This is a genomic window from Acinetobacter sp. YH12235 (assembly GCF_013417705.1).
Lineage (GTDB): Bacteria > Pseudomonadota > Gammaproteobacteria > Pseudomonadales > Moraxellaceae > Acinetobacter.
On sequence record NZ_VPDL01000017.1, the window covers coordinates 1 to 57,671 of the forward strand.

At 44.2% G+C, this 57,671-nt stretch carries 56 protein-coding genes (1 of these 56 running past the window's edge); 22 read left to right on the plus strand and 34 right to left on the minus strand.

The genetic code is table 11. The features are described 5' to 3' along the window. The first annotated feature begins 190 nt into the window (after positions 1-190). Both aat and FTV13_RS09945 read left to right on the plus strand, forming a co-directional pair. Positions 191-922 (plus strand): leucyl/phenylalanyl-tRNA--protein transferase, encoded by a 732-nt coding sequence (gene aat / locus FTV13_RS09940; protein ID WP_180011912.1) that lies wholly within the window; start codon positions 191-193, stop codon positions 920-922. A 21-nt stretch (positions 923-943) separates the two neighbouring features. Beyond that, on the plus strand, positions 944-1,759 hold the full coding sequence (locus FTV13_RS09945) for an arginyltransferase (RefSeq protein WP_005234302.1): 816 nt from the start codon (positions 944-946) through the stop codon (positions 1,757-1,759). Positions 1,760-1,786: 27 nt separating this feature from the next. Here FTV13_RS09945 and rimI read toward each other — a convergent pair whose 3' ends face one another. The 7 genes from rimI to FTV13_RS09980 all read right to left on the minus strand — a co-directional run bounded on the left by rimI (position 1,787) and on the right by FTV13_RS09980 (position 9,711). Further along, entirely contained in the window at positions 1,787-2,245 is a 459-nt protein-coding gene (rimI, locus tag FTV13_RS09950) for a ribosomal protein S18-alanine N-acetyltransferase (protein ID WP_180002414.1), read from the minus strand. A 113-nt stretch (positions 2,246-2,358) separates the two neighbouring features. Beyond that, entirely contained in the window at positions 2,359-3,240 is an 882-nt protein-coding gene (locus tag FTV13_RS09955; RefSeq protein ID WP_180011914.1) for a metal-dependent hydrolase, read from the minus strand. Between the two features lie 234 nt (positions 3,241-3,474). Continuing rightward, on the minus strand, positions 3,475-4,665 hold the full coding sequence (gene tuf, locus FTV13_RS09960) for an elongation factor Tu (protein WP_004781663.1): 1,191 nt from the start codon (positions 4,663-4,665) through the stop codon (positions 3,475-3,477). Positions 4,666-4,759: 94 nt separating this feature from the next. Then, positions 4,760-6,895: an elongation factor G gene (fusA, locus tag FTV13_RS09965; protein WP_180011916.1), complete on the minus strand. Its 2,136-nt coding sequence runs from the start codon at positions 6,893-6,895 to the stop codon at positions 4,760-4,762. 132 nt (positions 6,896-7,027) lie between these two features. Continuing rightward, positions 7,028-7,498, minus strand: coding sequence for a 30S ribosomal protein S7 (gene rpsG, locus FTV13_RS09970; RefSeq protein ID WP_004783282.1), 471 nt, complete (start codon positions 7,496-7,498; stop codon positions 7,028-7,030). Positions 7,499-7,678: 180 nt separating this feature from the next. After that, complete coding sequence (gene rpsL / locus FTV13_RS09975; RefSeq protein WP_004783283.1) at positions 7,679-8,053, minus strand: 30S ribosomal protein S12; 375 nt, start codon at positions 8,051-8,053, stop codon at positions 7,679-7,681. Between the two features lie 155 nt (positions 8,054-8,208). Then, positions 8,209-9,711, minus strand: a complete 1,503-nt coding sequence (locus FTV13_RS09980) for an EcsC family protein (RefSeq protein ID WP_180011917.1) — start codon at positions 9,709-9,711, stop codon at positions 8,209-8,211. 275 nt (positions 9,712-9,986) lie between these two features. Here FTV13_RS09980 and FTV13_RS09985 point away from each other — a divergent pair, with 275 nt between their 5' ends. Together FTV13_RS09985 and FTV13_RS09990 are read left to right on the plus strand one after the other, a co-directional pair. Continuing rightward, complete coding sequence (locus FTV13_RS09985; RefSeq protein ID WP_005234293.1) at positions 9,987-11,216, plus strand: beta-ketoacyl synthase N-terminal-like domain-containing protein; 1,230 nt, start codon at positions 9,987-9,989, stop codon at positions 11,214-11,216. A gap of 23 nt (positions 11,217-11,239) precedes the next feature. Then, positions 11,240-11,692, plus strand: coding sequence for a CopD family protein (locus FTV13_RS09990; protein ID WP_004783286.1), 453 nt, complete (start codon positions 11,240-11,242; stop codon positions 11,690-11,692). Between the two features lie 54 nt (positions 11,693-11,746). Here the strand turns inward: FTV13_RS09990 and FTV13_RS09995 are convergent, their stop codons facing one another. The 4 genes from FTV13_RS09995 to FTV13_RS10010 form a co-directional block, all read right to left on the minus strand. Beyond that, the gene (locus tag FTV13_RS09995) at positions 11,747-13,186 is read right to left on the minus strand and encodes an amino acid permease (RefSeq protein WP_034701631.1); all 1,440 of its coding nucleotides are present in this window, start codon (positions 13,184-13,186) and stop codon (positions 11,747-11,749) included. A 152-nt stretch (positions 13,187-13,338) separates the two neighbouring features. Continuing rightward, positions 13,339-13,701 carry a RidA family protein gene (locus tag FTV13_RS10000; RefSeq protein WP_180011919.1) on the minus strand — a complete coding sequence of 121 codons (363 nt, stop codon included), beginning with the start codon at positions 13,699-13,701 and terminating at the stop codon, positions 13,339-13,341. A gap of 38 nt (positions 13,702-13,739) precedes the next feature. Then, complete coding sequence (gene alr, locus FTV13_RS10005) at positions 13,740-14,852, minus strand: alanine racemase (RefSeq protein WP_180011921.1); 1,113 nt, start codon at positions 14,850-14,852, stop codon at positions 13,740-13,742. Between the two features lie 35 nt (positions 14,853-14,887). Beyond that, on the minus strand, positions 14,888-16,147 hold the full coding sequence (locus FTV13_RS10010; protein ID WP_034701616.1) for a D-amino acid dehydrogenase: 1,260 nt from the start codon (positions 16,145-16,147) through the stop codon (positions 14,888-14,890). A gap of 140 nt (positions 16,148-16,287) precedes the next feature. Between FTV13_RS10010 and FTV13_RS10015 the strand changes: the two genes are divergently transcribed. Further along, on the plus strand, positions 16,288-16,755 hold the full coding sequence (locus FTV13_RS10015; protein ID WP_004783295.1) for an Lrp/AsnC ligand binding domain-containing protein: 468 nt from the start codon (positions 16,288-16,290) through the stop codon (positions 16,753-16,755). 125 nt (positions 16,756-16,880) lie between these two features. Here FTV13_RS10015 and lysM read toward each other — a convergent pair whose 3' ends face one another. From lysM to FTV13_RS10045, 6 genes are all read right to left on the minus strand, one after another. Then, on the minus strand, positions 16,881-17,390 hold the full coding sequence (gene lysM, locus FTV13_RS10020) for a peptidoglycan-binding protein LysM (RefSeq protein WP_004783297.1): 510 nt from the start codon (positions 17,388-17,390) through the stop codon (positions 16,881-16,883). Positions 17,391-17,572: 182 nt separating this feature from the next. Further along, positions 17,573-17,809: an acyl carrier protein gene (gene acpP, locus FTV13_RS10025; protein WP_004783299.1), complete on the minus strand. Its 237-nt coding sequence runs from the start codon at positions 17,807-17,809 to the stop codon at positions 17,573-17,575. An 86-nt stretch (positions 17,810-17,895) separates the two neighbouring features. Next, on the minus strand, positions 17,896-18,630 hold the full coding sequence (fabG, locus tag FTV13_RS10030; protein ID WP_180011923.1) for a 3-oxoacyl-ACP reductase FabG: 735 nt from the start codon (positions 18,628-18,630) through the stop codon (positions 17,896-17,898). Next, entirely contained in the window at positions 18,627-19,613 is a 987-nt protein-coding gene (gene fabD / locus FTV13_RS10035; RefSeq protein ID WP_180011925.1) for an ACP S-malonyltransferase, read from the minus strand. The genes fabG and fabD overlap by 4 nt, the downstream gene beginning before the upstream one ends. A 245-nt stretch (positions 19,614-19,858) precedes the next feature. After that, positions 19,859-20,041: a 50S ribosomal protein L32 gene (gene rpmF / locus FTV13_RS10040; RefSeq protein WP_004783304.1), complete on the minus strand. Its 183-nt coding sequence runs from the start codon at positions 20,039-20,041 to the stop codon at positions 19,859-19,861. Between the two features lie 77 nt (positions 20,042-20,118). Continuing rightward, positions 20,119-20,676, minus strand: coding sequence for a DUF177 domain-containing protein (locus FTV13_RS10045; RefSeq protein ID WP_004783305.1), 558 nt, complete (start codon positions 20,674-20,676; stop codon positions 20,119-20,121). A gap of 99 nt (positions 20,677-20,775) precedes the next feature. Here FTV13_RS10045 and FTV13_RS10050 point away from each other — a divergent pair, with 99 nt between their 5' ends. The 3 genes from FTV13_RS10050 (at position 20,776) to FTV13_RS10060 (ending at position 22,451) form a co-directional block, all read left to right on the plus strand. Then, a complete protein-coding gene (locus tag FTV13_RS10050) occupies positions 20,776-21,438 on the plus strand; it encodes an elongation factor P hydroxylase (protein ID WP_125278772.1) in 663 nt (220 codons plus the stop codon). Between the two features lie 84 nt (positions 21,439-21,522). After that, entirely contained in the window at positions 21,523-22,140 is a 618-nt protein-coding gene (locus FTV13_RS10055) for an L-threonylcarbamoyladenylate synthase (RefSeq protein WP_004783309.1), read from the plus strand. A gap of 38 nt (positions 22,141-22,178) precedes the next feature. Beyond that, complete coding sequence (locus FTV13_RS10060; RefSeq protein ID WP_159123540.1) at positions 22,179-22,451, plus strand: hypothetical protein; 273 nt, start codon at positions 22,179-22,181, stop codon at positions 22,449-22,451. A 26-nt stretch (positions 22,452-22,477) separates the two neighbouring features. Here FTV13_RS10060 and FTV13_RS10065 read toward each other — a convergent pair whose 3' ends face one another. Next, the gene (locus FTV13_RS10065) at positions 22,478-23,041 is read right to left on the minus strand and encodes a hypothetical protein (protein ID WP_159123539.1); all 564 of its coding nucleotides are present in this window, start codon (positions 23,039-23,041) and stop codon (positions 22,478-22,480) included. A gap of 264 nt (positions 23,042-23,305) precedes the next feature. Here FTV13_RS10065 and FTV13_RS10070 point away from each other — a divergent pair, with 264 nt between their 5' ends. From FTV13_RS10070 to FTV13_RS10095, 6 genes are all read left to right on the plus strand, one after another. Continuing rightward, positions 23,306-23,752 carry a transposase family protein gene (locus FTV13_RS10070; protein WP_218946464.1) on the plus strand — a complete coding sequence of 149 codons (447 nt, stop codon included), beginning with the start codon at positions 23,306-23,308 and terminating at the stop codon, positions 23,750-23,752. Next, positions 23,700-24,170, plus strand: coding sequence for an IS5/IS1182 family transposase (locus FTV13_RS10075; protein ID WP_004809604.1), 471 nt, complete (start codon positions 23,700-23,702; stop codon positions 24,168-24,170). Before FTV13_RS10070 ends, FTV13_RS10075 begins: the two co-directional genes overlap by 53 nt. A gap of 239 nt (positions 24,171-24,409) precedes the next feature. After that, positions 24,410-25,204, plus strand: coding sequence for a ScpA family protein (locus tag FTV13_RS10080; RefSeq protein WP_180011929.1), 795 nt, complete (start codon positions 24,410-24,412; stop codon positions 25,202-25,204). Next, positions 25,201-25,791 (plus strand): SMC-Scp complex subunit ScpB, encoded by a 591-nt coding sequence (gene scpB / locus FTV13_RS10085; RefSeq protein WP_004783317.1) that lies wholly within the window; start codon positions 25,201-25,203, stop codon positions 25,789-25,791. The genes FTV13_RS10080 and scpB overlap by 4 nt, the downstream gene beginning before the upstream one ends. 42 nt (positions 25,792-25,833) lie before the next feature. Further along, entirely contained in the window at positions 25,834-26,877 is a 1,044-nt protein-coding gene (gene rluB / locus FTV13_RS10090; RefSeq protein WP_004783318.1) for a 23S rRNA pseudouridine(2605) synthase RluB, read from the plus strand. Positions 26,878-26,956: 79 nt separating this feature from the next. Further along, positions 26,957-27,457, plus strand: a complete 501-nt coding sequence (locus FTV13_RS10095; protein WP_166136674.1) for a hypothetical protein — start codon at positions 26,957-26,959, stop codon at positions 27,455-27,457. Between the two features lie 46 nt (positions 27,458-27,503). Here the strand turns inward: FTV13_RS10095 and FTV13_RS10100 are convergent, their stop codons facing one another. From FTV13_RS10100 to FTV13_RS10125, 6 genes are read right to left on the minus strand one after another with little or no spacing between them, the layout of a single operon-like run. Then, positions 27,504-29,231 carry an ABC transporter ATP-binding protein gene (locus FTV13_RS10100; RefSeq protein ID WP_180011931.1) on the minus strand — a complete coding sequence of 576 codons (1,728 nt, stop codon included), beginning with the start codon at positions 29,229-29,231 and terminating at the stop codon, positions 27,504-27,506. A 10-nt stretch (positions 29,232-29,241) separates the two neighbouring features. Further along, positions 29,242-30,390, minus strand: a complete 1,149-nt coding sequence (locus tag FTV13_RS10105; protein ID WP_034170660.1) for an ABC transporter permease — start codon at positions 30,388-30,390, stop codon at positions 29,242-29,244. 7 nt (positions 30,391-30,397) lie between these two features. Further along, a complete protein-coding gene (locus tag FTV13_RS10110) occupies positions 30,398-31,336 on the minus strand; it encodes an ABC transporter permease (RefSeq protein WP_004783323.1) in 939 nt (312 codons plus the stop codon). Positions 31,337-31,353: 17 nt separating this feature from the next. Next, positions 31,354-33,357 (minus strand): M3 family metallopeptidase, encoded by a 2,004-nt coding sequence (locus FTV13_RS10115; RefSeq protein WP_180011933.1) that lies wholly within the window; start codon positions 33,355-33,357, stop codon positions 31,354-31,356. Between the two features lie 19 nt (positions 33,358-33,376). After that, positions 33,377-35,179: an ABC transporter substrate-binding protein gene (locus FTV13_RS10120; protein ID WP_180011934.1), complete on the minus strand. Its 1,803-nt coding sequence runs from the start codon at positions 35,177-35,179 to the stop codon at positions 33,377-33,379. A 22-nt stretch (positions 35,180-35,201) separates the two neighbouring features. After that, positions 35,202-36,959, minus strand: coding sequence for an ABC transporter substrate-binding protein (locus FTV13_RS10125; protein WP_180011970.1), 1,758 nt, complete (start codon positions 36,957-36,959; stop codon positions 35,202-35,204). Positions 36,960-37,684: 725 nt separating this feature from the next. Between FTV13_RS10125 and FTV13_RS10130 the strand changes: the two genes are divergently transcribed. The 5 genes from FTV13_RS10130 (at position 37,685) to FTV13_RS10150 (ending at position 42,989) form a co-directional block, all read left to right on the plus strand. Further along, positions 37,685-40,342 carry a TonB-dependent receptor gene (locus FTV13_RS10130; RefSeq protein WP_180011936.1) on the plus strand — a complete coding sequence of 886 codons (2,658 nt, stop codon included), beginning with the start codon at positions 37,685-37,687 and terminating at the stop codon, positions 40,340-40,342. A 137-nt stretch (positions 40,343-40,479) separates the two neighbouring features. Continuing rightward, positions 40,480-41,184, plus strand: a complete 705-nt coding sequence (locus FTV13_RS10135) for an energy transducer TonB (RefSeq protein ID WP_180011938.1) — start codon at positions 40,480-40,482, stop codon at positions 41,182-41,184. A gap of 39 nt (positions 41,185-41,223) precedes the next feature. Further along, positions 41,224-42,108: a MotA/TolQ/ExbB proton channel family protein gene (locus FTV13_RS10140; protein ID WP_179992868.1), complete on the plus strand. Its 885-nt coding sequence runs from the start codon at positions 41,224-41,226 to the stop codon at positions 42,106-42,108. Positions 42,109-42,123: 15 nt separating this feature from the next. After that, a complete protein-coding gene (locus FTV13_RS10145) occupies positions 42,124-42,549 on the plus strand; it encodes a biopolymer transporter ExbD (protein WP_005234255.1) in 426 nt (141 codons plus the stop codon). A 20-nt stretch (positions 42,550-42,569) separates the two neighbouring features. After that, positions 42,570-42,989 carry a biopolymer transporter ExbD gene (locus tag FTV13_RS10150; RefSeq protein WP_004783336.1) on the plus strand — a complete coding sequence of 140 codons (420 nt, stop codon included), beginning with the start codon at positions 42,570-42,572 and terminating at the stop codon, positions 42,987-42,989. A 53-nt stretch (positions 42,990-43,042) separates the two neighbouring features. On the opposite strand, the gene bfr is transcribed toward FTV13_RS10150, so the two are convergent. After that, positions 43,043-43,507 (minus strand): bacterioferritin, encoded by a 465-nt coding sequence (gene bfr / locus FTV13_RS10155; RefSeq protein WP_004783337.1) that lies wholly within the window; start codon positions 43,505-43,507, stop codon positions 43,043-43,045. Positions 43,508-43,845: 338 nt separating this feature from the next. Between bfr and FTV13_RS10160 the strand changes: the two genes are divergently transcribed. Then, on the plus strand, positions 43,846-44,913 hold the full coding sequence (locus FTV13_RS10160; protein WP_034170652.1) for an aldehyde reductase: 1,068 nt from the start codon (positions 43,846-43,848) through the stop codon (positions 44,911-44,913). Between the two features lie 120 nt (positions 44,914-45,033). Here the strand turns inward: FTV13_RS10160 and rlmF are convergent, their stop codons facing one another. The 6 genes from rlmF to FTV13_RS10190 form a co-directional block, all read right to left on the minus strand. Then, positions 45,034-46,008, minus strand: a complete 975-nt coding sequence (gene rlmF / locus FTV13_RS10165) for a 23S rRNA (adenine(1618)-N(6))-methyltransferase RlmF (protein WP_180011940.1) — start codon at positions 46,006-46,008, stop codon at positions 45,034-45,036. A gap of 222 nt (positions 46,009-46,230) precedes the next feature. Beyond that, positions 46,231-48,270 (minus strand): NAD-dependent DNA ligase LigA, encoded by a 2,040-nt coding sequence (ligA, locus tag FTV13_RS10170; protein WP_180011942.1) that lies wholly within the window; start codon positions 48,268-48,270, stop codon positions 46,231-46,233. Between the two features lie 96 nt (positions 48,271-48,366). Next, the gene (locus tag FTV13_RS10175) at positions 48,367-49,362 is read right to left on the minus strand and encodes a cell division protein ZipA C-terminal FtsZ-binding domain-containing protein (RefSeq protein ID WP_180011944.1); all 996 of its coding nucleotides are present in this window, start codon (positions 49,360-49,362) and stop codon (positions 48,367-48,369) included. Between the two features lies 1 nt (position 49,363). Continuing rightward, positions 49,364-52,816, minus strand: a complete 3,453-nt coding sequence (smc, locus tag FTV13_RS10180; protein WP_180011972.1) for a chromosome segregation protein SMC — start codon at positions 52,814-52,816, stop codon at positions 49,364-49,366. An 11-nt stretch (positions 52,817-52,827) separates the two neighbouring features. Further along, positions 52,828-53,523 carry a GntR family transcriptional regulator gene (locus FTV13_RS10185; RefSeq protein WP_034170647.1) on the minus strand — a complete coding sequence of 232 codons (696 nt, stop codon included), beginning with the start codon at positions 53,521-53,523 and terminating at the stop codon, positions 52,828-52,830. Between the two features lie 194 nt (positions 53,524-53,717). Further along, positions 53,718-54,521: a sulfite exporter TauE/SafE family protein gene (locus tag FTV13_RS10190; RefSeq protein WP_004783347.1), complete on the minus strand. Its 804-nt coding sequence runs from the start codon at positions 54,519-54,521 to the stop codon at positions 53,718-53,720. A gap of 27 nt (positions 54,522-54,548) precedes the next feature. Here FTV13_RS10190 and FTV13_RS10195 point away from each other — a divergent pair, with 27 nt between their 5' ends. Both FTV13_RS10195 and FTV13_RS10200 read left to right on the plus strand, forming a co-directional pair. After that, positions 54,549-55,304 (plus strand): biotin--[acetyl-CoA-carboxylase] ligase, encoded by a 756-nt coding sequence (locus FTV13_RS10195; RefSeq protein ID WP_180011946.1) that lies wholly within the window; start codon positions 54,549-54,551, stop codon positions 55,302-55,304. A 14-nt stretch (positions 55,305-55,318) separates the two neighbouring features. Beyond that, positions 55,319-56,059, plus strand: a complete 741-nt coding sequence (locus FTV13_RS10200) for a type III pantothenate kinase (protein WP_166136712.1) — start codon at positions 55,319-55,321, stop codon at positions 56,057-56,059. Here FTV13_RS10200 and FTV13_RS10205 read toward each other — a convergent pair. From FTV13_RS10205 to ffh, 3 genes are all read right to left on the minus strand, one after another. Beyond that, positions 56,013-56,618 carry an alpha/beta hydrolase gene (locus tag FTV13_RS10205; RefSeq protein WP_180011948.1) on the minus strand — a complete coding sequence of 202 codons (606 nt, stop codon included), beginning with the start codon at positions 56,616-56,618 and terminating at the stop codon, positions 56,013-56,015. The genes FTV13_RS10200 and FTV13_RS10205 overlap by 47 nt on opposite strands. Positions 56,619-56,755: 137 nt before the next feature. Continuing rightward, positions 56,756-57,331, minus strand: a complete 576-nt coding sequence (locus tag FTV13_RS10210; protein WP_180011950.1) for an alpha/beta hydrolase — start codon at positions 57,329-57,331, stop codon at positions 56,756-56,758. Between the two features lie 159 nt (positions 57,332-57,490). Beyond that, positions 57,491-57,671, minus strand: the 3' portion of a protein-coding gene (ffh, locus tag FTV13_RS10215) for a signal recognition particle protein (protein ID WP_004783356.1). The gene runs 1,226 nt beyond the window's last position; the window shows 181 of its 1,407 coding nt (coding positions 1,227-1,407); the start codon falls outside the window, past its right edge; its stop codon occupies positions 57,491-57,493.

Below are 57,671 nucleotides of genomic sequence, written 5' to 3' on the forward strand. Positions count from 1 at the left end.
AAGTGAAGGTAGAGAATGTTGAAGAGTACAATCTAAATTTTCAGATAAAGTCATAAAAAAATGAGCGTATTGGCATACACTCATTTTTACTACATTTTTCTAATGTCTGCTTAACTGACTGGCATTAGTCCATCATGGGCGGTTTTTTTATGTATGATAAAAACAGTCTATTTCAAGATCAGGGTTCTGCATGCATCTTCTTCCTCCTTCACAGTACATTTTCCCCAATCCTGAAGAAGCAGATCTTGAGGGTGAAGGCCTGATTTGTATCGGTGCAGACCTCTCCCCTTCTACTTTGTATGAGGCCTATACCCATGGTCTCTTCCCCTGGTTTTCTGAAGGTGATCCGATCTGCTGGTGGAGTCCGGAACCACGCTGTATTATTCGGCCAGAAGATTATCATCCAAGTAAATCCCTGCTTCGAAGCATGAAAAAACAGGATTATAAAATTACGGTGAATCATGCTTTTGAAAGAGTCATCCGTTCCTGCTCATTGCCTCGCGCTTATGCAGATGAGACCTGGATTAGTAAAGAGATCATTCAAGGTTATTGCGACCTGTTTAATGCGGGTTATGGTTATAGTATTGAGGTTTGGGATGAAGATCGCCTAGTAGGTGGACTCTATGGGGTGACTATCGGCAAGGGCTGTTTCGGTGAATCCATGTTTAGTACCCAAACCGATGTTTCTAAAATGGCTTTCTATGCCCTGATGCTGATTGGCAGAGAAAATCAGCTGCCCTGGATTGACTGTCAATTGGTGAATGATCACTTGATGAGTCTAGGTGCCTGTACAATTTCTCGCCATACATATCTTAAATCGTTACAAGATGTGATAAAACAGCCTGCGATCATTTGGAAAAAGTATCAAGACGGTGTATTTTCAAGTAAAACAATAGCGCAGTCTGCGCGATTAAGTGAATGAAAATAACAGAGGGCACTTGTTATGAACTCTTATCAACCACAGTCCCTACTGAACGATTTACAGTATTATATTACGCCGCCGCATGACTGTAGCTATCTGCCCAACAAGTCCGCGCGCATGGTTTTTCTTGATCCAGCGCACCGTATTGATGTAGTGACGCTGTCCGAGCTTTCTCGTACCGGTTTCCGTCGTAGTGGTGATTTTGTCTATCGGCCTGAATGCCACCTGTGCCGTCAATGTTTATCTTCACGTATTCCTGTTCATGAATTCCAAATGAACAGCTCGCAAAAAAAAGCCTGGAAACGTAATCAGGATTTGACGGTTAAAATTACCCATCCTGAACAGGCCACAGATATACATTACGCCCTCTATGAACGTTATATTAATGAACGTCATGCAGATGGTGATATGTATCCACCTAGCCGTGACCAGTTCGAAAAGTTTTTACTGCAAAGCTGTACCGATAGTTTCTTTCTGGAATTATGGAAAGATGACCGTCTCATCAGTGTATCGACTTGTGACCTGCTCGATGATGGCGTTTCAGCGGTGTATACTTTCTTTGATCCTGATGAGAACCGCCGTTCCCTTGGTGCCTTTGCGATTCTGAAACAGATTGAGCACACTCAAAAACTTGGCTTACAGTTTGTTTATCTGGGCTACTGGGTGCCACATTCAGCCAAAATGAACTACAAGTCTCAATACCTGCCACTTGAATTATTGATTGACGGGCAATGGCGCCGATTAAACCGCACCCTTACCCCTGTGGAGATTGAACATCTGGGAAACTCCTTGATGACGACCTTGCCTAGCGGATGGAATAATCCCATCATCAAGTAATTTAGTCGTCAAATAAGAGCTGGAATATTATTTAAACAGGCTAGCAAAATCATCAGTACAGGACTTCACCATAATAATGGCATGTTCCCGAGTGCCATTCGAATTCGGATAATAGTTCTTGCGCAGATCAATCTGATGAAAACCGGTTTTTTCATACAGTTTAATTGCAGCAGTATTGCTTTCCCGTACTTCCAGAAAGATTTGTACTGGACTATTTTTCAATAATGCAATTGAGGCATCTAGCAACTGATAACCTAAACCTTTGCCCTGTTGCGCAGGATCAATTGCCATCAGTAATAAATTGGCTTCATCCAACACCGGCTGTAAAATGCAGAACCCTACGACTTGCCCTGCTTGTTCAATCACAGTGCTTTGATAGGCAGTAACAGCATCTTCAAATTGTTTAAAGGTCCAGGGATGGGATTGTACTTTGGTTTCAATCTTGGCAACGGCTGGTACATCCGCAGCTTGCATCAAACGAATCATCTTCGTTCATCTTATCTAGAATTAACCTCCGCATTATAGAAACTTTATTTAAAAAATCGAGCAAAAAAAAGAGCAACTTAGGTTGCCCTTCAGTCTTTTAATCTAGTTTTAAATTAAAGGCCCAGTTTTTGTTTCCAGCTTTGTAATAAGCTATGGGTGTCATGATCATTTGGATGAAAACCAGGTTTAAAGTACATCAGCATTTCTTTACCCATACCGGTAATAATTCCTTTAGATGGGCTATAACCATAAGTATAGATTTCTTTTAAAGCTCCAAGACTTAACTGACGGTCTTCTTTCAATAAACGCAATACGAAGTAGCTTTGTACAAAGAATAGCGTGACCATCGCTGCAACCAGTGAAGTGGTACGCAGTAGATAAGATTTTAAACCTTTACCGAAAACACCTTCGAATACATCATAGGCCACGGCCTTATGTTCATTCTCTTCAATTGCATGCCAGAGCCACATGGTTTTCATGGTGTCATCTTTCATCAGTTCCTGAATATGCTGATTGGTCAGTAACTGAGATGCAATGGTCGCAGTAAAATGTTCTAGTGCAGTCGTCGCAGTGAGGTCGACCATTTCCTGGGTAATACCGACTGGCTTACCGACTGCCGCGAAGATTTTGCGTGCAGTTTGAATGACTCGGTCAGTATAACGATCTAGCGTATCAACATCATGGCCATGGCGTTGCGCTGAGGCATTAAAGCCAACATGTTCCTGGGTATGCATGGCTTCCTGACCAATAAAGGCAGAAATTTCTTTTTGCAATGCTTCATTGTCTTTAATTGCTGGGTGCTGACGTACAGCGCGAACAGAATCAATAAAGAATTTTTCGCCTGCCGGGAATAGTGCAGAGAGTGCAGTCATAAAGTGAGTCAGTCCTGCTGAACCATTCATCCAGTATTCTGGCACTTGATCAAAATCAAAACTCATACGACGTACCGGAAAACTTGCGCCTGCACGATTGGTAATTTTCACTTGAGCATTCATACACTTACTCCCATCAGTTCTATATAGAGCTGAAATCTAATTATTAAAATTCTTATAGTTATATTACTGCGTTGAATTTTTCACATAAGGGCAGATAAGGTCAGTGAAATATCACTTAAGGACAGCTTGTAAATATATTGTTAGACAATTTAAATATGCTTGAAAATGAGTAAGTTGAATTTACAGATATAAAAAAAGCGCCCCAAAGGGACGCTTTTTTCACACAATCAGTGATTATGCAGTTACTTTAGCAACTACACCAGCACCAACCGTACGACCACCCTCACGGATCGCAAAACGTAGACCTGGGTCCATTGCGATTGGGTGGATTAGTTCTACTGACATTTCTACGTTGTCACCAGGCATAACCATTTCAACGCCTTCTTTCAAAGAAATCGCGCCAGTTACGTCAGTTGTACGGAAGTAGAACTGTGGACGGTAACCGTTAAGGAATGGAGTGTGACGACCACCTTCGTCTTTAGAAAGTACGTATACTTCCGCATCGAATTTAGTGTGCGGTTTGATAGAACCTGGTTTAGCAAGTACTTGACCACGTTGTACGTCTTCACGTTTAGTACCACGAAGCAAGATACCACAGTTCTCACCAGCACGGCCTTCGTCAAGAAGTTTACGGAACATTTCAACGCCAGTTACAGTAGTCTTAACTGTGTCTTTGATACCCACGATTTCAACTTCTTCACCAACTTTGATGATACCAGTTTCAACACGGCCAGTTACAACTGTACCACGACCAGAAATTGAGAATACGTCTTCGATTGGCATCAAGAATGCTTGGTCGATTGCACGTTCTGGTTCTGGAATGTAAGAGTCAAGCGCTTCAACAAGAGCTACAACTGCATCTTCACCGTATTGACCAGCTTCACCGTTCAGTGCAGCAAGTGCTGAACCACGGATTACAGGAGTGTCATCACCTGGGAAGTCGTAAGTAGAAAGAAGTTCACGAACTTCCATTTCAACCAGTTCAAGAAGCTCTTCGTCGTCTACAAGGTCGCATTTGTTCAAGAATACAACGATGTAAGGTACACCTACCTGACGAGAAAGCAGGATGTGTTCACGAGTTTGTGGCATTGGACCGTCAGTCGCAGCACATACAAGGATCGCGCCGTCCATCTGAGCAGCACCAGTAATCATGTTTTTAACATAATCGGCGTGGCCCGGGCAGTCTACGTGAGCATAGTGACGAGTTGGAGAATCGTATTCTACGTGTGAAGTATTAATTGTAATACCACGTGCTTTTTCTTCTGGTGCAGAGTCGATTGCAGCGTAGTCTTTCGCTTCACCACCGAATTTTTTAGCACATACAGTTGCAATCGCAGCTGTTAAAGTTGTTTTACCATGGTCAACGTGACCGATTGTGCCCACGTTAACGTGTGGCTTATTACGTTCAAACTTAGCCTTAGCCATGTTCATCTTCCTTTGTAGATTACTCATGCAGTAAACCTGCATGAGTATTAGATTTTAACTATAAATTTAGTTAGGCAATATAGTAATCGAAAGATTACTCGTCGTCACCTTTTTTGCCGCCAGCTTGGAACTTAGCAATGATGCCTTCAGCCACGTTACGTGGAGTTTCAGCATATTTAGCAAATTCCATAGAGTAAGTCGCACGACCTTGAGACATAGAACGCATGTGAGTTGCGTAACCAAACATCTCAGAAAGTGGAACTTCAGCACGGATTGCTTTAGTACCGCCAGGAAGATCGTCCATACCTTGAACCATACCACGACGACGGTTTAAGTCACCCATGATATCGCCCATGTAGTCTTCTGGAGTTTCTACTTCAACTTTCATGATTGGTTCAAGAAGAACAGGATCTGCTTTCATGAAACCATCACGGAATGCGTAAGAACCCGCCATTTTGAACGATAATTCGTCAGAGTCGACATCATGGTAAGAACCGTCGAACAATGTCGCTTTGATGCCAACTACTGGGTAACCAGCAAGGACACCATTCTTCATACGTTCTTGGATACCTTTGTCAACCGCACCGAAGAATTCTTTCGGTACTACACCGCCGACAACTTCTTCAGCGAACTCGTAGTCTTTACCAGATTCAGGGTCCATTGGCTCAAGACGTACGTATACGTGACCAAATTTACCTTTACCACCTGTTTGACGAACGAATTTACCTTCTTGTTCAACAGATTTTTTGATCGTTTCACGGTAAGCAACCATTGGTTTACCAATGTTCGCTTCAACGTTGAATTCACGTTTCATACGGTCAACAATGATGTCAAGGTGAAGCTCACCCATACCAGCAATAATTGTTTGACCAGATTCTTCGTCAGTACGTACGCGGAACGATGGATCTTCTTTCGCCAAACGACCTAAAGCAACTGACATTTTTTCTTGGTCAGCTTTAGTTTTAGGCTCAACTGCAAGTGCAATTACTGGCTCTGGGAATTCCATACGCTCTAGTGTAATTACGTGGTTTTCATCACATAATGTATCACCAGTTGTTGTATCTTTAAGACCTACACATGCCGCGATGTCGCCCGCACGAATTTCTTCGATGTCGTGACGGTCATTTGCGTGCATCTGTACGATACGGCCGATACGCTCACGTTTCATTTTCACTGGGTTATAAACCGGGCTACCCGCTTTAAGAACACCAGAGTAAACACGTACGAACGTTAAGTTACCAACGAATTTGTCGTTCATGATTTTGAACGCTAACGCAGCAAACGGTGCATCGTCAGACGCTTCACGAGAACCTTCAGTTTCGTCTTTGTCGTCTAAGATACCTTTGATTGCTTCAACGTCAGTCGGCGCTGGAAGGAATTCAATTACTGCGTCCAACATACGTTGAACACCTTTGTTTTTGAACGCCGAACCACACATCATCGGTTGAATTTCGTTTGCAAGCGTACGCGTACGTAAACCAGCTACGATTTCTTCTTTCGTCAAATCACCTTCTTCAAGGTATTTGTCCATAAGCTCTTCAGATGCTTCCGCAGCTGCTTCAACCATGTTTGTACGCCATTCATTAGCAGTATCAACTAGGTCAGCTGGGATGTCGCCATATTCAAACTTCATACCTTGAGATGCTTCATCCCAGATAATCGCTTTCATTTCGATAAGGTCAACAACACCTTGGAAGTTTTCTTCAGCACCGATTGGAACAACGATTGGCACTGGGTTAGCACCCAAGCGAGTTTTCATTTGTTCAACCGCACGGAAGAAGTTCGCACCAGTACGGTCCATTTTGTTAACGAACGCAATACGAGGTACTTTATATTTGTTTGCTTGACGCCATACAGTTTCAGACTGAGGTTGTACACCACCTACAGCACAGTAAACCATACATGCACCGTCAAGAACACGCATAGAACGCTCAACTTCGATTGTGAAGTCAACGTGTCCCGGGGTGTCAATAACGTTAATACGGTGTTGGTCGAACTGGTTAGCCATACCTTTCCAGAAGCATGTTACTGCTGCTGAAGTAATGGTAATACCACGTTCTTGCTCTTGTTCCATCCAGTCAGTTGTTGCTGAACCTTCGTGAGTTTCACCTAGTTTGTGGCTCTCACCTGTGTAGAACAAAATACGTTCAGAAGTGGTTGTTTTACCTGCGTCAATGTGCGCAGAGATACCAATGTTACGGTAACGAGAAATTGGGGTTTGACGTGCCATGATTTCTAGCATTCCTAAATTTTGTTGTTTAAAACAGGACGCTTTAAGCTGCATAGCAACTTAAAGCGCTTTGATGACAAACTAGTGACAACTAAATTCATCACCCTCCTGATTAGGTCCTGTTTTATCCGCTTAGAAACGGTAGTGAGAGAAGGCTTTGTTGGCTTCAGCCATACGGTGCACATCTTCACGTTTTTTAACCGCTGCGCCTTTACCTTCAGCTGCATCAAGCAACTCACCAGCAAGACGTAAAGCCATAGTTTTTTCAGAACGCTTAGCAGCAGCATCTACTAACCAACGCATAGCCAAGGCAGTACGACGGGATGGGCGCACTTCCATAGGTACCTGGTATGTAGCACCACCAACACGGCGTGCTTTTACTTCGACCATAGGACGAACTTTTTCAAGAGTAGTCTCGAAAAATTCAACTGGATCTACTTTAGATTTTTCTTGAACGCGGTCTAAAGCACCGTAAACGATACTTTCAGCAATAGATTTTTTACCATCTTGCATTACGTGGTTCATGAATTTAGCGATTGTTTGGCTGCTGAACTTAGGATCCGGAAGGATTTCACGAGCAGCGACTACGCGACGTCTTGGCATTTTAAAACTACCTATAAATATGACACTTCAGGTTAATCCAGCAGTAGCACAAAGTGTCGTGTGCATTCGCTGGCCTTACTACACGTCGCTTGAATTTTCACAAAATTAAATGCAGAAATCAGACAAGCGAGACGATAAAGGATTGCAGTTCTAGCGAACTAAGAGCTTAATCTCGAAAGATTATTTCTTAGGACGTTTAGTACCGTATTTAGAACGAGCTTGGTTACGATCTTTAACACCAGCACAGTCTAAAGAACCACGAACGGTATGGTAACGTACACCTGGTAAGTCTTTAACACGACCACCACGGATAAGAACAACACTGTGCTCTTGCAGGTTATGGCCTTCACCACCGATGTAGCTAGAAACTTCGAAACCTGAAGTTAAGCGAACACGGCAAACTTTACGCATTGCTGAGTTAGGTTTTTTAGGTGTAGTTGTGTAAACACGTGTACAAACACCACGGCGCTGTGGACAAGCCTTCAACGCAGGAACTTTAGATTTTTCAACTAAAGTCGTACGACCCTTACGGATCAACTGATTTGTTGTTGCCATGTGGCAATTCTCCCGTTAATAAAAAGCCCCAAAAAAATACTACTTTTTGAGGGCATGCAATTGTATGTCAAGATGCAAAATCGGTCAATATGCCGGAGTCAGGCAAAACACGATCGCATCTCGACTTTAAGCGTTTATTTTATGGTGAAAATCACCTATTTTTTCGATTTTGTGGCAGCATTTTTTGTAACATCTTCCGTAGTTTCCTCAGCTTGCGTTTGTTTGTCTGCAGTCTCTGAGTTTTCTGGATTGTTTGTATCCGTCTCTTCTTCAGCGGCTGCCTGTAACATTTCTGTGTCATTTTCCTGCAAGCCGAGCTCTTCTTCTAGGGCTGCATCTGCATCAAAAGAATCTTTTGGAATAGCCGGTTTTTGTTCCTGTTTAGCGTCGGCATGTTCAACCAGTTTATCGGTCAATTCATCCAGACCTTCACTGACCTTTTCATCTTTTTTCACTTCAGCTTCTTCCGGGCTCAAGCTTTCCTGCTCTTTCTTAACCAGTTTGACTTGCTTGATGGTTTGATTGCCTTCAATTGGGATTTCTTTATCCAGAATTGGCTTATCTTTATCAGCGGCTGAATGATCAAGATTTTCCATCAGCTTCGGGGTCGCCTGCTGGAGCAGATCAACGGCTTTTTCATAGGCAGCATATGGTGACAAGCCTAGATCCTGATGCTGCTGCAAATACTGACGAGCATGCGAGAATACTTCTTGAGCTTTCTGGTTCACATCATTCACAAAGCGATGGCTATAGACTGCACCAATCCCTGCACTTGCCAATGGAGTCAGTTTGGTTAGCTGCTCTAATAAAGACAGTTTCGGAAAATGGTTCATCCATTCCCACTTCATGCTGCCATCCTGATTACTGAGCCATTTTTTCAGTGTTTCTATATCATTGCTTGACCCGAGCATGGTCTGTAGCTGGGACAGGTCATGTGTCTTTAAGGTACTGCTCAGCGCTTTAAGCCCCATTAAGAGTGCTTGTTTTTCTGCAATCAGACTGAGATCAATTTGTCTAAAGATATGCTGTACGATTTCCTGATCATCTTCCTTGCTCAGATCAAAACCATAAGAACGTCCTACTTGATAGATGGTACGCAGTGCCATCAATAAAGAAGCCGGAATATCAATCGCAGTTCCCAATACCCCAGTGACGCCACTTACAGCACCTTGTACTGTCGCCATCCATTTATTTTGTTCGGCAAACGCCTGAGAAATGCGTTGTGAACGCGTAGTATCCTGAGTCAGTTCTTCCAGATCCTTCGCCCCTGCTTCATTCAGAATGGCATCAACCGAACTCATCTGGTTACTGAATTGATTCAGGTGATTATAAAAGTAGTCAGATACTTTGTCGGCCAGCTGGGGAGAAACAAAATGCGCGACATTATTCACGGTATTAAAACGACGGCCCAGCAGCTGACGGGAAACATTTGGAAGATGTTCGCGTAGCATGTCTTTAGGATTTTCATATTTTTTTGAAGCAAAAGGGCTTTTGACTTTTGCCGAGCCATCAACAGCATGATCGGTATTGAAGGTTTTAGTCACAGAATCTGGTGCAACATGATTTAACAGTTCCAAACCTGTTGAACTGAACTTTTTCGCCACTCCAAAGGCATTCGAAATCAGACCATTAGATTGTTTATTATTAGCATTTACCATTTTTTACCTCAGCATGCACGTGCTTGTATTTGGTATAAATACTAGGTGTAGTCAGCATTTATCTCAACCTTATTCTGTTTCATTTAGTAAAAGCTCTACACAGTACTTTATAAACTCAACCTACTGTCACACGGCATAACATTTGCCATAAGATTTCAAAAATCTTTCTGCTATGATGTTCTGCATTGTGAAATAGGGGTCAGCGCTATATTTTGCAGTCTTATCAACGCCAAATATCTCCCGCTGCCCCAGAGATAAACTATAAGGATCTGTAGATGAAACGTGTTGTCATCACTGGTATGGGTATTAACTCGTGCATTGGTAATACATTAGAGGATGTGAATCACTCTTTACAAAACGGGATTTCAGGAACACGTTTTAATCCGACTTATGCTGAACTGAATTTCAAAAGCCATGTGAGCGCTGCTGCTGAACAGGATTTTGATGGTATTGACCGTAAGCTGAAACGCTTTATGGGCGTGTGTGCGATGTATGCCTACAATGCTGCTGTTGCAGCCGTTGAGCACGCAGGTTTAAAACAGGAAGATCTGGCGAATAATCCACGTTATGGTATTGCCGGTGGTTCAGGTGGCAACTCGACAGCTTCTGTAGTAGAAATGACAAAATTGCTGGAAGAAAAAGGCGCACGCAAAGTTGGTCCATTCTTCGTACCACGCAACATGTCGAATACCATTACAGCAAACGTCGGTGTCGCATTTAAATTACAAGGGATTGCACACTCGATTACTAGCGCTTGTGCAACTTCTGCCGATGCAATTGGTTATGCTTATAACCTGATCCAACTGGGTAAACAGGATTTAATGCTTGCCGGTGGTGGTGAAGAAGATCACTGGTCTCAAAGCCTGCTATTTGATGCGATGGGTGCACTGTGCTCTAAATACAACGACACACCTGAAACAGCTTCTCGTCCATATTCAGCAGACCGTGACGGTTTCGTGATTGCTGGTGGTGGCGGTTTCGTGGTGCTTGAGTCTTTAGAACATGCTCAGGCACGTGGCGCGAATATTCTGGCTGAAGTTGTGGCTTATGCAGCCAACTCTGATGGTGCTGACATGGTTGCTCCATCTGGCGAAGGTGCAACACGTTGTATCCTGATGGCTCTAGAAGAAGCCAAACAACATGGCGTAGATAAAATTGATTACGTGAACACACATGGTACTTCTACTCCAGCGGGTGATGTTACTGAACTTAAAGCCATGGCACGTGCCTTCGGTGAAGGTCAGGTTCCTCCACTCAGCTCGACTAAATCTATGACAGGTCACAGCCTGGGTGCTGCAGGTGTACAGGAAGCGATCTACTCTATCCTGATGATGCAAAATGACTTTATTGCACCAAACATCAACGTGACTGAACTGGATGAAGGCGCAAAACCATTTGATATCGTACTTGAAAAACGTGACGCAAAATTGAATACTGTGATGAGTAACAGTTTCGGTTTCGGCGGCGTAAATGCTTGTCTCGTTTTCAAAAAATGGGAAGGCTAAGCCGCCCATTTTAGGGTGACTTGATGGATGCTCCTTCTGATGCTTTCTTGTGGGTAAAAGCATTACATATTATTGCTGTGGTTTGCTGGTTCGCTGCATTGTTCTATCTGCCACGGCTTTATGTCTACCATGCCATGAGCGAAGATGTCGTAAGTCATCAACGCTTTGAAATTATGGAACGCAAGCTGTATCGCGGGATTATGTGGCCAGCTATGGTCGCCACGCTGATCACAGCACACTTTCTGGTCGATTGGGGTGATGCAACGCGTCATTACCATGAAGCCTTATGGTTCTATCTGAAAGTCGGCTTGGTTGGCTTGCTAGTCATTTACCATTTGGTATGTGGTTATTATCGTAAGAAACTGATGGAAAATGCCCATTACAAGTCACACAAGTTCTGGCGCTTCTTTAATGAAATGCCAACGCTGATTTTATTTGCTGTGGTGATTTTAGTGGTGGTAAAACCTACTTTCTAAAATTCCCTAAAATAAAAAATCCCCGATTGATCGGGGATTTTTTATGTCTGCACTTTATTCTCCGGAGAGAATTTGCTGACGTTTACGAAGACGTGGTTTATACAAAGTATGATAGGTAGTAAACAGAATCACCAACCACAGCGGACTAATCATCAGTGCCTTCATGGTATCTGCTTCCAGACTTAAAATAACTAAGGCAAAGAACAAGAAGATCAACACCAGATAGGACATCCAGATTCCGCCCGGCATTTTGAAGGTCGAAGTGGCATGTTTTTCAGGTTGCTGTTTACGGTAACGGATATAACACACCATAATCAGCCCCCAGATACTGATAAACAGAATCACACAGAGTGAGCTGGCCAGCGTAAAGGCTTCCATCGTGTTCGGTACAAAGTACTGGAAAGCCGCACCTGCCATAATAAAGGCACAAGAAAATAACAGACCTTTAGCCGGAACTGCGCGACTTGAAAGCTCAGCCAAAGCCTGAGGTGCCTGACCATCACGTGCCAGACCAAACAGCATCCGGCTGGTAGAGAACACGCCACTATTCATGGAGGACATCACAGAAGACAGCACCACCAGATTCATGATAATGGCTGACACTGGAATACCCGCATGCAGGAAAAGGGTCACGAAAGGGCTTTGATCAGCAGGAATTTCTACCCACGGTGTTACAGACATAATCACCAGCAGAGACAATACATAGAACAGGATGATTCGCGTAGGAATCGCATTCACTGCTTTAGGCAAGTTCTTTTCCGGATCCTTGGTTTCAGCCGCCATCGTACCCAGCAGCTCTACACCTACGAAAGCAAACATCGCAATCTGGAAGCCAGCCAGAAAGCCCATTGTGCCCTTAGGGAACATACCATCATAGGCCCAGACATTGGTCAGGCTGGCAGCCGATCCACTTGGTGCCTGGAAGTCGCTGAAGATCATATATCCGCCAATCACAATCAGGCCCAGAATCGCCAGAATTTTAATCAGGGCGAACCAAAACTCGATTTCACCAAACAGCTTCACGGTCAGCAGGTTAATTCCCAGTACCAGCAATACACAGCCCGCACTGATCATGGCCTGTCCCATGGGTGTAAAAGCCATATCGGGTGGCAGCCAGAAATTCAGATAATTGATAATTGCCGCTAAGTCGGCAATACCGACCAGAATCCAGCCCAGCCAGTACGACCAGCCAATATAATAGCCAGCCCCCGGACCAATCAGGTCATGCGCCATATCAATGAAGGATTTATAGTGCAAATTGGATAACAGGATTTCCCCTAATGCACGCATCAGGAAAAAGAACATGGCTCCAATAATCATGTAGATAAACAAGATTGAAGGCCCTGCCAGTGCAATCGTTTTACCAGAACCCATAAACAGGCCTGTACCAATGGCACCACCAATGGCAATTAACTGCAAATGACGGTTAGAGAGCTTACGTTGTAATTCATGGGGAGATGATGATGCATCATCTTTAGAAGAGGCTGTATTCATATTCGGTTCCTTTTTCACATCAAGCCTTCGCTTATCTGATAGGATTTCTTCCTGAAATCCTGATTGCAGATGCAGTTTCATTTAATGGATTAAATGATCAGGCCTGATATGCTTACAAAATCAAGTTGGGAGATATAAAAATCTGAAGCAACTTAAGGGAGTGCTGCAATCACTGCAATTTCAATTAACCAGGCGGGATTTACCAGATCCGCCTGAATGGTTGCGCGTGCTGGTGTGCCACATCCCTCGAGCCATTCAATCCAGAGTGCATTGACGGTTTGAAAGTCTTCCAGGTTTTTAACAAAGAGCTGTGCAGATAACAGACGGCTTTTGTCTGTACCTGCCAGTTTAAGGAGTTGATCAATCTTCATGAGCACTTCCCGCGTTTGACCACGAATATCCAGACTGCTGCTGTCTGGCACCTGCCCTGATAAATACACCGTTTTATTGTGAATGGTGACAGCACTCATGACCTGATTGCTGTTCAAATGCTGAATATCTGCATGTTCCGTCATAATTTTATCCTCTCTTATTTCTAATATTTGTTTAATCTTTAGCTTTCAATCTGCACGGGCACACGTTGAGTAATGGCACACATCAGCTCATAGCCAACCGTACCCGAACCCGCGGCCACTTCATCAATCGGCAATACTGTGCCGTGTATGGATTGTCCCCACAGCACAACTTCGCTACCAATCTGCGCATCAGGTATAGAACCTAGATCAACCGCCAGCATATCCATACTGACGCGACCGACCGTTTGGGTTCGAATCCCATCTACCAAAACTGGTGTTCCAGTTTGTGTGATTCGCTGATAACCATCCGCATAACCACAGGCCACAATTCCAATCTGCATATCTTGCTCAACTATAAAAGTAGAGCCATAACCAATGCTGTCTTCTGCCCGAACCTGCTGAATCGCGATCAGTTCGCTACGCAGACTCATGGTCGGCTTTAAGTTCCAGTGATCAATCGTATGGGCGGGATAGTCAGGTGAGCTGCCGTAAAGCATGATGCCGCTACGTACAATGTCTGACTGTATATGCTGATGATGACGCAGAATGGCAGCACTATTACTGAGTGAAGTTTTGCCCGGCAGATTTTGAATGGTTTCGGTAAAGACCAGCTGTTGATGTTCAATACCTTCCTGTCCAAGGCGCATGCCATCCGCATCGGAAAAATGTGTCATATGACTGATGGAGCATACTTGCTTAATATTTTTTAATTCCTGAAAAGCGACACGATACTGCTCAGGTAAAAAACCCAGTCGGTTCATTCCGCTATTCATTTTTAAAAAGATATCAAACTGTACGTCTGGTTGTAAGTCGACAAAGGTTTTTAACCATTCCAGTTGATGCTGGGCATGAATTGCAAAACTTATCCCGTACTTGGCGCAGTCGAATAAATCTTCAAGGCCAAAAATGCCTTCCAGTAACAATAAGGGTTTGTCACAGCCTAAGGCACGCAAACGCTTTCCTTCAGTAAGATCCAGAAAGGCAAAACCATCAGCACTTTTTAATGCGGGATAAACCCGCTCAATACCGTGCCCATAGGCATCAGCTTTAACCACTGCAAAGACCTGGCTTTGAGGTGCGCAGGAACGTGCAACTTGCAGGTTATGTTGCAATGCCTGTTGATGAATCACCGCGTGTATTGGACGTGGCATAAATTTCTTCCCTGAAACTGATAATCCTTAAAAGCTTAAGCAACCTGCTGATAACGATTCAGCGACAAGCCTTCAGTACTAATCTCAGGTGCTTGACCCAGTACCAGATCACTGATCAGCTTTCCTGAACCACAGGCCATGGTCCAACCTAGGGTACCGTGTCCAGTATTTAGGAACAGGTTATTAAAGCGTGTTGGTCCAATGATTGGCGTACTATCCGGGGTCATTGGACGTAAGCCGGTCCAGAAACTGGCCTGCGCCATATCGCCGCCCGGGAACAGGTCACGAGTGACCATTTCCAAGGTTGCGCGACGATCTTCATTCAGACCCAAATTAAAGCCTGTCAGCTCTGCCATACCACCGACACGGATGCGCTGATCAAAACGAGTCAATGCAATCTTGTAAGTTTCATCCAGCACAGTCGATTGCGGTGCATGAGTCTGATCCACAATTGGAATGGTCAATGAATAACCTTTAACCGGATACACCGGCAGATCCAGGTGTAACGGCTTCAGGAAATCACGGGAATAGCTACCGAAAGCCAGCACATATTTATCTGCGGTCAATACCTGACCGTTGACCAGCACACCTTTAATCTGGTCACCTTCAAACAGCAGTTTTTCAACATGCTGGTTAAACTTGAACTGTACGCCCATGCCTTTGGCATAATTGGCCAGCGCATTGGTGAACAGGTAGCAATCACCAGTTTCATCATTTGGCAGATGCAAACCACCTACCAGTTTATCTTTAGCTTCTGCCAGTGCCGGTTCAACTTTGGCTAGCTGTTCACGATCCAGCAATTCAAAATCCACGCCGGTTTCTTTCAGCACTTCGATATCACGTTGCACTGCATCGAGCTGTGCTTCCTTACGAAAAATCTGCAAGGTTCCTTTAGAACGGTTTTCATAAGAAATGCCGATATCACGACGTAGATTACGTAAACAGTCACGGCTATATTCAGCGACCCGCACCATACGTTCTTTATTCACTGCATAATGCTGGGCATTACAGTTTTTCAGCATCTGGGCCATCCACTGTAACTGCCACAGACTACCATCAACATTAATCGCCAATGGTGCATGATGCTGGAACATCCATTTCACTGCTTTAAATGGAATGCCAGGTGCTGCCCACGGTGTCGAATAACCAGGAGAAATCTGGCCTGCATTACCAAAACTGGTTTCTTCAGCTGGACCTGCCTGACGGTCAAGGACAGTCACTTCTGCTCCCTGCTGCGCAAGATAGTAGGCACTTGTTACACCAATGACACCACCACCTAATACAATTACGCGCATGACATTACCCTCAATGACGTTTATAGTTTATTTCACCAGTATATTTTTGGATCAATAGTGAATTTCACTGTTTTAAACTGATATATTCAGCAAATTCACTAGATTTTTCGCGTCATTTTTAAAAATTAAGGGAATAATAGATGCGTAAATTAGACCGCATTGATCGCATGATTTTAGATATCCTGCAGCGCGATGGACGCATTGCCATTAGTGAACTTGCCTCCCGAGTCAACCTCTCCACCACACCTTGTTCCGAGCGGGTCAAGCGACTGGAACGGGATGGGATCATCATGGGTTACCATGCCCGGCTCAATCCGGAAAAGCTGGAAAAGAACCTGTTAGTGTTTCTGGAAATCAAACTTTCTGCCAAATCCGGTGATGTATTTGAACAGGTCGCGCGTGACTTAAGCGAAATTCCTGAAGTGCTGGAATGTCATCTGATCTCGGGAGATTTTGATTATCTGGTGAAAGCACGCCTAAAGGAAATGAGTGCTTACCGGCGTCTGCTTGGGGATTTATTAAAAAAGCTCCCATCTTCTGCTTCCTCACATAGTTATGTGGTGATGGAAGAAGTAAAGGAAAGTTCATATCTGGATGTAGGAATCTAATTCTGACAAGGGTTCAAGTGGTAGATACAACAAAACCCCATAAGGGGCTTTGTTGTGAACCGTTTATCTGAATTAGATAAGTTTAAAATAAAATTTTATTAATTTATATTGATGATTATCTAAAACTAGGCAGGAATACGTAGTACCTGACCCGGGAAAATATCATCCGCATTTTTCAGTAAAGGGCGATTTGCCTCGAAAATCTTGTTGTACTGGTTGGCATCACCATAAAATTCTTTCGAAATTTTAGATAAGGTATCACCCGATTTAACCGTATAGAACTTACTTTCAGGTTCCGGATTCGCTACAGTCAGCTGGTCATCCACTTTAGCGACATGATCAACATTTCCTACCGCTAAAATAATCTTTTCACGATCCGCCTGACTTTGTACCTGTCCGCGTACGGTTGCCAGATCTGAGGTTGAGTTATAGCTGATCGACAATCCTGTAATTGGCAGTCCTAGGCTTTTAACATGGCCTAATAATTTGTTCGCTATTTCCTGTGCAGAAGGTTCAGCCGATGCTGCTTTAGGTGCAGCGGCAGGTGCCTGTTGAGTTGCTGCCGGTGTTTGTTGTGGCTCCGCAGCTGCAGTGTTCTTTTTACCAATGCCTTTTACAAAATCAAAAAGACCCATAGTGGACTCCATTCTTGTTATTCATCAGATCATTCTTATTTGTACAAGGAAAGCAGCAGATACAAAGTTAGTCATTGGTAAGCAAAAGGTTATCGATTGTAAAATCACCCTATATCTATTCTACAGGCACAAAAAAACCACCTTGCGGTGGTCTTTAGGTTCAGCAAAGCTGAAAATCAGCATTAACCAAGTTTTTTAGTAACATAGTCAATAGCAGATTGAACAGTTGTGATTTCGTTAGAATCTTCATCAGGAATAGTGATGTCGAAGTCATTTTCGAAAGACATAACAAGTTCAACCAGGTCTAGAGAATCAGCACCTAAGTCATCCATGAAAGATGCTTCGTTTTTAATCTCTTCGACTTTAATACCAAGTTGTTCTGCAACCGCTTGTTTAACGCGTTGTTCGATATCGCTCACAGGAATTCTCCTCATTGCTTGTGGCGTTTTTAATGCCGTTAGTTTAATTGAATCTATAAAATTTGGAAAGTTAATACATGTGCCGTTTAGCTCATGTATAAACCACCATTAACGTGAATGACTGTACCTGTAATGTAACTGGCTTTGTCCGATGCCAGGAAACTTACGGCATTCGCGATATCTTGTGGATCACCTAAACGGTTTAAAGCCACTTGATCACTCATTTTCTTGCGAATTTCTTCACTTAACTGTTCAGTCATTTCAGTCGCGATAAAGCCTGGTGCAACAGCATTGACAGTAATCTGACGACTACCCATTTCTTTAGCCAGACTGCGACCAAATGCCTCAATACCTGCTTTTGCTGCAGAGTAGTTTGCCTGACCTGGGTTAGCAAAATGCGCCACCACAGAACTGATATTAATGATACGGCCGAAACGTGCCTTAGTCATACCTTTCAGCACACGTTTAGATAAACGATAAACGGCTTTCAGATGAATGTTTAAAATATCATCCCAGTCGTCTTCCGACATACGCAATAACAGATTGTCTTTGGTAATACCGGCATTATTCACCAGTACCAGCACAGGACCATAGTTTTGTTCAATATCACTGACTAGCGCATCAATCGCAGTACCATCACGTACATCTAGAACTTTACCGGCACCATTTTTAGCAAATTGTGCATTAAGTTTCTCTGCACCCGCTTCAGAAGTTGCAGTACCTACGACAAAATAACCGTCTTGAATTAATTGTTGTGCAATTGCAGCACCAATGCCGCGGCTTGCACCTGTCACCAAGGCAACTTTACGTTCCTGTGTCATGCAATTTTCCCTTCTGCCACCAATACGGTGTTAAGCGCATCTTCCAGACGAGATTGAGTATCTAATGGAAGTGCTTTTTCGATATTTGGTAAACGTTTTGCCATATTGGCCAGTACATTACCTGGGCCACATTCTACAATGTACTCAACGCCTTCATCTTGAAGGAATTGTAGTGTTTTAGTCCATTGTACTGACTCATACAGCTGCTCAGTCAAAGCCTGACGAAGCTCACTCACGTCCGCAGCTGCTTTTGCGCCTACATTTTGTAATACAGGTATGCGTGGCATCTCAATGGCAGTTTGTTCCAAAGCTGTTGCGAACTGCTCAGCGGCAGGTTTCATCAGTGAACAATGTGAAGGAACTGAAACTGGCAGTGCAATCGCTTTACCGCCATTTTCTTTGGCCAGTGCCATCACGACTTCTACACGTTCTTTATTACCGGCAACTACGACTTGCCCCTGAGCATTATAGTTGGCTGCTTCAACTGAACCTTCGCCTGCTGCTGTTGCGTGTGCACAAAGCTCGATCACTTTGGCATCATCCAGACCCAGAATCGCTGCCATTGCACCTACGCCTTGAGGTACAGCAGTTTGCATCAACTTACCACGCAGGTTCACCAGCTTGACTGCATCACCCAGACTTAAAGCACCCGCTGCAACTAACGCGCTGTATTCACCGAGTGAATGGCCCGCCATATATTTTGGTGCTACCCCACCCAGCTCTAACCATACACGCCATAATGCGATGGATGCTGTTAATAGTACCGGTTGAGTAAATTCGGTTTGATCCAGACCTTCACCCGTCTGTGCAATCTGCCACAGATCAAAACCCACCGCTTCAGATGCTTCAGCAAATGTATCGCGGATACCACTAAACTGTTCTGCAAGTTCAGCGAGCATGCCGACTTTTTGTGAACCCTGACCTGGGAACACAAATGCAGTTTTAGTTGCTTGAGCTGCTTGTTCGAGTTGTTTAGCAGACATAAATAAAATCCTTTCATTCAAGAGGTGCGAATCTTTTCTTAGACCTAAAATTGGCCGATCAGATCACCTTACCCATTGTGGAGCGCAATTTAACACGTAATTTTGGCTTGGGTAATTGCCAAATACAACAAAAACCGCGACTTCACATGATGGCCGCAAAACCTGAACATAAAATCAGGCATAAAAAAAGGGAGCTTAACGCTCCCATTTTTTCTACTAAGCTTTAACGCTTAATACATCATCAATTATTCAGCAGATGCTTTAGCGAATAATTGACGACCACGGTAGATACCATCTTTAGATACGTGGTGACGACGATGAGTTTCACCAGTAGTTTGGTCTACAGTTAATGCATTCTCAGTTAAAGCGTCATGTGAACGGCGCATGTCACGGCGAGAGCGACTTTTACGGTTTTGCTGAACGGCCATGATGGCTCCTTACAAATATCGAAAAAATGGATCAGAACAAATTCGATTGTCTTATACGCATGAGTATAACACAAAAATTAGTTAAGTTTACCCTTCAAAGCTGCCAAAACTTCAAACGGATTATCCCGTTTTTCTTCAACAACTTCTTCTGCGGCAGGTTGATGCTTATGCTCACAAACGTCATGCTTAGGAGACAGCGGCATCAACAATAACAATTCATCTTCTATCAGTGCGAGTAAGTCAGCGGTGGCAGGTGCATCATATGAACCCTTCGTCGTTGCTTCACTTTCACCTAAGACGATGAAATCAGCATCCTCATCCAAGCGCTCTATCAGTGACTCATCATCCACAAGAGCTAGATGAAAATCTGAAACGAGTTCGATTTCAACGGTCTCCAGACAACGCTGGCATTCCATTGGAACTTTCGTTTCAACATGACCATCCAACCATGCAATGCGATGATAGGCATCCATTGATAGCTTACAGTCTATGTTAATCAATTGATCATCAATTGATCCAACAGCTTCACGAGCAATACGAACAAAGCGGGATAAAGGCAGTTGACCTGACCATTTAAAGCCCTGTTCAGCCCATTTAAACGGCTCAATCTGTGCCGGAAAGGTATTTGCTGACATAATTAAGGCGGCAATTCTACAAATTCATCAGAACTCTGTCAAAGATTAAGATACAATTTTGTACTTATTTTTAGACAGACCAATTGGGTAATTTCAGTCATGCATCTGTTGCAGCCGCAAACAGAAGTGAATGTTTCATCACTCGTTAGCACACTTTCAACCTCCGATTCTGACAGCTCACTACAGCAAGTGCAACGCTTACCGTGGGCGAATTTATCCTCAGAAGCGGAACAGGTTGATTGGCTCATCTTACACTTTAATCACTGGTTTTCCCACCTAAATGTCACTTTAGTCCGTGGTGAGTTTGAACCGGAGTATTTCCCGGCAACAAAAGATAGCCCTGCCCGGATCCAGTTTGCGCATGGCTTCTTTAATAGTGCCCTGCATGAAATCAGTCACTGGACGATTGCCGGTGACAAGCGCCGTCTGCTGCCAGATCTGGGTTATTGGTATGCGCCAGATGGTCGCACCAAGGAACAGCAGGCATTATTTGAGCAGGTCGAAATCAAACCACAAGCGATTGAATGGATGTTTTCCAAAGCATTTGGTCGTAAGTTCCGTGTGTCTCTGGATAATTTAACCGGCGATGGTGGTGATGGCTCCAGCTTTAAAGATAATGTCTATGCCCAGGTGCAACGTTATTTTAGTGGCGAAGCCAAACTGCCGCGTGATGCCAAACGCTTCATTGATTGTATCTGTGTCTGCACCCGTGCGGGCAAAAGTTTACAATCTGATGAATTTCAACGTGAAATGCTTGATTAAATTACACAAATCTACCTGTTTGTCATTGTTACTTTATACAAAGGCATTTCATAATAAGTTTAAGGCAGGTTGGGAGGAATATTTATGCTGCATTTACGTGTACACCCGGATAATCCGCAAGCTCGTCTGATCAGTCAGGCAGTAGAACGTATTCGTGCCGGTGATGTTGTGGTTTATCCGACCGATGCAGCCTATGCGATTGGCTGCCAGATCGGGAATAAACATGCGATGGAGCGAATCGCACAGATTCGTGGTCTAGGACCTAAGCACCAATATGCCATTATCTGCTGTGACTTATCCGATCTTGCGACTTATGCCAAAGTCGACAATGCCGTCTATCGTTTGCTGAAAAATAATACACCTGCTGTGACCACGTTTATTCTTCCGGCAACCAGCGAAGTGCCTAAACGTTTAATGCATCCAAAGAAAAAAACCATTGGTTTGCGTATCCCTACCAATCCTGTGTGTCAGATGCTGCTTCAAGAGCTGGGCGAACCGCTGCTCACTTCAACGCTCATCCTGCCAGACCAGACGGATCCTTTAGATGATCCTTATGACATTGAAATGCAGCTTGGTAAGCGTATTGATGTTTTTATCGACAGTGGACTAGGCACATTAAGTACGACTTCTATTGTGGATTTATCAGGAGATCAGCCTGAAGTGATTCGTCGTGGTGTTGGTGATGTCAGTGCTTTTGAATAAATAAAGCTGCTTCTAATGAAGTCTCAGAAGAAAATAAAATGGATTTGTTTTATATCCTCCTGAACCTGAATGAATTTCCTGCCGATCATCTGATCTATGCTGAATTGCCTTGGACACTGGAATCCAAGGCAATATCTATCGATAAAAATTCCAAGCCAGAATTAAATCTGAATATCAATAATATTGAATACTCATACTTTCTTGAGATCGCGATGGCAAGAAAACTTCTACAAGTTTATTCAACAAGCAATGTTTGTCTGGCAGCTACCTGCCAACGTATCATCGAATATGTATTGCGAGATCAGAATTAAAATAACCTTATCACGCATGCCAGGATTTAATAGCTCGCTGCACGCTCCTGAGTAGATGTACTGACCGCTGGTGCAACCGAAGGAACCTGATTATTCAAACTTGGCATTGGGGGGAACGGATCACCTTCTTTATAATGTTTTAACTGCAAGAAGTTTGGACATTCCGACAGTTTTTGCTGATGAGTTGCAAGTTCAGCACCAAACCTGTTTTTGACTGAAACATGAAAAGTGATTTGATCCTCTTCAAGCACATTCAATAACGCAGTCCGGGCTGTGGATTCCATAGTCCTAAAAGAATCAATAGAATTACAGCTCATGGTTTTGACCATTGCAGTAACACCGTCGGGTAAATCTTTGCCCGTATAAAGCGTATTACGCATATAGAAACGAATATGAGGATACTGGTCCAGTACGCTAAAATCCAGTTTCATGGCCTGCATCACTGGTTTGGCCTGCTCGACAAAGCTGGAAAAGCCGCCAGACTTCAGATTGGTACGCATTTCATTTTCAAGCTGCATGAGCTGATATTGAGGATAGCCCCAGAATACCCCTAAGCCGATGACGCCGATTAACACAAGTATGATTGGCATTTTTATAATTAACCTGATCTATGATTGTTATTTATCAATATTTTTTTGGCTATATTAGTTTATTTTTTAGGCGATAGATAACTGTTTTTTCTTATTTTTATCACATATTTCCTGATGAGCTTTCACTCAGTCACTATTTAATAGGTGCTGAGAATCTTGTAAAAATTCTCTATATGAAGTTACAGTTTCTCAGACCACTCAGACCATATTGTATTTAATTTTAGCTAATAGATCTCTTTCATAAATCAAAAAACGATCTTCTTTTTGGTTAATATTTGCACTCCGGATTTCTTGGCATTCGTGCATAATCTGCGGATGAAATACATCGATTCAAACAAGCTTTCTGATCCTCAGTTCAAGCGATACACAGGCATCTCATGGTCAACTTTCTATTTGATGGTTGAGCAATTGCAGAAGCATGTCCCTGCCAAAGGCAGACCGCCCAAGTTAAGCCTGGAGGATCAGGTTCTGCTCTGTCTGAGCTATTGGCGGGAATACCGAACCTTATTTCACGTTGCGACGAGTTACGGGGTTTCAGAGCCCACAGCCTCAAGAATTGTCCATCATGTTGAAGACTGCCTGATTCGGTCCAATCTGTTTAATTTACCCAAAGATTTACCCGAGGGCGAAGGCATCGACTGGAATGTTGTGATCGTGGATGCCACGGAAATTCCAATCCAAAGGCCTAAAAAAACAGAAGAAAAGCTATAGCGGCAAGAAAAAGACCCATACCTTTAAAGTACAGGCCATGATTCACTACAAAACTCAGCAAATTCTGAGTTTATGTACCAGTCGCGGTGCAGTGCATGATTTCGAGTTGTTCAAACGCAATTTAAACCAGATTCCTTTTGGGGCTTTTATTCTTGCAGATAAAGGCTATCAGGGGATTTATGTGTTGTATCCGAATAGCCTGTTGCCATTAAAAGCCAAAAGACACTGTAAATTGGATCCTGAATTGAAAATCTATAATCAAGAAATCAATAAAAGAAGAATCGGAATTGAGCATGTATTTGGCAGCCTGAAAACCTTCAAAATCCTTGCTGAGCGTTATCGAAATAGAGGTAAAAGGCTTGGTTTGAGATTCAATTTAATCGCTGGAATCTACAACTTGGAACTGAGCAAAAAATGATTTATGAAAGAGGTCTAATATGCTGTTTAATATCAGACTTGTGCGTTTTACCCAATTAAAAAAATAAAATTTCTCCTAAAATAAATATGGTTTTTTTGCATTTGAATGCATATCTATTTTATTTAACGACAATTTTCCAGTACAATGCCAACTACTAAATTATGTGCTTTTTCTCCTGACAACAGCTCGGGGAATAAGCCATTTCATGCCTTTGAAAATTCGCGTGGCTTATAATTGTAATGACTCAAATGCCCCATAACGCTATGGAATCTGCTCCAAACATCCGGGTTCTGGATGAATGGCAAAATACGATTCCAGAGGATCTGTATATTCCTCCAGCAGCGTTTGAAATTCTGTTAGAACATTTTGAAGGCCCCCTCGACTTTTTAATCTACCTGATCCAGAAAAATGGTTTTGACCTGTTACAGGTTGATATCGCGCCGATTGCCTCCCAATATCTGTCCTATATGGATGCGATGAAATCCCTGAATATTGAATTGACCGCAGATTATATGGTGATGGCAGCCTTGCTAGCCGATCTCAAATCTCGTTTATTGCTGCCTAAACCGAAAAGCGCGGCTGCGGTTGAACAGGATCCGAAACAGGATCTGATTGAGCGTCTGGAAAATTATTTACGGATTAAGCAGGCTGCGGAACGTCTGGGTCAGATGACGATTCTGGAACGTGATACCTTTCAGACCAATGTGCACTTAGGCGAGTTTATCCAGCCGAATGAAGGTCATAGTGCCGATCTGCTGCGTGATGCCTTGCTTTGTGTCTTTAACCGCCCTGAACCGGTCATTCATCAGGTGCAACAGGAGCCTGTTTTACTAGAAGAGCGGATTGCCTATATTGAAAGCCGTCTGGAATCTGGTGAAGTCTTATCTTTTGATAAATTACTCAAGCCAAGTCAGGGACGCATGGGTGTAGTCGTGACCTTTATGGCCGTGTTGGAACTCACCCGCCAGCAAAAAATTCAAATTATTGCCTCAGGTGTTGAGGCACCGCTCGCAATTCAAGGAGCACACGCATGAACACAGACCATAATATCTCCTTGTCTGCGGAAGATAATCTGCATGAAATTCTGATGCAGCTGGAAGCCATTATTTTTGCCAGTGACTCCCCAGTTTCCTTAGCTCGACTGAAAGAAGCATTTCAGGATCGCTATAGCAAGCAGGAGCTGCGCCAGTATTTACAACAGCTTTCCATGCTGATGCATGGCCGTTCTATTGAACTGGTTGAAACTGTGCAAGGTTACCGTTTTCAAGTGCGTGTAAAATATCGTAATATTATTGCACAGACCTGGCCCGAGCGACCGACACGCCTGTCACCTTCATTACTGGAGATGCTTGCGGTGATTGCTTATCATCAGCCAGTGACCCGAGCTGATATTGAACAAATTCGTGGTGTCACGAATAACAGTCAGATTTTGCGTACGCTGTTTGACTGGAACTGGATTAAAGAATCCGGCTTTCGTGAACTCCCTGGAAGACCTGCGTTGTTAGTGACAACGCCACAATTTTTAAATGCGTTTGGCTTAAATTCTTTAGGCCAATTGCCTCCCCTGCAGGATGCCAAGGAAGCTTTTATGGCGCTCGATGCGAATGCACCGAAGTCATAAATAGGTGAACTGTTGAATAATTATTTCTAAGGTTATGCTGTCATGAGTGAAAAGTTGCAAAAGGTGCTTGCACGTGTTGGTTTGGGTTCTCGCCGTTATATGGAAGAAGTCATTGCCGCAGGTCGTGTGAGTGTGAATGGGCAGATTGCCCAAGTGGGTGAACGAATCGAACCAGGTGATGAGCTTCGCATCGATGGTCGTAAAGTGCAGTTCCAGATCGAAGACGAAATCCGTCGTCGTGTCCTGATTTACTATAAGCCAGAAGGCGAAATCTGTTCACGTAATGATCCTGAACAGCGTCCAACAGTATTTGACAACCTGCCATCAATTCAAGGCGATCGCTGGGTAATGGTCGGCCGTCTGGATATTAACTCGACCGGTCTGTTACTGTTCACAAATGACGGTGAACTAGCGAATCGTTTAATGCACCCATCAAATGAAATCGAACGTGAATATGCGGTTCGTGTCATGGGTGAAGTGACTCCACAACTGAAAAACAACATGCTGAAAGGCGTGGTGCTAGATGATGGTCCTGCGAAGTTTGAATCATTCTCTGAACTGGGTGGTGACGGGATCAACCGTTGGTATCAAGTTGTCGTGAAAGAAGGTCGTAACCGTGAGGTTCGTCGTATCTTTGAATCACAAGGCCTGAAAGTCAGCCGTTTATTACGTACCCGTTATGGTACCGTGATTCTGCCACGTGAACTTCGTACAGGTCGCTGGATTGAACTGGATAAACAGGATATCGATAACCTGACCAAATCAGTTGAGCTGAAACCGCGTCAAGGTACCGGCTTATTCGGCATGGCGAAACGTCGTAATGAGCGTATGCAGGAAAAACCAATGGCAGCGCGCCGTGGTGGTTACCTGCGTCAGCAACGCCGTGATACCGATGAGCAGCAGCCGCAATACAACAACCGTGAACGTCGCGATGATCAAGGCTTTGGTCGTCGTGAAAACCAGAATGGCACCCAGTTTGCACGTCGTGACAACCGTGAAGACAACCAGTTTGGCCGCCGCGAAAACCGTGAAGGTAATGCACCACGCGGTTTATATGGTGCGAATAAAGGCTTTAAAAAGTTCTAGGCTTTGAATAAGATAGAGTCACTTCGGTGGCTCTTTTTTTGCAAGAACAATAATAATGACAAACCAATATTATAAACCTATGTCTACTAAGACTAACCGGCTTTACGGCTTCTATATATTGATGCTGATCCATTTTATGCTGGTTCATTACAACATCTGGCAAAGAGCTGATCCAGAGCGCAGCCCTATCCCTTTTAGTGATTTTCATTTTATTCGTGATTTTAGTACGCATCCTTTGCAAGTGCTGGATCTATGGACCTGTATCCTAATCGGTTCCTCCCTCTTATTGGTTCTTGTCATCCATCTTATAAAAACATACCGGGCACTGGTCATTTCTGAGCATAGTATCTACTGGTTTCTCTTTGAGCATCCTTACCGCAAGGTATGTAAATTGAGTGAAGTTCAGCAGCTTGAATATATTGCAATTCCTCCCAATGACCAGCATCAAATGGTATTGCTCCGCTTACATACAGCGGCACAAAACTATGATCTTAATCTCAGTCAATTTAATATGCTAGACCAAAAATTAATATACGAGCAGTTGGCTCAGCGATTTCCTGAAAGTGAATTCCCGTCATAAAAAATGCCCAGCAATGTGGACATTTTTTATTTCGTACTTTAGCAAGTTACTGCGGAATACCCTGAGGAATCGCACTTAACAGACGCTTGGTATAGTCGTGTTGCGGAGACTGATACAGATCATCTGAGTTGGCAATTTCCACCAGATCACCATGATTTAGCACCATGATCTGATCAGCAATATATTTCACTACTGATAAATCATGCGAAATAAAGATATAACTCAGACCAAACTCATCCTGTAAATCCTGCAATAAGTTCAGTACCTGCGCCTGTACGGATACATCCAGTGCGGACACTGATTCATCACAGATCAAAATCTCAGGCTTTAAGGTCAGACAGCGTGCAATTGCAATCCGCTGACGCTGGCCACCTGAGAACTCATGTGGATAGCGATAGAAGGCCTGAGCCGGTAAGCTGACCCGTTCCAGCAGATCCAGTGCCATCTGTTTACGTTCTGCATCATCCTTGCCGATATGATGAATCTGCATCGGCTCCATCAGGATTTGTCCCACGGTAAAACGCGGATTCAAAGAAGCATAAGGGTTCTGGAAAATGATCTGGATTTTACGCTGATAGGCCGTAAACTCTTTTTCAGTCATCGACAAGATATCTTTACCCTGAAACAACGCCTTGCCGCCTGTAGCTTGTTGCAGTCGCATCAGGAGCAAACCAATCGTGGTTTTACCAGAACCTGACTCCCCAACCAGCCCTAAGGTTTTGCCTTTAGCCAGCTGAAAAGACACGCCTTTCACAGCCTGAAATTCATCTTTTCCAAATAGGCCTTTACGGCTATAGAAGGATTTTTTCAGATCACGTACATCGAGAATGATCTCTTCATTACCTTTTAAACCACGGGAACGTTCCTGTTGTAGCGGAGCGTTCGCATGCAGGTCATGCGCCAGACTATCCTGTTTCATAAAGTCGCTAATCACCGGCAAACGCAAAGGACGGTGCAACAGCTGTGGACGGCAATGCAACAAGGCTTGGGTATAAATATCCTGAGGATTGTTCAGGACTTCTGTCACCGAACCTTGCTCACGAATCTCGCCATAACGCATTACAATGACCTGATCCGCAATTTCACCAACTACCGCTAGGTCATGACTGATGAATAACATCGACATTTGACGGCGCTGACGCAAGGATTCAAGCAGGTCCAGAATCTGTTTCTGGATAGTCACATCTAATGCCGTCGTTGGTTCATCAGCAATCAATAGTTTCGGTTCACAGGCAATGGCCATGGCAATCATGACCCGTTGCTGCTGTCCACCAGATAACTGACTCGGATAAGCATCAATCTTGGTTTCCGGTGAAGGAATACCGACTTCCTGCAAAAGTTCCAGTGTTCTTTGACGGGCCTGCTTTTTATTCATGCCCAAATGCAGGCGTAGAATTTCAGAAATCTGCATGCCTACGGTAAACACCGGATTTAATGAGGACATCGGTTCCTGGAAGATCATGGCAATTTCTTTGCCACAGATCTGACGCATTTCACTCGACTTAAGTTTCAATAAGTCCCGACCTTCAAACAGGATCTGACTGTCTTCAGCGACCTTCGAGTTCTCAGGTGCTAATAGTCCCATCACTGCTAATGAAGTCACAGATTTACCACTTCCGGATTCACCGACTAACGCCACTGTGGTATTGGCCGGAATTTCAAATGAAATTCCTTTGACCGTTTCCACATATTGTTTATTTTCACCTTTAAAACTGACACGTAAGTTATCTACGCGAAGTAACGCGGGTGCTGTGCTTGGATTCATTTCAGACATCGCTGCGCTCCTATTTCAGTTTTGGATCTAATGCATCACGTAATGCATCAGTAAACATTGAGAAAGCTGTCACCAGTACCGCCATCGCCACCGATGCCGCAGTCAACTGCCACCATTTGCCTAAAATCAGCTCGCTTTGCGCTTCATTCAGCATACTACCCCATGACACCACACCAATCGGTACGCCAAAGCCTAAGAAGCTGAGAATGACTTCGGACTTGATAAAGGCCACTGCAAGAATGGACATTTGAACCAAAGCGATATGACTGACATTCGGAAAAATATGCACGAAGATACGGCGCATATTGCTTACCCCAATGGCTTTCGCTGCCAGTACATATTCACGTGCAGTATGCTTCATATATTCCGCACGAACCAGGCGGAATACCCCGGTCCAGCCGGTCAGACCCAAAATCAGGATAATCGATAAGATCCCTTTTTGTTGCAGTACTGCTGCAATCGCTAACACCAGCAACAGATAAGGAATAGAAGTAAAGATATTGTAGAACCAGTTCAGCACATCATCGACCCAACCACCGAAATAGCCAGCAATCGCACCAAGTACTGTACCAATCACCACCGCAACCAGCGCAGCAATCAGGCCAACTAAAATCGAAGTTTCTGCACCTTTAATGGTTTTCAGTAGTACATCCTGACCCCATTTATCTGCGCCAAAGAACAGGCTCTGTTTAAGCTCACTACTCTGATCCAGTAACTGCCCCCCTAATTCCTGATCAATGGCTTTCATATCTTCAGCCAGTGGATCGACTACACCATAATAATCAATCACACCTGCGCCCTGTTCAGCAGCAATTTCTGCTTCCAGTTCTGCAATCACATCTTTTAAAGGATCAACTGGATTAACTGGTACTACGGCAGATTCAGTACTTTGATCTTCACCTGCCGCTCCAGGCATAGACGGTGTATAGATAAAGCTTGGGGGTGCATAACTCACCGCTACTTCTTTATTCCAGTCCTTGGCAATCACACCTGTCATGGAAAGCAGCAACATCAGCAGATAAAACAGCACCACAAATAGGGAGAACATCGCAATGCGGTCACGTTTCAGACGACGCAACGCCAGCTGCCATAATCCGGTTGAAGCAGACTCAGGCACTGCTGAAGCATGTTGCTCTTTTTTAAATATCGCACTCAGCATAATTCACCTACTTCAACTGTACACGTGGATCGACCCATTTATAGATCAGATCGGCAATCAGGTTAAATAACATGGTCGCAGCCGCAACATAGACCGTAATCGCTTTAATTACCGGAAAGTCAGAACGTTCAACTGCGATAATCACTTCACGGCCAATGCCTGGAATACCAAAGAAACGTTCAATCAGGAAAGCACCGATCAGTAAAGCCGGAAGTCCCGCCATGACATCGGTAATGATTGGAATTGATGCATTACGCAATACATGCACGCCCAGAATGCGGCTTTCGCCCAGACCTTTGGCGCGTGCGGTACGGACATAGTCCTGATTGACTTCATCCAAGACAAAACTACGGTAGAGACGTAAAGTCGGTGCAATACTCACCACCAGCATGATTAATACTGGCAATAGTGCATATTTGAATAAGTTTTCAGTAAAGTTATCGCTCCAGCCCTGTACCGGGAACCAGCTCAGTTCATAAGCCAAGACGTACTGGAATACGATGATATAGACCAGAATACTGATCGACATACCGATGGTACACAGCATCATGATCATGCGGTCAGTCAGCGAACCGCGCACTGAAGCGACCCCGAGCGCCAAAATGATTGAAACAATCGTTTGCAGGATAGTCAGTGGAATCAGAATGGTCAGTGATGGCCCCAAACGCGTGGTAATAATCTGTGATACCGACTCACCGGTACTCCAGCTCACGCCATAATCAAAGGTCAAAATCTGCTGGATAAAAATCCACAGTTGTACGTAATAAGGCTGATCGACCCCGAGCTGCTGGCGGATATTTTCAATCTGCTCAGCATTGGCCATTTTACCGGCCAGGATATAGGCCGGATCTCCCCCGACCCAGTTAAATAACAGGAATATCAGCAGAATCACCCCCAGCATGGTGGGGATCATTTGCCAAATCCTTCGAATAATATATGCCAGCATCGCTTTCCTTCCTTGACTTAATGTCCTGAAATTTCATTAAAGAAAGCTTTGCTGTCCGGATCACGGCCCAGAAAATCCTTAACCATCTGATCGCCCGGCTTTTGTCCGCCTTGTGCTAGTACAGTCTCGCGATAGTGCATGCCGACTTTTGGATCCATCAGATGGTCACCATAAGCAGACAACATATCGAGTGCCAGCACTTCAGACCACATATAGCTGTAATAACCCGCCTGATAGCCACCCATCAAATGTCCGAACTGACCCGGGAATTGCTGACCTGGAACAGAGCCCAACGCAGTTTTACTTTCCATATCCTGCCAGAGTTTTAATGGATCAATACTTTTCGCATCTTTACCGTGCAGGGCCATGTCGTACTGAGCATATAAAGTCTGACGGGCATAATGCAGGCCGCGACCATAATTTTTCACATTCTTTAAGCGCTCGGTCATGGCTTCATCGACACGAGGACAAGCAGGTTCACAGTAATCTGCTACTTTAGATAAAGTCTCGAAACGGCGCGCCCACTCTTCATACATTTGCGAAGGTGCTTCAACAAAGTCACGCTCTACCGATGTACCTGACTGCTCGGTATAACGGGTCTTCGATAATATTCCGTGTAGCGCATGACCCATTTCATGTACAAAAGTCTCCAGCTCATTACTGTTCAGACCTTTACGGTTGAAGTTGGTCACCAAAACAGAGACCGGACGGCGATGATTTAAACGGCTGCCACCATAAACGCCCCAGACTGCAGCATGGCCATATTTGCCTTCACGTGGATATTTATCGACATAAAGTCCGCCCATAAACTCACCGGTGGCTTTGTCATGCACGGCATAGTATTCAACTTCATCGTGCCAGGCTTTGACTTTTACCGGCTTGAATTCAATCCCATATAAATCGGAGGATACGGCAAATAACCATTTTTGAGCCGCTTCAGTCGGGAAATAATCACGCAGTTTTTCCTGATCCACCTTATATTTGGCCTGACGCAGTTTTTCACTCCAGTAGCCTTGGCTCCAGCGCTCAATCTCTGCTTTTTCCAGCGGAATTTTTAAGGTTTCTGCCTTGAACTGACGTAATTCTTCAACATCCTGCTTTTCTAATGGCGCAACTTTGGCATAGACCTCATCCAGAAAACTATTGACTGCTTCTGGGGTTTTGGCCATGCGATCTTTTAAGGCAACATAAGCATAGCTGTCTTTATCGAATAGCTGGGCCAATTCATAACGCAGATCAATAGCCTTTTTCATGTATTCGAGGTTTTTCTCAGTCCCTCGGCGGGTATAGGCAGTCTGATAACGTTTACGAGCTTCATCACTCTCTGCCAGCTCCATAAATGGCTGATATTCCGGATAGTCGAAGCCGAGCAGATAATTGCCCTTTTCATTTTTCTTTAAACCGGCGATATAGCTCTCAGGTAAACCTTTCAGCTCTGCAACAGTGAATTCAACTTTTTCAGGGTTATCACGTACATTCTTGGAATAGTCCTGCCCCAGTTTGGTACTTTCTTCAATAATTTCCTTCAGACGCTTCTGTTTCTCTGCGCTGAGTTGTACCCCGGTTTTTTCAAACTGATTCAGAATATCTTTCAGGAATTTTTCATCGACCGAATCTTTGGCTTTCAGTTTCTTGAATTGGGCATACAGTTTTGGACTCTGATACATGGAAGTCAGGTATTTACTGATTTTCAGTTCACAGTCATCTGCTGCCTGACGCAAGGCCGGATCAGGATCAACATTGCTATATAAACCGATAGGTGAAACAAAATCACCAATCGATGCCTGCAATGTATCCCAAGCTGCCAGATAAGGACGGGCTTCAGCCTTATTTTTGATTTTCTGGCTTTCAAATTTCTGGATATCTTTTTGCATTTTATCCAGATTGGCATCGCACAATGCCGGAATTTCTGCAGCCTTGAATAAAGGCAAAAGCTGGGTTTGGGTCTCTGCCATGACGGTTTGAGATCCCCCGATCATCGCCAGACAGAGTGTGGTAAATTTCAAGTGTTTTAATGTCATCATCATCTCCAGCTTTTTCTTACTTTTTAGTATCAATATCGATATACATCCATTCTGTAGACAGAATCGGATGGGACTTGTGTCCAATAACATGAGGTTGCGCTAATGCATTACGGTAGGTGCTATACAGCATCATGGTTGGCATATTGACCTCTAGAATACGGGTCATTTTGCGATAAACCAGATCCCGTTCAGGACCCGGTGGCATGCTCTGACTCTGTTCATATAAACGGTCATATTCCGCATGCTTGAAACAGGCATTATTGGTGACATTGACGTTTTTGCCATAGAACAACTGCATGAAGTTGTCAGCATCCGGATAGTCGGCAATCCATGCAGAGCTTTTAAACATGGTTTTACATTGCTTTTCCAGCTTAATGCCTTCAGCAAATGGCATGGCCTTACTGGTCAGTTTGATATGAATATTATCTAAGGTCTTTTTCCAGAATTCGCCCTGTTGCTGACCACGACTGGTATTGGCCGTAATCAGTTCAATCACCAGAGGTTTACCTTCAGGAGTTCTCCGCCAGCCATCCGCACCGATCTTATAGTTATAGCGATCCAGCAACATGTTGGCTGCCTTGACCGAATATGGTGTACTGGTTTTATAAGCGGGTGAATAGCCTGCAACTCCTGGCGGAATAGGCATGTGCAGTTTTGCACCATCTCCTTTAAGGAGTACGCTAATCATATTTTCAACAGAAAAAGCCATTGCCATCGCACGACGTAAGGCTATTTTTTCTGGCGTAAAACCACCCACTACCGGATCTTGCATATTCCAGTAATGGTAGTTAATCGATGGCTCCAACATGCGTGACAGCTTGATGCCTTGCTTGACCAGCTCAGGTTTTAACTTGTCACCATCCAATGCCTGCACGACCAGATCGCCGTCGATTTCCACCAGATCCAGTTCATTTTTCTTGAATGACAACATCCGTGATTGGGCTTCTTCAATGACACGCACATCAATGGTGCCGATTTGAGGCATTTTTTTGCCCTGCATCGCACTGACAATCGCCTGGTCTTCTGCACTATTGGCTTTATAATTCCAGACAAAACCACGGTAAGCCGGATTTGGCTTTAAGATAATGCGTGATCCCGGTGTCCAGCGACTAAGTACATAAGGCCCTGTACCGACCGGCTTACTCATTACCCAGCCAGCTTTGTCTTTATACTTTTCAATGACTTCGCGTGCAACTGCGGCAGCTGGACCGTGGGCCAGCAACATCGGAAAGTTCTGATCCGGATTATTCAGCTTGAGTACCAAGGTGTAGCGATCTGGAGTCTGAATGCCTTCAAATGGATTTTCATAGACTTTGCCATTTTTTTTCGCCATGGCTGTCCATGCTTCCAGCCCTTTGATCCGACCATCCAGCAGCCAGCTATTAGGTGAATTAAGCTTTGGATCTAAGAGACGCTTTAGAGAATAGGCATAGTCATAGGCGGTTAATTCACGTTTTTTACCGCCAAAGACCGGATCATCCGCAAAGTAAATGCCCTTTTTAACTTTAATGGTATAAGTCAAACCGTCTGCACTGACTTGAGGCATATCTACCGCAGTCAATGGCACCAGTTTCGCTGGTGAGGCCAGATAATCATAGGTATATAAGGTTTCGAAAATTGCCGAGTTAATCTTGGCCGAATAACGGTCATGGATATAACCGGGATCGAAACCGGTTTCAGCCGCGGGAAAGACCGTTTTTAAGACTTTATTCGGATTGGCGGGATTGGCAGCCCATGTGGGTGCAGCACCTGCCATCATTAAACTGGCCACTAAAACCCCACTGGCCAGCTTTTTTAAAGCATTTGTATTCACATTCATACTGGTTCTTAATCTTCTCAAGTTATTTTTTAACAGGTTCAATATCCAGATATTGCCAAACTGCTCTAGCCACCGGATGTGCCTTAAAGCCCTGTACCTGTGGGTGAATCAGCCAGTTGCGTACCCGGATATTGTGCAAAATCCATGGATTATCTGCCTCCATCTGGCGGTTCATCTGCTCATAATATGGAGTACGTTGCTGAGGCGGCAGTTTCATCGCAGTTTGATACAGCGCGTCATAGGCTTTAGAGGTATAGCAGCTCAGGTTACCTTGCTGGGCATTTGGGCCATACAGCAATTGGGCAAAGTTTTCCCCTTCCGGATAATCTGCAATCCAGGCGCCACCCCACATCATATGTTTGCACTGGGTGGCTTCTTTTAAATTGTCGGCAAAGTTACTGACTTTAAATTCAACTTTTACTCCGATTGCATCCAGGTTCTTTTTCCATAGTTCCGCAGAAATAACGGAAGAACTTGAGCTGGTCGAGTTCATTTTCAGAACCAATGGTTTGCCATCAGGCAAGGTACGATAACCATCGGCGCCTTTCTTGTAGCCAAAACGATCGAGCAGTTTATTGGCGAGTAATGGGTTATAGGCAATACTGCTTCTATAATTCGGGTTATATCCGCCCACGCCTTCAGGAAGAATCATTTCAGCTTTAACAGCATGCCCCTTATATAGCTGCTGGATGGCTTCTTTCTGGTTATAGGACAAGGCAATGGCACGGCGTAGTGCAATTTTTTCCAGTGAGTCTCCACCAATCACCGGATCACGCATATTCATGATGGTATAGGTGATTTCCGGTTCTTTATTCGGATAATGCAGGATGCCTTTTTTCTTGTATTCACTTTTCAGCTGCTTATTTTCCAGTGCCTGTTCAGCGCCACTTGCAGTCAGTTTGTCATAGTCTAATTGTCCAGATTTTAAAGCCAGCCAACGTGATTGTTCTTCTTCAATGATACTGATCTTGACCTTGCCGATTTGCGGCATCTGCTTGCCTTGCATGGCTTTAACAATCCGTTGATCCCACTCTGAACCATCCCCCTTAAAGTTCCAGACAAAACCGCGATAATTTGGATTAGCGGTTAACTCAATGCGGCTACGCGGCACATATTTGTGTAACTGGTATGCCCCTGTTCCGACTGGATGCTGACCTACCCGATCGCCATAATGTTCGATGACTTCACGTGCAGTACCAGCAAAAGCGACATAGGCCAGAATGTAAGGAAAGTTCAGGTCTGAACGGGTCAGGGTAATTTGTAAGGTATATTTATCTAGGGCTTTTAAACCGGCAATCGGAGCATCATAGTTAAATTTGCCCGTTTTTTTGGCTTGTTGGATAACTTGATCCGCGCCAAGAATTTTGCCTTCGATAAAGGAAAAAGAAGGCGAGTGATTTTTCGGATCCATCACCCTTTGCATGGAATAAATATAATCCCGAGCAACCAGTTCACGCTTCTTGCCCTGAAAGGCCGGATCCGGACTGAAATAAATTCCTGGCTTGATTTTAAAAGTATAAACTTTGCCATCCTGTTTAACCACGGGTAAAGACTCGGCGGTATTTGGGGCCAAAATTGCAGGCCGGGCCAGATAGTCATAACGCAACAAAGGCTCGAAAATGGCCTCAGCAACGCTACCACTATAAAAATTATAGGTTTTGACCATATCAAAACCATCATCAGGTGCTTCAAAAGCCAGGTTTAAAACTTTATCCGGATGTGCAGATGATTTTGCCCAGGCAGTTTGCCCCGAGCTTATAGCCAAGGCCAAAATCGTCATACTAAAAAGTGCTGATTTCAAATTTGTACCTATTCTTTATCTTGAAGTTTTATTGCTATAGGAAGTTTTAAATACATCATCCCATATTTGCTTCAATGGATGGGTCAAAGCTGGACAGATGGAATAAACTGAACAAAGCGAATTTCATGCCATCCTTGCAAAAAATAGGGATTTCTTCCTGTTTTTAACTGAAAAAAGTTTATTTTTATTAATTATTTAAAACATTATGAATAACATAATATTTTCCATGAATCATTAATTAAATTTTTATCCTCAAAATTCTTACTGAAGTTCATTTCGCACAAAAATAACTCAACCCTGTTTCATCTTATTGCACTATTGTATACCTTTAGGTAAACAATAAATAAACACAAGTACTTGTATTATAAATAATTTATTTTAAAAAAATATTGTATATTTTATGTAAAAATTATGCACCATGATTAAACTTTATTCAATTTCCCTCTCATTTTTGGACTACTTTCTTATTCATTAAATATTTATTTATTGCTTTGACAGGGGTCTCACTTCCTTCTTTCTTCAGATTCGATACACAGACTTCTTAATTTTTCTTCAGTATAACTCGACTAAATCAAACCAAATTCAATTAAATTAATATTTTTCAATTACTTAAAAATATAAAAATATAAAATTTTATAAGTTGGCATCCGCCTTGCTTAGATCAACCCAGCACTACTTCACATAACAAAAGGGTGAAATTTACGATGAAAAAAAATAAATTGGTCGGATCTATGGGGGCTCCAACCGTCAGCAAAAGACTACTCAAGTTAAGCGCACTCAGCTTAAGTATGATGTGTCTGCCGCTGGCCCATGCCGAAGAAGCTGCATCTGCTGAACAGCCAACTAAAGTTCAGAAAGTGACAGTGACGGGTTCATCAATCAAGGGGGTTGCTGCACAAAGTTCTTCACCAATCACCGTCATCAAAGGTGAAGATCTTGCGAACCAGGGTGTAACTACTGTTGAAGAAGCTTTAGTAAAAGTCAGCGCCAACCAGGCTGGTTTCTCTACTGCTCAAAACGTAGGTGCAAGTAATACTTCAGGTTCTACAGCCAACTTACGTGGTCTAGGCTCAGACAAAACGCTTGTGCTTTTAAATGGCCGCCGTCTTGCCTATAGTGCATTCAGTACAGATAGTACCAACTTAAACATCATCCCTATGGCGATGATTGACCGTATTGAGATTTTACGTGATGGTGCTTCTGCAGTTTATGGTGCAGATGCGATTGCGGGGGTAATCAACTTCATCACCAAATCTGAATACAATGGCTTAGGCGTTACCGGAGCCTTACATGAAACCGAACATTCAGGTGGTGAGAAACAACAAGCTGCGATCTTCGGTGGTTTCGGTGACCTGGATGAAAATGGCTTTAACGTCATGGGTGTCTTGGACTACCGTAAATCTAACCAGATCCATGCTCAACAGCGTAAAGTCAGCCGCCGTGGTGGTGTAATTCCTGAATTAGGTATTGATGCCGGCTCTGCAAGCGGCTTCCCGGCAAACATCTATGATCCAACCACTGGTTACTTAGGTAACCCATACCCAGATGACTGTAATAATGTTCCATGGTCTTCTCCAGATGACGGCTTCTGTTATCTAAATACGCAGGCTTTAATTGCGATCAAACCACAGGTTGAAACACTATCTGCATTAGGTAAAGGGACATTCAAGCTTAATGATTCATTAAATGCGGTTGGTGAATACGTGTTTACACGTTCTGAAGTATCCACTTCAATTGCACCAGACGTTTATGGCCGTACCGTGACTTTACCTTCAAGCAGCCAATACTATCCAGGTAATGGTATTACTCCGGCTATTACAGATGGCGAGTTAAGCGGTGACCCACTTCAACTTTACCTCCGTTCTCAGGCAGGCAACCGTCAAAGTATGTCAACCAATGACTCTCACCGCTTCTTTGCCGGTATTGAAGGTGAGGCATTAGGCTGGGATATCAACGCAGGCGTGTCATACGCGAAAAGTGAAGCAACTGATGAATTCACAGGTGGTTACTTACACCGTAGCAACCTGCAAACTGCATTGAATGAAGGTCGTATTAACCCATTCGGTCCAGCACGTCCAGGCGATACCCCTTGGGAATCATTTGTGATTAATGGCGAAACTAACATCGCCTCTTTAGAGTCTACAACTGCAGACTTTACAATCAGCCGTCCAATTTTTGAATTACCTGCAGGTGATGTTGGCTTTGCCTTCGGTGGTAGCTTCACCACTCAGGACTGGGAAGCGAAAGTAAACTCTGAAATCGTGGCTCAAGTACCAGGTTCTGGTATTGATCCGAGCAAACCAATCAGTAAGGGTGATCGTGACATCACAGCATTCTTTACTGAATTCCAGATTCCAATCTTGCCAAGCCTGGAAGCTCAAATTGCTGCCCGTTATGATGACTACAGCGACTTCGGTGATACCTTCAACCCGAAAGTTGGTCTTCGTTGGGAACCAATGAAGGAAGTCATGTTCCGTGCATCTTATAGCACCGGTTTCCGTGCACCAAGCTTGTACGAAATCAACGCGCCAATCAGTGAAACCTGGACAGGTGCGAAATACAATGACCCTGTGTTATGTCCAGGTGGCACGCCAGTCGAACCTAAATATCAGGTTGAATGTAATACCCAGTTTAAGCGTACCCAAGGTGGTTCACCTGACCTGCAACCAGAAGAATCTACATCATTCACTGCTGGTTTAGTATTTGAACCAATCAAAAACCTGGTCTTCACTGCTGACTACTTCAATATCGAGATCGATGGTCTGGTAGGTACAGTGGGTGAATCATCAATCTTTGGTAATCCAGACCTTTATGCAGACCGTTTCATACGTGATAGCGAAGGCCGTATCCAGCACATCCGTACTACCCTGATGAACTCTGGCGGTTTAAAAACTTCAGGTGTAGACCTGAGCCTGAACTACCTGACACCTAAAACATCTACTGGTCGTTTCGGTTTCGGTATTGATGGTACTTACGTGATCAATCTGGACTACCAAAGTGAACCAGGCGGTGAATGGTCTGGTCTGGTAGGCAAATATGAAGACCCGGCAGTAGTTCGCTGGAAACATGTTGCCAACCTGAACTGGTCTTATGAAGACTGGAAAATGATCTTTGAACAACAGTTCACTCGTGGTTATGAAGACTACTCTGGCGAACGTGATGTGGGTGACTACACACTTTATAACTTCGCAACAACTTATAAAGGCTTCAAAAACCTGGAGTTGACTGGCGGTATCCTCAACATCTTTGATGAAGAGCCTGCTGCATCTGATGTTCTGGATAACTTCCAATACGGTTATGACCCTCGTTACTCAGATCCTACAGGTCGTACTTACTACATCCGTGGTACTTACAAATTCTAAGACAAGCTTTCTGCAAATACAGCGCCATACTGTATTTGCAGTATTCATATCATTTTAGCCAAACAAAAAATAATGCAGCTACATCAGCTTTGAAATAAACCGTTATTTCTTGTTTGTCTTAAATTCCAGGAGTCATGATGAGCACAACGTTTGAAGACATAGAAAAAAGCTCCGCCAAAAAGTTGACTGGAATTGGTGTCGTGATTTTCTTGCATATCCTGGTGGGCCTGGTGCTAATGGCAGGTATGGCAAAAGACATCATCAAACCGTCAGAAGAACCGGTTGAATTGATGATTATTCAGGATATTAAACCACCAGAACCAGAACCACCGAAAGAAACCCCACCTGAGCCACCTAAAATTGTAGAAAAAGTGGCACAGGTTCCTGAGGTTAAACCGGTAGAAAAAGTGGTTCCAGTACAGAAAACACAACCTACACCAACAGTCACTCAACCGGTTGCAGAACCAACACCTGTAGCTGCAGCAACACCATCCCCAAGTCCAGTGGCTGCACCAGCTCCAGTTGTTGCAGCGGCGCCTGCTGCTCCACCGCAACCAACTGGCGTTACACGTGGCGTATCTCAAGGCGAAGCTGGCTGTAAGCGTCCGGAATATCCACGTGATGCATCAATGAAGGAAGAGCAAGGTAATGTGCTGATCTCTGTCTTTGTGAATACCGACGGCAAAGTGAAAGAGGCCAAAGTAAAAAAATCCAGTGGCAGTCGTTCACTCGACCGTGCAGCGTCCAAGGCTTTCAGCTTATGTACCTTTAAACCTGCAATGAAAAATGGTGAACCACAAGAATCTTGGTACGACATTCCCTACGAATTTATCTTGGACTGATCCAGACAACAGATTAAAAACAAAATGAGGAGATTCATTATGAAAAACGCACGACACACTTTAAAAAATATCACTGCTGCAAGTGTCATTGCGGCAAGTACTCTACTACCTTTGCAAACCGTATTTGCTGAAGAATCCCCTACACCTGCAACGACAGTCACTGAAACGGCAACCCCAACTCCTGCGACTGTCGCTGAGCCTACACCGCCAGCACCTGCTGCAGCTGAAAAACCTGCCAGCAACCCTTATGGTCTGGAAGCCATGTGGAAAGAAGGTGACATGGTGTCTAAAGTGACCCTGTTCATTCTGGTGATCATGTCAATCGGTACCTGGTACATCATGATCACCAAGTGCTTGCAACAAGGCAAGATTCGCAAACAAGCCAAAGAAGCAGAGCATCAGTTCTGGGAATCTTCTTCATTGGACAATGCAGCGCAAAATCTGGATGAAGCCAGCGTATATCGTTTTATCGCTGAAAAAGGCATCAAGTCAACCAAAAACCATGGCGGTACTTTACTTGAGCGTATCGACTTTAATACTTGGGTTACGATTTCTATTTCACGCGCAGTCGACAAGATTCAAAGCCATCTGAGTGGCGGTCTGGCCTTCCTTGCTACAGTCGGTTCTACAGCACCTTTCGTAGGTCTGTTTGGTACCGTTTGGGGTATTTACCATGCCTTGACTGCAATTGGTATTTCAGGACAGGCATCAATCGATAAAGTTGCTGGTCCGGTCGGTGAAGCACTGATCATGACTGCAATCGGTCTGGCTGTGGCAGTTCCGGCAGTACTTGGTTACAACTGGTTAACTCGCCGTAATAAAGCTGTAATGGAAGAAGTTCGTACCTTCGGTTCTGATCTGCATGCTGTACTACTAAGCGGCGAAATCAGCTCAAACAATCCTGTTCACCGCGACACAAAATAAAAATGGGGGTCAACCATGGGAATGATGGTCAATTCAAACGACAGCGATGATGAGGTCATTGGTACCATTAATACCACGCCTCTGGTTGATGTGATGCTGGTACTGCTGATTATCTTTCTGATTACAGTACCGGTTGCAATTCATACCGTACCGGTCGATCTGCCTGAAGAACGTAATGTCCCGTATGAAACCAAGCCGGAAAATATCCAGCTGGCAGTCAATAAAAATGGCGATATTTTCTGGAATGAATCCTATATTCCGGACAAGGCAATTTTACTGACCCGTTTACAGGCAGAAGCCCAGAAACGTCCTCAGCCTGAAGTGCATATTCGTGGTGATCAAAGAACAGCTTTTGAAGCGATTGATCAGGTCATCAGTACTACCCAGCAAGCAGGTATTGGCAAGATTGCATTTGTCACGACCCCGCCCGCTTCACCTTAAGATTGAGGGAGAATCCAGTTATGGGAATGAATGTTGGCTCAAATCAGGATGATGATGTAATGCTGGACGTCAACATGACACCATTGATTGATGTCATGCTGGTCTTGTTGATTATGTTTATTATCACTATTCCGTTGCCGAATAATTCGATTAATATCAACCTGCCGAATGGTACACCACCACCGACTGAGGAAAAACCGCCAGAGATTGTGAATTTGCGTCTCGATGCTCAAGGCCAGATCTTCTGGAATGATCAGCCGGTGGCCAATGCTCAAGCGCTGGAAGCCTTATTCAAGACCGTGGCGCAAAAAGCCGATCAGGATCAGATTAAAATCAAGGCTGATCGTGCAACTGAATACAAGCATATCGCGATGGTGATGGCTGCGGCTCAGCGTCTGGAAGTGAAAAAAATCGGAATTGTCAGTAACAACAATTCTTAAGTCTATAGAATCAAAAAACCCAGCATCTGCTGGGTTTTTTATTATTCAATATTTTACATTTGTGACTGGATATAGTTTTGCAGACCAATCAGCTCGATCAAACGTAACTGTTTTTCTAACCAGTAAGTATGATCTTCTTCCGTATCCGACATTTGCTGGCGCAGCATGTCACGGGTCACATAATCGCCCTTCTCTTCACAAAGTTTGACCCCTTGAGCCAGCTTTTCACGGACATGATACTCAAGCTTCAGGTCAGCTTTCAGGCAGGTCACCACATCTTCACCAACTTCGATGTCATCACGCTGCATATTTGGCGTACCTTCAAGAAAAAGGACACGACGGATCAGGGCATCTGCATGCTGTGCTTCTTCCTGCATTTCATGGTCGATGCGTTCAAAGATTTTAGTCAGACCCCAATCTTCATACATACGAGAGTGAATCAGGTATTGATCACGAGCAGCCAGTTCGCCACCGATCAGCATATTTAAATAATCTACGACTTCTGGATTACCGCGCATTTGAATTACTCCCTGCTTTTATCATCCTATTATGGAGAAAAGATTTTTGATTTGCAAAAGCAAAATTATGGTAAATGTCTGATTTTTATATAATTAAAATGAGAAGCACTTGCATTTACGCTCTCTGTTCGGCCAAATCCCATTTATAAAACAACATCTTGCATTTTTCGTTCCGTTTTTATTCATTCTAGCAAGCTGGAATATTCAAACGTTAATTTTTGTAAATATTAATAAGTACTTATCTTGTTGCTTATTTTTATCTTGGACTCACCTGTTTGGCCTGGTTCATGCATAATTGTGCCTACGATGAAAGAAGTCAAAACAACAACGGTTTAAATATGACATTACAACATAGCACAGCACCTGTTCTGGTCACCGGCGCATCTGGCTATATCGCCAGTTGGGTGATCCAGAAACTTTTAAAACAAGGTTATACCGTACACGCCACTGTACGTGACCTGAATAAAACCCAGAGTTATACACACCTTGAACAAATTGCAGACAGCAGCCCGGGGACCTTAAAGCTGTTTGAAGCTAACCTGCTCAAGCCCGGTTCTTTTGATGCGGCCATGGAAGGTTGTGAAATTGTCTTTCATATGGCCTCGCCTTTTGTGGTCACCAATTATAAAGATGCGCTCAAAGACATTATTGAACCGGCAATTCTGGGTACGCAAAATGTGCTGAATAGCGTCAATAAAACTGAATCTGTCAAACGTGTGATTGTCACCTCAAGTATTGCCTCAACGTATGGCGATGCGATTGATATTTTGCAAACCGAGCACACCAGTTTTGATGAATCTCACTGGAATACCACCAGTTCAGAAACCCATCAGCCTTATCCATATTCCAAAGTCATGGCAGAACGCAAAGCTTGGGAAATGGCGGAAGCACAGGATCGCTGGGACCTGATCTGTATCAATCCGGCACTGGTCTTTGGGGAATCCTTAACGCCTAATACTCAATCAGGCAGTGTGGAAGTTCTGCAACAGTTTGCCAATGGCATGACCTTGCTGGGTGTTCCACCAATGTGGAATGGTGTGGTGGATGTTCAGGATGTTGCGGAAGCCCATATCCGTGCCGCCTTTAATCCGGAAGCGCATGGCCGTTATATTATCTGTAGTGAGACTTTGAGCCTGCTAGAAATGGGTAAAATCCTGCGTGAAGCATTTGGTCCAAAATTCCCGTTTCCGCGCAACCAGTTGCCAAAAACGGCTTTCAAGATTTTTGGTCCTCTGGCCGGCTTTAGCCGTAAATTTGTTGAACTCAATATGGGTTATCCAATTTTCTTTAATGCACAAAAAAGTAAGGATGAACTCGGTCTGGAATATCGTCCAGTAAAAGAAAGCTTGGTCGAACATTTCCAGCAATTGCTGGATGATGGTGTGGTGAAGAAATATATTCCTTAATTGTACGAGCTCAAACCTGATCTGACAGTGACCGATTTTTTATGGTGTCTGTCAGATTAAATTTGAGCTACTACACCGACTTATGCGCCCACAAGCTCACTATTCCTGCATAAAAACAAGCTAAGCAGAAGTCCAACGCGCATTTTTCCACGCTTGCTGTTGCTTTGTATCTAGAAAAGTCCAAGCCACAAAACGACTCTCTTTTTGCCCCTGCGTCATTTTAATAGTTTTTACATCCACTGCACCGCACTTACGCAAGGTATTTAACAGCATAGGCAATGTGGTTTTCTTAGAAACCAGTGTACTAAACCAAAGACATTGCTCAGCAAACTGTGTGCTCTCTTGTACCATTTGGCAAACAAAGCGTTCTTCTCCACCGTCACACCACAGCTCGTTCTTTTGTCCACCAAAGTTTAACACCACTTTAGACCGATCAACCGGTTTGCCAAGTTTGCGTAATTTTTGCGTTGCTGTGGCATTTGCCTCATCTTGTGAAGCATGAAATGGTGGGTTACACAGGGTCAAATCAAAACGATCTGAAGGTTTAATCACACCTTTGAAAATATTGCTCGGTGTCTTTTGCAATCGAATCTGAATCCCCTTCCTGAGATTTGGATTTGCCTCCACAATAAATTGAGCACTTTTAACCGATGCCGAATGAATGTCTGAGCCAACAAATTTCCAACCATAACTACGATGCCCAATGATCGGATAAATACAGTTCGCCCCTACCCCAATATCTAATACGTGAACGGCGTGTCCTGTTGGAATTTGGCCGTTATTATTGTCACTTAACAGGTCAGCCAAATAGTGAATATAGTCGGCTCTACCCGGAATCGGTGGGCAAAGATAATCTTGAGGAATATCCCAATATTGAATGCCGTAAAAATGCTTGAGCAATGCTTTATTGAGCATTTTCACAGCCAGTGGATCAGAAAAGTTGACTGAAAGATCGTTGTATTGATTCAGGCTGACAAAAGGTGCAAGTTCCGGACAACTCTTGATCAGCTGAGGAAAATCGTAACGACTGCGATGCAGATTTCGTGCATGTAATTGCGATTTTTGTTGCGGAAAAGATTTCTTTGCTTGCGCCATGTGTATGCCAATCATCAAAGGGAGAACAGAATCAATCAGGCAGGATCTATACCTGCAAATGAATCTATTGTACGTGAATTCAACTTACATTACCGAACCCGTCCTTGTATTTGTCTATCCTCCCCTCTCATTCACCTATAGTTTTGAACTAGCAATAAAAAAGACACCTTAAGATTCATCATCCTGGGTGTCTTTTTTATTTGAGTCATTGTTTAGAGCTAATTATTCTTCGATTTGCCCATGCTCCTTCATCAAAGCAATAAATTGCGCTTCATTGATCACGGGCACACCGAGTTTTTCTGCTTTATCGAGCTTAGAACCGGCTTTTTCACCCGCCACCACGCATTTGGTCTTGCTAGAGACACTGCCACTGACCCGTGCACCTAAGGCTTGCAGTAATTGCGTCGCTTCATCACGTCCCATAGAGCTTAAAGTTCCAGTCACTACCCAGCTTTCGCCATTCAGTGGTTGGCGCGTTGGTGCAATTGGCGCATCCCAATGAATACCGGCAGCCAACAAGCGATCCAACACTTCCAGATTATGCGGTGCCTGAAAGAAATCAACAATCCACTCTGCTGTAATATCACCAACATCCGGTGTTTTCTTTAAAGCGTCTACATCAGCACTACGTAAAGCGTCGAGAGTCTGGAAAGTATTGGCCAGCATACGTGCTGTCGTTTCACCTACACCGCGAATCCCGAGCGCATAAATAAACGCTGCCAATGTAGTTTTCTTGCTGTTCTCAATCGCATCCAGTAGATTCTGAACGGACTTTTCACCCATTTTTTCGATTTGCAGTAATTGCTCACGATGCTCGTGCAAGTGATAAATATCCGAGACATCTTTCAAAAGATTGAGATGTAACAGTGACTCCACCCAGCGATCGCCCAGACCTTCGATATCCATAGCCTTACGCGAAACAAAGTGACGGATGGTCTCGATACGCTGCGCCGCACAATACAGTTCACCTGAACAGCGTGCCAAGGCTTCACCTTCTGGCATGACCACAGGAGAATCACACACTGGACAGTTCTCTGGCAAATACACTTCTACCGCATTGGCAGGACGGAATTCTGGCCAGACTTTTTCAACCTTAGGAATCACGTCACCACTACGATAGACACTGACGGTATCCCCGATTCTTACATCCAGACGGTGAATTTCACCAATATTATGCAGGGTCACATTGGAAACCGTCACACCGCCCACGGCAACCGGATTTAAACGTGCCACAGGGGTCAACGTTCCGGTACGGCCCACTTGCCAGTCAATATTTTCAACAGTGGTCAATGCAGCCACTGCTGGGAATTTATAAGCCGTTGCCCAACGTGGTTCACGGCTCAAGAAACCCAGTTTTTGTTGCTGTTTAAGGTCATTGACCTTAATGACCATACCATCGATTTCGACACTAAGCTTTGAACGTTCTTCAATGATCTGCTCGTAAACCTTTTGCACTTCCTGGATGCTACTGCAGATAAAATGCCGCTCACCCACAGCAAAGCCAAACTGCTGTAGCCATTCCAGACTGGCTGACATCGTGGTTTCACCATGATGCGGTACACACTGGGCAATCCCATAGGCATAGAAAGCCAAAGGTCGAGAAGCTGCAATATTCGGATCAAGCTGGCGTAAACTGCCGGCCGCGGCGTTACGTGGATTGGCAAAGGTTTTTTCACCTTTCGCTGCATTGGCCGCATTCAGGCGTTCAAAGCCGGATTTCGGCATTAGCACTTCGCCACGCACTTCCAGTAATTCTGGAATCACGCCATTCACTGGAGACAGGAATTTCGGCAGGTTACGAATGGTTTTGACATTCTGGGTAATATCTTCGCCAGTTTCCCCATCACCACGAGTGACACCACGAACCAGTACGCCATGTTCATACCAGAGGGATATTGCCAGACCGTCAAATTTCAGCTCAACATCGTATTCAATCTTTTGATTGGGTAAACGCTCTTCAATACGGCGCGCAAAAGCAAAAAGGTCATCCTGATTAAACACGTTGCCCAAAGACAGCATTGGCACCGCATGCGTTACGGTCAGAAATTTGGAAAGTGCCTGACCACCTACTTTGACTGTCGGTGTGTCTGGCTGCTGTAAATGTGGATATTGTTCTTCTAAAGCTTTGAGCTGATGAAAGAGCTGATCATATTCACTGTCTTCAATCGTAGGTTGATCCATCACATAATAAGCATGATTATGCTTGGCAATCAGTTGAATCAATTGACGCATTTGCGCAATGACAGTGGCATCTTGGGTCATAATTTCACCATAAAAAAGGGCGGAAAATCCGCCCTATACAATATTCAGCTTTTCGCTATTATAAAAATCGGATTCTGCAGATTCAATATTGGAATATTAAACTTCTGCAGTCTGTCCAGCACGATAATCAATCGCCTGATGACGCCAGAATTCACGTAATTGCGGGGTCATTTCCTGCTGGTTCTGATCATAAACCAGACCATCCACTTCACGCGCAATCAGACGTGAAATGCTGTCCATGGTATCGAAAGCATTCTGTACATCGCTATGCGGTAAAGCCAGGAAGAATGCCAGACCTTTCACTTCTTCAGTCGACAGGGTTTCTAGGTCAAAACCTTCCATACCGGTATCTGCCATACGTAATACTGAAAATAGCAGTTTCGAGCCATCTTCACTATAACGATGGAAACATGCCAGCTCACCATAACGCAGACCATATTTCAGTAAAACTTTTAAAGTTTTCTCGCCTGAAAGAGCTCGGCCTTGGGGATAAACATGCAATGAAATAATCGTTTCAGCATTAGCCAGCGAACATTCTTCATCCACAATTTTTTGCTCATGTAGATGTGCATCGAGAATACTGCTTTCATCATTGAAGTCAGAAATTTCAGCTTTCTCAATATTGCTATTCAGGCTAAATTCGGCGGCTTTAGGCTCTTTTGCTGTTTCTGCTACTTCTACTGTTTCAGGCTTGCTTTCTTGTTCAGCTGACGTAGTGTTTTCTTCTGTTTTGGCTGCTTCCTCTGCAACCACCTGTGTATCGAGCGGACTTGCTGCTTTGGTTTCGGGCTGGACGGTTTCAGTCAAAGTTGGCTCTACTTTGGCTGCTTCTTTTTGTTCTGCCACAGGTGCAATGTTGTCTACTGCTTCTTCATTCAGGCTCGGTTCAACACGTGCAGCTGCCGGACTTTCGGTTTTAGACAGTTGAGAACGTACATGCCTCGGAATAACCGGAGTCTGGCTGTCAGGATCAATATGAAGATCCGCATCCAGTGACGGTACAGCCTCCGCAGGTTTTTTCAAGATCAGTCTTATGCCGAATAGCATAATCACAATTGCAATAACAATCCCGATAATTGTGGTGATTTCCATGTTATACCTCCGCAGCTAAGCCGTATTCTTTTGCCTGTTCCAAATTTACTGTCACTAATTTTGAGGTTCCCGGTTCAGGCATGGTTACACCTAAAAGATCAGTCGCCATCATCATTGCAAGTTTGTTATGGGTAATATAAATAAATTGCACTTGTTCAGAAAGCTCTTTGACTAAATTACAAAAACGTCCCACATTGGCATCGTCCAGCGGTGCATCCACTTCGTCCAATACACAGAATGGTGCCGGATTTAAGCGGAAAATTGCAAAGACCAGTGCTAATGCGGTTAAAGCTTTTTCACCACCAGAAAGTAATGCCAGTGAACTGTTACGCTTGCCCGGTGGGCGAGCCATCAGTTTTACACCCGATTGCCATCCATCTTCAAGACTTAAACTCGCTTCACCGCCCTCAAATACTTTCGGGAACAGGTTTTGTAGCTCGGCATTGACCTGATCGAAGGTATTCATAAACAGCTTACGGGTTTCCTGATCAATACTTTTCATTGCTGCCTGCAGCTGTTCAACGGTATTTTCCAGATCCTGAATCTGATGGTTGAGTTCATCATAGCGTTTCGAAACTTCTTCATACTCTTCAGAAGCTGCCAGATTCACTGCACCCAGTTTATCGAATTGAGCCTGTGCTTTTTCCAGTTTAGCCTGATGTACTTTTACATCAATATTTAGCCCTGAAATTACTTCACTATTCAACTCTTTCAGTTGTTCTGAATAATGCTGTAAATCAGATCTGGCAGCTTGCCAAGCCAGACGTTTGGCTTCAAGTTCAGTACGCAGTTGTTCATCTTGCTGCTGGAAAGTATGGCGCTGCTCAGTCAGGTGCTGCTGCTTGCTCTGGATCTGATTCAGCTCGATCTGCCAGTCTGCCCAGGTTTTTTGCAGTTTTTCCGTGATCAGTGCCTGTTCATTGAACTGGCTCTGTAAAGCAGGTAATTCCAGCTGTACCGGATCGACAAACTTTTTGGCCTGTTCTATTTGCGCAATAATCTGTTGATATTGCTCTTTTAAAAACAGCTGGTCTTTTTCCAGCAGTTCAGCCTGCTGCTGACTTTGTACCGTTTGACGGCGCAGTACTTCTAATTCCTGCTGCGCCTGCTGAGTGACTAGCTGTGAGTCTTCCAGCTGGGCATTGAGTTCTTCCAGCTGGAATTGCAAGGTTTTGTAATTTGGCAGTGCCTGTTCCAGTTTCAGATTCAGCGCATGCAGATCAATCTCCAGATCATCTTTCTGCATCGCATCTTCTTCCAGTTGCTCGTCCAGTTGCTGTAACTGGTTCTGCAATTGCTGTTTCTGTACTGCAAAGGCCTGTGTCGCACTCTGGACTTTAGCAATATTCAGATCAAGCTGTTGTAACTGCTTTTGTGCCTGCTTCTGCTGCTCATTGATGCTCTGAATCTGGCTCTGTAAAGCTTTCACTTGAGCATTTAACTCAGGAAGCTGTTGCTCTAGATCTGCGAATTTTGGTTCAAGCTGAATCAGTTGCTGCTCGATTTCATCCAGACGAATACGATGACTCAGTGCTCCTTGTCCCGCCTGACTGGCTTCATCATAGTCCAGTGCAATCATCCAGTCGGGTCCGACATGATAGCCATCCAGACTTAAGATCGACTGGCCTGTTCTCAGCTGAGTTTGTAAACCAAGCGCCTGTTTAAAGTTCTCAGCTACGGCCACCTGTTGCCAGAGCGAATATTGAGGCGCTTCAATCCAGTCTGCTAAACAAGGGAGTCCATCAAGCTGAATATTATCCTGTGTCGTCTGAGCTTTGAGCTGGCGTGCACTATTTTCCAGAAAATGCTCAGTTTCTTCTAATACTTGTGCAGAAAGCCATTTCGCCAGGAACTTTTCAATCAAACTGGCATAAGCTTTGGCCTGTGGATTCAGCTTCAGCACTTGCATTAACTGCACCGCATCCGCTTTGGCGTTTGGATTGGCTTTGGTCAGTAACTGGCTCAGGTTTTTGCGTTCTGAATGCAGTACCTGAATTTCTGATTTCAGCTGCATGAGCATTTGCTGCTGACTTGCCTGTTCTGCCTGTAGCTGCTCAAGCTCAGTTTTCAGTGTTTTGAGTTGAGCCTCAAAGCCAGTGATTTGCTGTTCAGTTTCAGCTCTATCAGTCTGATACTGTTCCAGCTCATCTTGCTGCGCCTGCTGCTGAATTTGTGCTGCCTGCTGTTGCAAGGTTTCTTCTTGCTGTTCAATCCGGGCAATATTTTTAGCCAGCTGTTCACTTTGCGCCAGCATTTGCTGTTTACGTTGTTGCTGTTGCTCAACCTGGGTTTTAATTTGAGCAAACTGGGCAGCAATTGTGCCTTGCTGGGATTTCAGATCAGTCAGACCCTGGTTTTGTTCCTGACTTTGACCTTCCTGCTGCTGCAATTGTGCAGTCTGATCTTCGAGTTGTTGATGCAGGGTGTCCAGTTGCAATTCAATCAGCTGTAAACGTTCTTTGGTTTGTGCTTTTTGTTCTTCCAGCTTCACCAGACTGCTTGAGTTCTGCTGCAATAAGGACTGCTTTTGCTGCAGGGTCATTTCCAGTTCGCTGAGCTTTTTCTCAGCCTGTTGCCATTCAGTTTGTAGCGGTGTGGACTGTTGAATCAAGCGCTGGAACAGTTCACTGGTCGCTCCCAGATCATGCTCAACAGTAGTCAATTCAGAACGTACCAGCTTAAAATTCTCGCCCAGCGTATTCATCTGCACAGTATATTCTTCTTGCAGACGCTGGCTCTGCTCACACTGGAACGACAGGATTTCAATCTTGATGGTACGGATCTGGCCTTCCAGTTCCTTATATTGAATGGCAGTTTCTGACTGGCGTTTCAAGGTTTTAAGCTGAGACTTGAGTTCAGAGGCAATATCTTCCAGACGCGACAGGTTCTGCGTCGTGTGATCCAGATGCAGCATGGTCTCGCGGCGACGTGCCTGATAACGGGAAACCCCTGCAGCTTCTTCAATAAAAACCCGCATTTCTTCCGGCTTGGCATCTACCAGACGGTTAATCATGCCCTGTTCAATAATTGCATAAGAACGCGGCCCCAGACCGGTTCCCAAGAAAATATCGGTAATATCACGACGTCGGCATTTAGTGCCATTCAGGAAATATTCAGACTTGCCATCACGGTTGACCTGACGACGCACTGCCAGCTCATTATAGGCATTATACGCACCGCCCAGCTTGCCATAAGTATTATCAAAACGCAGTTCTACACTGGCGATGCCCACCGGTTTGCGCTTGGCTGTTCCGGTAAAAATCACATCCTGCATGCTGCCACCACGCAGTTGGCGTGCACTGGACTCACCCATCACCCAGCGTATGGCATCAATCACATTTGATTTACCACAACCATTGGGTCCCACCACTGCAGTCCGGTTATCCTTGAAGTGTAAGGTGGTACTGTCAGCAAAAGATTTGAAGCCTGAAAGTTTTAAACTGCTTAAACGCATAGTGTCCTGATTTAACGTCGTGAGCGTCTGGCCCACGCGAGTTCAATTTGTTTCATCCGTGTCAGAGATTCCAACACAAGGTTGCGCAAGTGTCGACAAAAATCTTCCATAAATAACGTCGCCTGATGGGATTTACGAATTAAAATCGCTTCCGTCACCAGTTTAAATAATTCAAAAGATTCCTGTAGCTCACGTCTTGAAATATTCAGGGTCAGAAAATAGCTACGGCGTAAAGATGGCAGCAGTTCCTGATAGTAGCGCATCAGGTAAAGATTACCGACCATCTCCTGTTGCTGGGCCATGCCCTGAAAGATCAAATCATAAAACTTTTCGATATGGCCTTGGCGGGTTTCGGCTTCCAATTGTTCTAATAGTAGCTGAATGCGCTCTGCCTCATGACTGCGCCAGGTCTCTGCCATGCGATGTACCATCTGCCCCAGCAATAAAGAGGTCAGGTCAAACAGGGCACGAACCTGCATGGCCGACATTTCCGAAACAATGGCGCCACGACGCGGGAAGATTTCAATCAGCTGGGTACGTTCAAGCAAGAGCAAGGCTTCACGGACTGATCCCCGACTGACGTCAAGTTCCGATGCAATTCTGAGTTCCTGGATGCGTTCGCCTTCAACCAGTTCACCCCGGATAATCTGTTCACTGATATGCTTGGCAATCTGTTCAGACAAACTGTGTGCTTCTTGTTGTTGCATACTGTTCCTGTCTTATTTTTATTGATGCAAGTGCAGTCATTCTGGATGACTTTTCAGTTATTAAACGGCTTTTTTTCAGAAAATACTTTGACATTGTCAGACAATCTTGTGTCTATACAGCCAACCCAGTCAAAGAAAAAGGAGAATAGTGACCTATTCTCCTCAAAAAATTTAGCTGATAAAAAATGAGTAGTTCAGGCAGTAAAGCCTTGATAGATAAAATACAGACCAACTGTAGTCAATAAGGCCGCAAAACATTTTTTTAATAGAACTGGTGATAATAAATGCGCCACTTTTGCACCAAATTTTGCAGTGATAAAACTCATCACACTAATACCAATAAACGCATAAATATGAATATAACCAATCGTATTTGGTACTTCGACTTCAGCTTTCTGACCAAACCAGATGAAACCTAAGGCACCAGCCACTGCGATCGGCAAACCGCAGGCAGCAGAAGTGGCTACTGCTTTCTGGATGACGACACCACAACGATTCAGGAAAGGCACAGTCAAACTGCCGCCACCAATCCCGAATATGGCCGATGCCACGCCAATGCCACCACCCGCTGCCAACTGTAATGCGGCTGAAGGCAATTTCTGATTCGGATCAACCTGATAATGCGCGCCTCTAAACATTCTGAATGCAATCCAGACTGCAAAGAAGCCAATCAGCAATTGCAGGCCTTGGCCCGATAAATAATCTGCAATTCCAGCTCCCAAGAATGAGCCAATGACCAGGCCGGGTGCCAGATTACGCACTACATCCCATAACACTGCCCCTCTCTGATGATGTGCCATCACCGAACTGATTGAGGTCACAATAATTGTGGCCAGAGAAGTTCCGACTGCCATATGCATAATCACGCTTGGATCGTACTGGAGCTGGGTAAAAACAATGTACAGAATTGGCACGATAATCAGACCACCACCAACGCCAAACAGGCCTGCGGCAAATCCTGCAATTGCACCAATCAATAAATATATGATTAACTCCATAACGACATTTACCACGTTTAGATTCAAATGGATGTAGAAACTCGCGAACTGCAGCAACGTTTAAGTCAAGCAGGCCAACTCCCTGAAGTGTTGCTGATCAAGCCGATCACCACATCGACCAATGATGATGTCCGGGAACTGGCAACCAAAGGGGTACAACAGGTACTGGTGTGTAGCCGCGTGCAAACCCAAGGACGTGGACAGCGTCAACGTCAGTGGATTTCTCCTGAGGGGAACATCTATTTAAGCACATTGCTGCATACACAAAAAGCAATCGATGGTCGTCTGGCGCTGGAAATTGCGTTAAATATCCTGCAAATGCCAAGTCTAAAAGGACTGGACTTGCAAGTGAAATGGCCCAATGACCTGTACAGCCTGCAGGGGAAATGGGGCGGCATTCTGATTGAACCGATTTCGACCCAACAGGTGGTGGTTGGTGTCGGGATCAATGTCAGTCCACTCACGGAAAGCATTCCAGACCAGCAGGTGACTTCTCTGACTGAATTGGGACTACCGCATGCTTCACGTGTAAATCTGATTGCCGAGTTGTATCTGGCTATTCAACAAGCGGGTGAATGGTTTAATTATGGCAGTCAGAATCTGCCAGCACGGTTTAACCAATATGCCGCATTTTTCCAGCAAACAGTTGAATTTACCGATATTCAAGGCCAATATTCCGGAACTTTCCTCGGCATTCAAGACGATGGTGCGGTCATTATCGAAACGGATGCAGGTACGCAGACATTTTATCAGGGGCAACTCCGTCTCAAAAACGGCGGCTGAACAGGCATCATTCAATGAAAAAACTATGGCTGGATATCGGCAATACACGACTCAAGTACTGGATTACGGAGCAGAACCAGATCATTGAACATGCTGCGGAAATGCATTTGCAATCCCCTGCCGACTTACTTCTCGGTCTGATTCAGCATTTTAAGAGTTTGGGCTTGCATCAGGTCGGAATTTCTTCCGTGCTGGACAAAGCAAATAATACCCGAATTCAATCGATTCTGACCTGCCTGAACATTCCTGTAGTTTTTGCCAAGGTACAGGCACGCTATGCCGGTTTGATCTGTGGCTATGATGATCCTTCCCAGCTTGGGATTGACCGCTGGTTGCAGGTGCTGGCCGTTGCCAAGTCGACCGAGCAAAATTACTGTGTCATCAGCTGCGGGACTGCCCTGACCATTGATCTAGCCCAAGGTCAGAAACATCTCGGCGGTTATATCCTGCCGAATCTGTATTTACAACGCGATTCCCTGATCCAGAATACCAAAGGCATTAAAATCCCGGATGCAGCTTTCGAGGAACTCAGTCCTGGGCGCAATACCATTGATGCCGTACATCATGGCATTTTATTCGGTCTGCTCAGTACCATTGAAAAAGTACTGCAAGATTTTCCGGCACAGCTGATCCTGACCGGTGGAGATGCTGCACTCTTTGCCCAGCATCTCGAACGGTTTCAGCCTATTATTGAACCCGATTTATTGCTTAAAGGCCTGCAGCATTTTGCAGATCATTTGCCAGACACAGTTTAAGCAGCTCGAGCAACTTTGAAAAATCTGCATAGCCATCCAGCTTGTTAAAATGCCCTGCATTTTTGATTTCAAAAATCTGTGCATTCAGGCTATGGCCCAAACGCAACGAAATCGGTGCAGGCACATAAGGATTATTGCTGGAAAGCAGCATTACAAAACGTTTGGCGCCATGTGATAAATTGTTCAGATCTAGCTTTACTGCCTGCACCATTTTATTCAGTTCCGACCAGGCCACCAGTGGTGTATCAAAAGCTGCGACCAGCATTAGCCCGCCAATTTTCAACTGTGTACGGTTATAGTGTTCTTCGAGAAACTTTAGAGCACTTAAGCCACCCAAGCCATGCGCAACAATGAAACTATGCTCATCCAGATGTGGAATCTGCAGTTTCAGGTTGTGCTGCCATTCTTCCAGATCAGGTTGAAAAGGATTGGCCAGCATGATCCGTTTGGCCTCGAACCCGGCGTCTTTGATCTGCCGGCTTAACCACGGATACCAGTGGTCATTTGAGGTCGCCTGATAGTCAGGCACGATATAGACTTTCTTCGTTATATTTTTCATAGCATTGTACTTATTATATTGAGAGCAAAATGCTCCGACAAAAATTAAGTTTTTAATTATTTATTAGCGGATGAAATTCAATATTCCTTATTCAACTTCATCCTGTCATCATTGAACCGATCTGTTCATCATCCTCCCTATTCAGTGGAAGATTGGATCAGATAAGGCTGAATCACTCGCCAGACTTCCGGCAGTTCAGTACAACCTTGCGAATTAATAAAATGTCCTTGATGCTCGGCACAGACTACAATTGCATCCAGACTTTCCGCTTGCTCCAGACTAAAGTCAGGCTGAACCCGATCATCACCTTCCGAATAAATCACTACACGTTCATCAATCTGACATTTTAGTAAATCAAAATCTACTTCAGCAGCGTCAATGAACGGATTAACTTCTTCCAGACGTCCCAGTCGGCCATTGAAACCGGCCACTAATACCAGTTGTTTAATTCTCTGATTTTTTAATTCGCGACTTAAATAATGTAATGCAGCCAGACATCCCAGACTATGCGCAATAAAAATACTGTTTTCGTCAATCCCGTCAATCTGTTCACGCATTTGCTGTTCCCAGACCTCCAGTTTTGGCGTAGTTGACGGGTCAAGTCTGAGTACTTTCAAGCTGACATGTTCCTGCTGGGCTTTTTCCTGAATCCATGGAAACCAGTTTTCTTCAGGACTTGCGGTATAGCCATGCACCACAATCACTTGAGTCATTAGATACATCCTTCTATATTATTTTATTTCGAATGTTTTCGAGTCTGCCTGATTTTTCTGGAAATTTGGGTAAGCAAATGTTGTTTTGTTTAAACTGGATATAAAAGAAAATACAGACAATAAAAAAGGCGCTATATGCGCCTTTTTTATTTAAAACAGTTATTTTTTGTCGTTCCCGCCGAACAGTGGACCCATGCCACCGCCGCCACCAAACTGTTTTTGCAGACCGCTCAGTGATTTCATCATTTTTGCCATACCCGACGGATTGGCAAATTTCTTCATCATCTTCGCCATCTGCGCATGCTGTTTAATCAGCTTGTTGACTTCTGAGACTTCCATA

Bases quoted from the DNA above. Each gene is read 5' to 3' on its own strand.
- aat (WP_180011912.1), top strand. From the start codon at position 191: ATGCATCTTCTTCCTCCTTCACAGTACATTTTCCCCAATCCTGAAGAA.
- FTV13_RS09945 (WP_005234302.1), top strand. From the start codon at position 944: ATGAACTCTTATCAACCACAGTCCCTACTGAACGATTTACAGTATTAT.
- rimI (WP_180002414.1), bottom strand. From the start codon at position 2,245: ATGATTCGTTTGATGCAAGCTGCGGATGTACCAGCCGTTGCCAAGATT.
- FTV13_RS09955 (WP_180011914.1), bottom strand. From the start codon at position 3,240: ATGAATGCTCAAGTGAAAATTACCAATCGTGCAGGCGCAAGTTTTCCG.
- tuf (WP_004781663.1), bottom strand. From the start codon at position 4,665: ATGGCTAAGGCTAAGTTTGAACGTAATAAGCCACACGTTAACGTGGGC.
- fusA (WP_180011916.1), bottom strand. From the start codon at position 6,895: ATGGCACGTCAAACCCCAATTTCTCGTTACCGTAACATTGGTATCTCT.
- rpsG (WP_004783282.1), bottom strand. From the start codon at position 7,498: ATGCCAAGACGTCGCGTAGTCGCTGCTCGTGAAATCCTTCCGGATCCT.
- rpsL (WP_004783283.1), bottom strand. From the start codon at position 8,053: ATGGCAACAACAAATCAGTTGATCCGTAAGGGTCGTACGACTTTAGTT.
- FTV13_RS09980 (WP_180011917.1), bottom strand. From the start codon at position 9,711: ATGGTAAATGCTAATAATAAACAATCTAATGGTCTGATTTCGAATGCC.
- FTV13_RS09985 (WP_005234293.1), top strand. From the start codon at position 9,987: ATGAAACGTGTTGTCATCACTGGTATGGGTATTAACTCGTGCATTGGT.
- FTV13_RS09990 (WP_004783286.1), top strand. From the start codon at position 11,240: ATGGATGCTCCTTCTGATGCTTTCTTGTGGGTAAAAGCATTACATATT.
- FTV13_RS09995 (WP_034701631.1), bottom strand. From the start codon at position 13,186: ATGAATACAGCCTCTTCTAAAGATGATGCATCATCATCTCCCCATGAA.
- FTV13_RS10000 (WP_180011919.1), bottom strand. From the start codon at position 13,701: ATGACGGAACATGCAGATATTCAGCATTTGAACAGCAATCAGGTCATG.
- alr (WP_180011921.1), bottom strand. From the start codon at position 14,852: ATGCCACGTCCAATACACGCGGTGATTCATCAACAGGCATTGCAACAT.
- FTV13_RS10010 (WP_034701616.1), bottom strand. From the start codon at position 16,147: ATGCGCGTAATTGTATTAGGTGGTGGTGTCATTGGTGTAACAAGTGCC.
- FTV13_RS10015 (WP_004783295.1), top strand. From the start codon at position 16,288: ATGCGTAAATTAGACCGCATTGATCGCATGATTTTAGATATCCTGCAG.
- lysM (WP_004783297.1), bottom strand. From the start codon at position 17,390: ATGGGTCTTTTTGATTTTGTAAAAGGCATTGGTAAAAAGAACACTGCA.
- fabG (WP_180011923.1), bottom strand. From the start codon at position 18,630: ATGACACAGGAACGTAAAGTTGCCTTGGTGACAGGTGCAAGCCGCGGC.
- fabD (WP_180011925.1), bottom strand. From the start codon at position 19,613: ATGTCTGCTAAACAACTCGAACAAGCAGCTCAAGCAACTAAAACTGCA.
- rpmF (WP_004783304.1), bottom strand. From the start codon at position 20,041: ATGGCCGTTCAGCAAAACCGTAAAAGTCGCTCTCGCCGTGACATGCGC.
- FTV13_RS10045 (WP_004783305.1), bottom strand. From the start codon at position 20,676: ATGTCAGCAAATACCTTTCCGGCACAGATTGAGCCGTTTAAATGGGCT.
- FTV13_RS10050 (WP_125278772.1), top strand. From the start codon at position 20,776: ATGCATCTGTTGCAGCCGCAAACAGAAGTGAATGTTTCATCACTCGTT.
- FTV13_RS10055 (WP_004783309.1), top strand. From the start codon at position 21,523: ATGCTGCATTTACGTGTACACCCGGATAATCCGCAAGCTCGTCTGATC.
- FTV13_RS10060 (WP_159123540.1), top strand. From the start codon at position 22,179: ATGGATTTGTTTTATATCCTCCTGAACCTGAATGAATTTCCTGCCGAT.
- FTV13_RS10065 (WP_159123539.1), bottom strand. From the start codon at position 23,041: ATGCCAATCATACTTGTGTTAATCGGCGTCATCGGCTTAGGGGTATTC.
- FTV13_RS10075 (WP_004809604.1), top strand. From the start codon at position 23,700: ATGCCACGGAAATTCCAATCCAAAGGCCTAAAAAAACAGAAGAAAAGC.
- FTV13_RS10080 (WP_180011929.1), top strand. From the start codon at position 24,410: ATGACTCAAATGCCCCATAACGCTATGGAATCTGCTCCAAACATCCGG.
- scpB (WP_004783317.1), top strand. From the start codon at position 25,201: ATGAACACAGACCATAATATCTCCTTGTCTGCGGAAGATAATCTGCAT.
- rluB (WP_004783318.1), top strand. From the start codon at position 25,834: ATGAGTGAAAAGTTGCAAAAGGTGCTTGCACGTGTTGGTTTGGGTTCT.
- FTV13_RS10095 (WP_166136674.1), top strand. From the start codon at position 26,957: ATGTCTACTAAGACTAACCGGCTTTACGGCTTCTATATATTGATGCTG.
- FTV13_RS10100 (WP_180011931.1), bottom strand. From the start codon at position 29,231: ATGTCTGAAATGAATCCAAGCACAGCACCCGCGTTACTTCGCGTAGAT.
- FTV13_RS10105 (WP_034170660.1), bottom strand. From the start codon at position 30,390: ATGCTGAGTGCGATATTTAAAAAAGAGCAACATGCTTCAGCAGTGCCT.
- FTV13_RS10110 (WP_004783323.1), bottom strand. From the start codon at position 31,336: ATGCTGGCATATATTATTCGAAGGATTTGGCAAATGATCCCCACCATG.
- FTV13_RS10115 (WP_180011933.1), bottom strand. From the start codon at position 33,357: ATGACATTAAAACACTTGAAATTTACCACACTCTGTCTGGCGATGATC.
- FTV13_RS10120 (WP_180011934.1), bottom strand. From the start codon at position 35,179: ATGAATGTGAATACAAATGCTTTAAAAAAGCTGGCCAGTGGGGTTTTA.
- FTV13_RS10125 (WP_180011970.1), bottom strand. From the start codon at position 36,959: ATGACGATTTTGGCCTTGGCTATAAGCTCGGGGCAAACTGCCTGGGCA.
- FTV13_RS10130 (WP_180011936.1), top strand. From the start codon at position 37,685: ATGAAAAAAAATAAATTGGTCGGATCTATGGGGGCTCCAACCGTCAGC.
- FTV13_RS10135 (WP_180011938.1), top strand. From the start codon at position 40,480: ATGAGCACAACGTTTGAAGACATAGAAAAAAGCTCCGCCAAAAAGTTG.
- FTV13_RS10140 (WP_179992868.1), top strand. From the start codon at position 41,224: ATGAAAAACGCACGACACACTTTAAAAAATATCACTGCTGCAAGTGTC.
- FTV13_RS10145 (WP_005234255.1), top strand. From the start codon at position 42,124: ATGGGAATGATGGTCAATTCAAACGACAGCGATGATGAGGTCATTGGT.
- FTV13_RS10150 (WP_004783336.1), top strand. From the start codon at position 42,570: ATGGGAATGAATGTTGGCTCAAATCAGGATGATGATGTAATGCTGGAC.
- bfr (WP_004783337.1), bottom strand. From the start codon at position 43,507: ATGCGCGGTAATCCAGAAGTCGTAGATTATTTAAATATGCTGATCGGT.
- FTV13_RS10160 (WP_034170652.1), top strand. From the start codon at position 43,846: ATGACATTACAACATAGCACAGCACCTGTTCTGGTCACCGGCGCATCT.
- rlmF (WP_180011940.1), bottom strand. From the start codon at position 46,008: ATGGCGCAAGCAAAGAAATCTTTTCCGCAACAAAAATCGCAATTACAT.
- ligA (WP_180011942.1), bottom strand. From the start codon at position 48,270: ATGACCCAAGATGCCACTGTCATTGCGCAAATGCGTCAATTGATTCAA.
- FTV13_RS10175 (WP_180011944.1), bottom strand. From the start codon at position 49,362: ATGGAAATCACCACAATTATCGGGATTGTTATTGCAATTGTGATTATG.
- smc (WP_180011972.1), bottom strand. From the start codon at position 52,816: ATGCGTTTAAGCAGTTTAAAACTTTCAGGCTTCAAATCTTTTGCTGAC.
- FTV13_RS10185 (WP_034170647.1), bottom strand. From the start codon at position 53,523: ATGCAACAACAAGAAGCACACAGTTTGTCTGAACAGATTGCCAAGCAT.
- FTV13_RS10190 (WP_004783347.1), bottom strand. From the start codon at position 54,521: ATGGAGTTAATCATATATTTATTGATTGGTGCAATTGCAGGATTTGCC.
- FTV13_RS10195 (WP_180011946.1), top strand. From the start codon at position 54,549: ATGGATGTAGAAACTCGCGAACTGCAGCAACGTTTAAGTCAAGCAGGC.
- FTV13_RS10200 (WP_166136712.1), top strand. From the start codon at position 55,319: ATGAAAAAACTATGGCTGGATATCGGCAATACACGACTCAAGTACTGG.
- FTV13_RS10205 (WP_180011948.1), bottom strand. From the start codon at position 56,618: ATGAAAAATATAACGAAGAAAGTCTATATCGTGCCTGACTATCAGGCG.
- FTV13_RS10210 (WP_180011950.1), bottom strand. From the start codon at position 57,331: ATGACTCAAGTGATTGTGGTGCATGGCTATACCGCAAGTCCTGAAGAA.